This window comes from Streptomyces sp. NPDC048297, from assembly GCF_043201585.1.
Classification (GTDB): domain Bacteria; phylum Actinomycetota; class Actinomycetes; order Streptomycetales; family Streptomycetaceae; genus Streptomyces.
Map to the genome: position 1 here is coordinate 272,226 of NZ_JBICZA010000004.1, position 55,667 is coordinate 327,892.

The 55,667-nt window shown below is 72.5% G+C and carries 49 protein-coding genes and 2 pseudogenes (2 of these 51 cut by a window edge); 29 read left to right on the forward strand and 22 right to left on the reverse strand.

The window, feature by feature from the left end; all coding sequences use genetic code 11:
* A protein-coding gene (locus ACGFYV_RS06440; RefSeq protein WP_393877212.1) for a LysR family transcriptional regulator crosses the window boundary here: on the reverse strand, nucleotides 1-242 show its 5' end (the start). The gene continues 712 nt to the left of window position 1, outside the view; the window shows 242 of its 954 coding nt (coding positions 1-242); its start codon is at nucleotides 240-242; its stop codon lies beyond the left edge, outside the window.
* Nucleotides 243-393: 151 nt separating this feature from the next.
* Here ACGFYV_RS06440 and ACGFYV_RS06445 point away from each other — a divergent pair, with 151 nt between their 5' ends.
* The gene (locus tag ACGFYV_RS06445; protein WP_393877213.1) at nucleotides 394-963 is read left to right on the forward strand and encodes a TetR/AcrR family transcriptional regulator; all 570 of its coding nucleotides are present in this window, start codon (nucleotides 394-396) and stop codon (nucleotides 961-963) included.
* 99 nt (nucleotides 964-1,062) lie between these two features.
* Nucleotides 1,063-2,274 carry a GDSL-type esterase/lipase family protein gene (locus ACGFYV_RS06450; RefSeq protein ID WP_393877214.1) on the forward strand — a complete coding sequence of 404 codons (1,212 nt, stop codon included), beginning with the start codon at nucleotides 1,063-1,065 and terminating at the stop codon, nucleotides 2,272-2,274.
* On the opposite strand, the gene ACGFYV_RS06455 is transcribed toward ACGFYV_RS06450, so the two are convergent.
* Nucleotides 2,262-2,918, reverse strand: coding sequence for a class F sortase (locus ACGFYV_RS06455; RefSeq protein ID WP_393877215.1), 657 nt, complete (start codon nucleotides 2,916-2,918; stop codon nucleotides 2,262-2,264). The genes ACGFYV_RS06450 and ACGFYV_RS06455 overlap by 13 nt on opposite strands.
* Nucleotides 2,919-3,201: 283 nt before the next feature.
* Nucleotides 3,202-3,963, reverse strand: coding sequence for a hypothetical protein (locus ACGFYV_RS06460; RefSeq protein ID WP_393877216.1), 762 nt, complete (start codon nucleotides 3,961-3,963; stop codon nucleotides 3,202-3,204).
* Nucleotides 3,964-4,342: 379 nt separating this feature from the next.
* On the opposite strand from ACGFYV_RS06460, the gene ACGFYV_RS06465 reads away from it, so the two are divergent.
* The 4 genes from ACGFYV_RS06465 to ACGFYV_RS06480 all read left to right on the forward strand — a co-directional run bounded on the left by ACGFYV_RS06465 (nucleotide 4,343) and on the right by ACGFYV_RS06480 (nucleotide 7,686).
* Nucleotides 4,343-5,209, forward strand: coding sequence for a fructosamine kinase family protein (locus ACGFYV_RS06465; protein WP_393877217.1), 867 nt, complete (start codon nucleotides 4,343-4,345; stop codon nucleotides 5,207-5,209).
* A 293-nt stretch (nucleotides 5,210-5,502) separates the two neighbouring features.
* Entirely contained in the window at nucleotides 5,503-5,694 is a 192-nt protein-coding gene (gene tgmA / locus ACGFYV_RS06470) for a putative ATP-grasp-modified RiPP (protein ID WP_393877218.1), read from the forward strand.
* 16 nt (nucleotides 5,695-5,710) lie between these two features.
* Nucleotides 5,711-6,694, forward strand: coding sequence for an ATP-grasp ribosomal peptide maturase (tgmB, locus tag ACGFYV_RS06475; RefSeq protein ID WP_393877219.1), 984 nt, complete (start codon nucleotides 5,711-5,713; stop codon nucleotides 6,692-6,694).
* A 35-nt stretch (nucleotides 6,695-6,729) separates the two neighbouring features.
* The gene (locus tag ACGFYV_RS06480; RefSeq protein ID WP_393877220.1) at nucleotides 6,730-7,686 is read left to right on the forward strand and encodes a Gfo/Idh/MocA family protein; all 957 of its coding nucleotides are present in this window, start codon (nucleotides 6,730-6,732) and stop codon (nucleotides 7,684-7,686) included.
* On the opposite strand, the gene ACGFYV_RS06485 is transcribed toward ACGFYV_RS06480, so the two are convergent.
* Nucleotides 7,676-8,584, reverse strand: a complete 909-nt coding sequence (locus ACGFYV_RS06485) for a GNAT family N-acetyltransferase (protein ID WP_393877221.1) — start codon at nucleotides 8,582-8,584, stop codon at nucleotides 7,676-7,678. The genes ACGFYV_RS06480 and ACGFYV_RS06485 overlap by 11 nt on opposite strands.
* Nucleotides 8,585-8,858: 274 nt before the next feature.
* Between ACGFYV_RS06485 and ACGFYV_RS06490 the strand changes: the two genes are divergently transcribed.
* Nucleotides 8,859-9,995, forward strand: coding sequence for a PP2C family protein-serine/threonine phosphatase (locus tag ACGFYV_RS06490; RefSeq protein ID WP_393877222.1), 1,137 nt, complete (start codon nucleotides 8,859-8,861; stop codon nucleotides 9,993-9,995).
* Nucleotides 9,996-10,105: 110 nt separating this feature from the next.
* Here the strand turns inward: ACGFYV_RS06490 and ACGFYV_RS06495 are convergent, their stop codons facing one another.
* Nucleotides 10,106-10,546 (reverse strand): Lrp/AsnC family transcriptional regulator, encoded by a 441-nt coding sequence (locus tag ACGFYV_RS06495; RefSeq protein ID WP_393877223.1) that lies wholly within the window; start codon nucleotides 10,544-10,546, stop codon nucleotides 10,106-10,108.
* Between the two features lie 58 nt (nucleotides 10,547-10,604).
* Entirely contained in the window at nucleotides 10,605-11,954 is a 1,350-nt protein-coding gene (locus tag ACGFYV_RS06500) for a transaminase (protein WP_393877224.1), read from the reverse strand.
* Nucleotides 11,955-12,300: 346 nt separating this feature from the next.
* Here ACGFYV_RS06500 and ACGFYV_RS06505 point away from each other — a divergent pair, with 346 nt between their 5' ends.
* Complete coding sequence (locus ACGFYV_RS06505; RefSeq protein WP_393877225.1) at nucleotides 12,301-12,768, forward strand: hypothetical protein; 468 nt, start codon at nucleotides 12,301-12,303, stop codon at nucleotides 12,766-12,768.
* 22 nt (nucleotides 12,769-12,790) lie between these two features.
* On the opposite strand, the gene ACGFYV_RS06510 is transcribed toward ACGFYV_RS06505, so the two are convergent.
* Nucleotides 12,791-13,126, reverse strand: coding sequence for a hypothetical protein (locus ACGFYV_RS06510; protein ID WP_393877226.1), 336 nt, complete (start codon nucleotides 13,124-13,126; stop codon nucleotides 12,791-12,793).
* Between the two features lie 260 nt (nucleotides 13,127-13,386).
* Between ACGFYV_RS06510 and ACGFYV_RS06515 the strand changes: the two genes are divergently transcribed.
* Nucleotides 13,387-14,637, forward strand: a complete 1,251-nt coding sequence (locus ACGFYV_RS06515) for a serine hydrolase domain-containing protein (protein ID WP_393877227.1) — start codon at nucleotides 13,387-13,389, stop codon at nucleotides 14,635-14,637.
* A 178-nt stretch (nucleotides 14,638-14,815) separates the two neighbouring features.
* On the opposite strand, the gene ACGFYV_RS06520 is transcribed toward ACGFYV_RS06515, so the two are convergent.
* Nucleotides 14,816-16,357 (reverse strand): helix-turn-helix domain-containing protein, encoded by a 1,542-nt coding sequence (locus ACGFYV_RS06520; RefSeq protein ID WP_393877228.1) that lies wholly within the window; start codon nucleotides 16,355-16,357, stop codon nucleotides 14,816-14,818.
* 440 nt (nucleotides 16,358-16,797) lie between these two features.
* Here ACGFYV_RS06520 and ACGFYV_RS06525 point away from each other — a divergent pair, with 440 nt between their 5' ends.
* The 3 genes and pseudogenes from ACGFYV_RS06525 to ACGFYV_RS06535 all read left to right on the forward strand — a co-directional run bounded on the left by ACGFYV_RS06525 (nucleotide 16,798) and on the right by ACGFYV_RS06535 (nucleotide 19,643).
* Nucleotides 16,798-17,418 (forward strand): L-threonylcarbamoyladenylate synthase, encoded by a 621-nt coding sequence (locus ACGFYV_RS06525; RefSeq protein WP_393877229.1) that lies wholly within the window; start codon nucleotides 16,798-16,800, stop codon nucleotides 17,416-17,418.
* 118 nt (nucleotides 17,419-17,536) lie between these two features.
* Nucleotides 17,537-18,292 (forward strand): dienelactone hydrolase family protein, encoded by a 756-nt coding sequence (locus ACGFYV_RS06530; protein ID WP_393877230.1) that lies wholly within the window; start codon nucleotides 17,537-17,539, stop codon nucleotides 18,290-18,292.
* Between the two features lie 151 nt (nucleotides 18,293-18,443).
* Nucleotides 18,444-19,643, forward strand: a pseudogene (locus ACGFYV_RS06535) (glycoside hydrolase family 64 protein).
* A 98-nt stretch (nucleotides 19,644-19,741) separates the two neighbouring features.
* Here ACGFYV_RS06535 and ACGFYV_RS06540 read toward each other — a convergent pair.
* Complete coding sequence (locus ACGFYV_RS06540; protein ID WP_393877231.1) at nucleotides 19,742-22,135, reverse strand: M4 family metallopeptidase; 2,394 nt, start codon at nucleotides 22,133-22,135, stop codon at nucleotides 19,742-19,744.
* A 493-nt stretch (nucleotides 22,136-22,628) separates the two neighbouring features.
* On the opposite strand from ACGFYV_RS06540, the gene ACGFYV_RS06545 reads away from it, so the two are divergent.
* Entirely contained in the window at nucleotides 22,629-23,423 is a 795-nt protein-coding gene (locus ACGFYV_RS06545; protein WP_393877232.1) for an SDR family NAD(P)-dependent oxidoreductase, read from the forward strand.
* Between the two features lie 116 nt (nucleotides 23,424-23,539).
* On the opposite strand, the gene ACGFYV_RS06550 is transcribed toward ACGFYV_RS06545, so the two are convergent.
* Nucleotides 23,540-25,942 carry a zinc-dependent metalloprotease gene (locus tag ACGFYV_RS06550; protein ID WP_393877233.1) on the reverse strand — a complete coding sequence of 801 codons (2,403 nt, stop codon included), beginning with the start codon at nucleotides 25,940-25,942 and terminating at the stop codon, nucleotides 23,540-23,542.
* A gap of 54 nt (nucleotides 25,943-25,996) precedes the next feature.
* Here ACGFYV_RS06550 and ACGFYV_RS06555 point away from each other — a divergent pair, with 54 nt between their 5' ends.
* The 3 genes from ACGFYV_RS06555 (at nucleotide 25,997) to ACGFYV_RS06565 (ending at nucleotide 28,985) form a co-directional block, all read left to right on the forward strand.
* Nucleotides 25,997-27,499 (forward strand): metallophosphoesterase family protein, encoded by a 1,503-nt coding sequence (locus tag ACGFYV_RS06555; RefSeq protein ID WP_393877234.1) that lies wholly within the window; start codon nucleotides 25,997-25,999, stop codon nucleotides 27,497-27,499.
* Between the two features lie 179 nt (nucleotides 27,500-27,678).
* Nucleotides 27,679-28,707: an LLM class flavin-dependent oxidoreductase gene (locus ACGFYV_RS06560; protein ID WP_393877235.1), complete on the forward strand. Its 1,029-nt coding sequence runs from the start codon at nucleotides 27,679-27,681 to the stop codon at nucleotides 28,705-28,707.
* A gap of 92 nt (nucleotides 28,708-28,799) precedes the next feature.
* On the forward strand, nucleotides 28,800-28,985 hold the full coding sequence (locus ACGFYV_RS06565) for a hypothetical protein (protein ID WP_393877236.1): 186 nt from the start codon (nucleotides 28,800-28,802) through the stop codon (nucleotides 28,983-28,985).
* An 83-nt stretch (nucleotides 28,986-29,068) separates the two neighbouring features.
* Here the strand turns inward: ACGFYV_RS06565 and ACGFYV_RS06570 are convergent, their stop codons facing one another.
* Nucleotides 29,069-30,043: a TauD/TfdA dioxygenase family protein gene (locus tag ACGFYV_RS06570; RefSeq protein WP_393877237.1), complete on the reverse strand. Its 975-nt coding sequence runs from the start codon at nucleotides 30,041-30,043 to the stop codon at nucleotides 29,069-29,071.
* A 269-nt stretch (nucleotides 30,044-30,312) separates the two neighbouring features.
* On the opposite strand from ACGFYV_RS06570, the gene ACGFYV_RS06575 reads away from it, so the two are divergent.
* The 4 genes and pseudogenes from ACGFYV_RS06575 to ACGFYV_RS06590 all read left to right on the forward strand — a co-directional run bounded on the left by ACGFYV_RS06575 (nucleotide 30,313) and on the right by ACGFYV_RS06590 (nucleotide 35,026).
* A complete protein-coding gene (locus ACGFYV_RS06575; protein ID WP_393877238.1) occupies nucleotides 30,313-31,722 on the forward strand; it encodes an extracellular solute-binding protein in 1,410 nt (469 codons plus the stop codon).
* Nucleotides 31,719-32,669 (forward strand): carbohydrate ABC transporter permease, encoded by a 951-nt coding sequence (locus ACGFYV_RS06580; protein WP_393877239.1) that lies wholly within the window; start codon nucleotides 31,719-31,721, stop codon nucleotides 32,667-32,669. Before ACGFYV_RS06575 ends, ACGFYV_RS06580 begins: the two co-directional genes overlap by 4 nt.
* Before the next feature lie 14 nt (nucleotides 32,670-32,683).
* Nucleotides 32,684-33,538 carry a carbohydrate ABC transporter permease gene (locus tag ACGFYV_RS06585; RefSeq protein ID WP_393877240.1) on the forward strand — a complete coding sequence of 285 codons (855 nt, stop codon included), beginning with the start codon at nucleotides 32,684-32,686 and terminating at the stop codon, nucleotides 33,536-33,538.
* Nucleotides 33,535-35,026 (forward strand): annotated as a pseudogene (locus tag ACGFYV_RS06590) (GH32 C-terminal domain-containing protein). Before ACGFYV_RS06585 ends, ACGFYV_RS06590 begins: the two are co-directional and overlap by 4 nt.
* Here ACGFYV_RS06590 and ACGFYV_RS06595 read toward each other — a convergent pair.
* The gene (locus ACGFYV_RS06595; RefSeq protein ID WP_393877241.1) at nucleotides 34,980-36,053 is read right to left on the reverse strand and encodes a LacI family DNA-binding transcriptional regulator; all 1,074 of its coding nucleotides are present in this window, start codon (nucleotides 36,051-36,053) and stop codon (nucleotides 34,980-34,982) included. The pseudogene ACGFYV_RS06590 and the gene ACGFYV_RS06595 sit on opposite strands and share 47 nt — an antisense overlap.
* 282 nt (nucleotides 36,054-36,335) lie before the next feature.
* Here ACGFYV_RS06595 and ACGFYV_RS06600 point away from each other — a divergent pair, with 282 nt between their 5' ends.
* Entirely contained in the window at nucleotides 36,336-36,770 is a 435-nt protein-coding gene (locus ACGFYV_RS06600; protein ID WP_393877242.1) for a cupin domain-containing protein, read from the forward strand.
* A gap of 71 nt (nucleotides 36,771-36,841) precedes the next feature.
* Here the strand turns inward: ACGFYV_RS06600 and ACGFYV_RS06605 are convergent, their stop codons facing one another.
* The 4 genes from ACGFYV_RS06605 to ACGFYV_RS06620 all read right to left on the reverse strand — a co-directional run bounded on the left by ACGFYV_RS06605 (nucleotide 36,842) and on the right by ACGFYV_RS06620 (nucleotide 40,886).
* A complete protein-coding gene (locus tag ACGFYV_RS06605) occupies nucleotides 36,842-39,208 on the reverse strand; it encodes a SpoIIE family protein phosphatase (RefSeq protein WP_393877243.1) in 2,367 nt (788 codons plus the stop codon).
* A gap of 77 nt (nucleotides 39,209-39,285) precedes the next feature.
* Nucleotides 39,286-39,753, reverse strand: a complete 468-nt coding sequence (locus ACGFYV_RS06610; RefSeq protein WP_393877244.1) for a peroxiredoxin — start codon at nucleotides 39,751-39,753, stop codon at nucleotides 39,286-39,288.
* The gene (locus tag ACGFYV_RS06615) at nucleotides 39,750-40,142 is read right to left on the reverse strand and encodes a hypothetical protein (protein ID WP_393877245.1); all 393 of its coding nucleotides are present in this window, start codon (nucleotides 40,140-40,142) and stop codon (nucleotides 39,750-39,752) included. Before ACGFYV_RS06615 ends, ACGFYV_RS06610 begins: the two co-directional genes overlap by 4 nt.
* A gap of 168 nt (nucleotides 40,143-40,310) precedes the next feature.
* A complete protein-coding gene (locus ACGFYV_RS06620) occupies nucleotides 40,311-40,886 on the reverse strand; it encodes a MarR family winged helix-turn-helix transcriptional regulator (protein WP_393877246.1) in 576 nt (191 codons plus the stop codon).
* A 305-nt stretch (nucleotides 40,887-41,191) separates the two neighbouring features.
* Between ACGFYV_RS06620 and ACGFYV_RS06625 the strand changes: the two genes are divergently transcribed.
* Both ACGFYV_RS06625 and ACGFYV_RS06630 read left to right on the forward strand, forming a co-directional pair.
* Nucleotides 41,192-41,731 carry an SH3 domain-containing protein gene (locus ACGFYV_RS06625; protein WP_393877247.1) on the forward strand — a complete coding sequence of 180 codons (540 nt, stop codon included), beginning with the start codon at nucleotides 41,192-41,194 and terminating at the stop codon, nucleotides 41,729-41,731.
* 219 nt (nucleotides 41,732-41,950) lie between these two features.
* Nucleotides 41,951-42,760, forward strand: coding sequence for an XRE family transcriptional regulator (locus tag ACGFYV_RS06630; RefSeq protein WP_393877248.1), 810 nt, complete (start codon nucleotides 41,951-41,953; stop codon nucleotides 42,758-42,760).
* A gap of 137 nt (nucleotides 42,761-42,897) precedes the next feature.
* Here the strand turns inward: ACGFYV_RS06630 and ACGFYV_RS06635 are convergent, their stop codons facing one another.
* On the reverse strand, nucleotides 42,898-43,758 hold the full coding sequence (locus ACGFYV_RS06635) for a hypothetical protein (protein ID WP_393877249.1): 861 nt from the start codon (nucleotides 43,756-43,758) through the stop codon (nucleotides 42,898-42,900).
* Nucleotides 43,755-44,114 (reverse strand): hypothetical protein, encoded by a 360-nt coding sequence (locus tag ACGFYV_RS06640; protein ID WP_393877250.1) that lies wholly within the window; start codon nucleotides 44,112-44,114, stop codon nucleotides 43,755-43,757. The genes ACGFYV_RS06635 and ACGFYV_RS06640 overlap by 4 nt, the downstream gene beginning before the upstream one ends.
* Before the next feature lie 191 nt (nucleotides 44,115-44,305).
* Between ACGFYV_RS06640 and ACGFYV_RS06645 the strand changes: the two genes are divergently transcribed.
* From ACGFYV_RS06645 to ACGFYV_RS06660, 4 genes are all read left to right on the forward strand, one after another.
* Entirely contained in the window at nucleotides 44,306-48,694 is a 4,389-nt protein-coding gene (locus ACGFYV_RS06645; protein ID WP_393877251.1) for a CHAT domain-containing protein, read from the forward strand.
* 184 nt (nucleotides 48,695-48,878) lie between these two features.
* Entirely contained in the window at nucleotides 48,879-49,856 is a 978-nt protein-coding gene (locus tag ACGFYV_RS06650; RefSeq protein ID WP_393877288.1) for an ATP-dependent DNA ligase, read from the forward strand.
* Between the two features lie 123 nt (nucleotides 49,857-49,979).
* On the forward strand, nucleotides 49,980-50,756 hold the full coding sequence (locus ACGFYV_RS06655; RefSeq protein WP_393877252.1) for an NPP1 family protein: 777 nt from the start codon (nucleotides 49,980-49,982) through the stop codon (nucleotides 50,754-50,756).
* Nucleotides 50,757-50,827: 71 nt separating this feature from the next.
* Complete coding sequence (locus ACGFYV_RS06660) at nucleotides 50,828-51,415, forward strand: TetR/AcrR family transcriptional regulator (RefSeq protein WP_393877253.1); 588 nt, start codon at nucleotides 50,828-50,830, stop codon at nucleotides 51,413-51,415.
* 94 nt (nucleotides 51,416-51,509) lie between these two features.
* Here ACGFYV_RS06660 and ACGFYV_RS06665 read toward each other — a convergent pair whose 3' ends face one another.
* Nucleotides 51,510-52,343 (reverse strand): alpha/beta fold hydrolase, encoded by an 834-nt coding sequence (locus ACGFYV_RS06665; protein WP_393877254.1) that lies wholly within the window; start codon nucleotides 52,341-52,343, stop codon nucleotides 51,510-51,512.
* 52 nt (nucleotides 52,344-52,395) lie between these two features.
* On the reverse strand, nucleotides 52,396-53,211 hold the full coding sequence (locus ACGFYV_RS06670; protein ID WP_393877255.1) for an alpha/beta hydrolase: 816 nt from the start codon (nucleotides 53,209-53,211) through the stop codon (nucleotides 52,396-52,398).
* Nucleotides 53,212-53,442: 231 nt separating this feature from the next.
* On the opposite strand from ACGFYV_RS06670, the gene ACGFYV_RS06675 reads away from it, so the two are divergent.
* A complete protein-coding gene (locus tag ACGFYV_RS06675) occupies nucleotides 53,443-53,613 on the forward strand; it encodes a hypothetical protein (protein ID WP_393877256.1) in 171 nt (56 codons plus the stop codon).
* Between the two features lie 86 nt (nucleotides 53,614-53,699).
* Complete coding sequence (hemC, locus tag ACGFYV_RS06680) at nucleotides 53,700-54,635, forward strand: hydroxymethylbilane synthase (protein WP_393877257.1); 936 nt, start codon at nucleotides 53,700-53,702, stop codon at nucleotides 54,633-54,635.
* A 143-nt stretch (nucleotides 54,636-54,778) separates the two neighbouring features.
* Here hemC and ACGFYV_RS06685 read toward each other — a convergent pair whose 3' ends face one another.
* Together ACGFYV_RS06685 and ACGFYV_RS06690 are read right to left on the reverse strand one after the other, a co-directional pair.
* A complete protein-coding gene (locus ACGFYV_RS06685) occupies nucleotides 54,779-55,303 on the reverse strand; it encodes a hypothetical protein (RefSeq protein ID WP_393877258.1) in 525 nt (174 codons plus the stop codon).
* A gap of 190 nt (nucleotides 55,304-55,493) precedes the next feature.
* Nucleotides 55,494-55,667, reverse strand: the end of a protein-coding gene (locus ACGFYV_RS06690) for an ABC transporter permease (protein ID WP_393877289.1). 705 nt of this gene lie beyond the right edge of the window; 174 of the gene's 879 nt are visible here — the last part of the coding sequence; its start codon lies beyond the right edge, outside the window; it ends in the stop codon at nucleotides 55,494-55,496.

Sequence of the window (55,667 nt, forward strand, 5' to 3'; positions counted from 1 at the left end):
CCGATGGCGTCGGCGCGGGCGAGGACGTCACGGGCCTGGGCGACGACCTCGGCGCCGTACGGCGTCGGCCGTACGCCGCTGGTGCCCCGTTCGAACAGCGGCTCGCCCAGATGGCGCTCGATCCGCCGCAGCTGGGTGCTCACGGCCGGCTGCGAGTACCCGAGCCGCGTCGCCGCGCGGCCGACACTGCCCGCGTCGGCGACCGCGCACAGCACCCGCAGGTGGCGAAGCTCCAACTCCATCGGTCCATTGTGCCGCCCGTCCGCCCATGTCCCGGCCCCCGCCCCCTGGCATCGGCCCGCCTGACGACAGCAGCCCGACTACAGACGTCTCGTGTTTGCCTAAAGCTCTTAGGCACCTGCATAATCTCTATCGGCAAAGAGGAGGAAGTGCATGGTGCGCGTCGGTCTGACCACGGAGCGTCTGGTGCGTGCGGGCGCGGAACTGGCCGACGAGGTCGGCTTCGACCAGGTGACGGTGTCCGCGCTGGCCCGGCAATTCGACGTGAAGGTCGCGAGCCTGTACTCGCATCTGAAGAACTCCCACGACCTCAGGACGCGGATCGCGCTGCTCGCGCTCGAGGAACTCGCCGACCTCGCCGCCGAGGCGCTGGCCGGCCGCGCCGGCAAGGACGCGCTCGGCGCCTACGCCAACGTCTACCGGGACTACGCCCGGGAACACCCCGGCCGCTACGAGGCGGCCCGGTTCCGGCTCGCCCCCGAGACGGCCGCCGCGAGTGCCGGCCCCCGGCACGCCCAGATGACCCGGGCGATCCTGCGCGGCTACGACCTCGACGAGCCGGACCAGACCCACGCGGTCCGGCTGCTGGGCAGCGTGTTCCACGGTTACGTCAGCCTGGAGGCGGCCGGCGGCTTCAGTCACAGCGCACCCGACTCGCAGGAGTCCTGGACCCGGATCCTCGACTCCCTCGACGCACTCCTGCGCAACTGGCCGGCGCCCTGATCCACCCGCTCCCCCGCTTCCCTTCCCCCACTTCGCTTCCCTATCTCCCCTTCTTTCGCCCTCACTCCCCCTCTTCTCTCCTCCCGAGAGGCTCGCTCGATGTCCACCACCGCATCCGACTGGATCACCACTCCCCTCACGGCCGACCTGCTGCGCGGCGCCCTGGATCTGGAGCGCACCGGCAACGGACTGCTCCCGCACCGGCTTCCCGCCTGGGCGCGCGCCCAGTGCCCCGACCCGCAGCTCCTCATGGCGCAGTCCCAGCCGTCCGGCGTACGACTGGTCTTCCGCACCCGTGCCACCGCCGTCGAGCTGGACACGCTGCCCACCAAGCGGGTCTACGTCGGCGCCCCGCCCCGTCCGGACGGCGTGTACGAACTCCTCGTGGACGGGCGCCCGGCCGGCAGCACGTGCGTGCGCGGCGGCAGCACCCTGACGATCGACATGTCCACCGGCACCGCCGAACACCGGTCCGGACCGGTCGGAACGGCCCGTTTCACCGGTCTGTCCGGCGAGGTCAAGGACGTAGAGATCTGGCTGCCGCACAACGAGACGACCGAGCTGGTCGCCCTGCGCACCGACGCCCCGGTGGAACCCGTACCGGACCGGGGGCGCAAGGTCTGGCTGCACCACGGCAGTTCCATCAGCCAAGGCTCCGACGCCGCGGGCCCCACCACGACCTGGCCGGCGCTCGCCGCCACGCTCGGCGGGGTGGAGCTGGTCAACCTGGGGCTGGGCGGCAGCGCCCTGCTCGACCCGTTCACCGCCCGCACGATGCGGGACACGCCCGCCGATGTGATCAGCGTCAAGATCGGCATCAACCTGGTCAACGCCGACCTGATGCGGCTGCGTGCCTTCGGGCCCGCCGTCCACGGTTTCCTCGACACCATCCGCGAGGGCCACCCGGACACCCCACTGCTCGTGATCTCGCCGGTCCTGTGCCCCATCCACGAGGACACGCCGGGCCCGAGCGCGCCGGACCTGTCCGCGCTGAGTTCCGGTCAGCTGCGGTTCCGGGCCGCCGGGGACCCGGCGGAGCGCGCGCTGGGCAAGCTCACGCTGCGGGTCGTCCGCGAGGAGCTGGGGCGGATCGTGCGCCGGCGGGCCACCGAGGACCCGCGCCTTCACCTGCTCGACGGCCGCGCCCTCTACGGGGAGGCCGACGTCGCCGAACTGCCGCTGCCCGACGGCCTCCACCCGGACGCGGCGACGCACCGGCTCATGGGTGAGCGCTTCGCCGCGCTGGCCTTCGCGCCGGGCGGCCCGCTCGGGGACCCCGCCGAGGAAGGAGGCGGGGTTCACACGAGGTGAGCGAAGACCACCAGGTTCTCGGTGTAGTCCTTGGCCGAGTGGTCGTAGTCCCCGGCGCAGGTGATGAGCCGGGCCTCGGGGCGCTTCGCGTCGTCGTACACGCGCTTGCTGGGGAAGTCGTCCTTCTCGAAGGTCTCGGCGCTGTCCACGACGAAGTTCGCGCTCTGCCCGTCGGCCCGCTCCACGCTGAAGTGGTCGCCGGGTTCCAGCTCGTCGAGGTTGGCGAAGACGGCGGCGGAGGTCTTCGTGTCCACGTGACCGGCGATGACCGCGGTGCCCTTCTCGCCGGGAGTGACGCCCTTGGCGTACCAGCCGACCAGGTTGGTGTTGTCGGCGGGCGGGGGCTCCAGCTGGCCGGAGGAGCTGAGGACGAGCGCGGTGAAGGGGGCGTCCACGGCGATCTTCGGAATGCGCAGACGCGTCGGCGCGGACCGGGGGAACGGCTCGCCCGCGATGTGGGAGCCGGCCGTGGCGCCGGTCGCCGGGGAGGGGTCGGCGGCGTCGTTCGCCTTGTGGTGACCGCCGAGCACGCTGGCGGCGAGGACGAGGATCGCCACGCCCCACAGGGTCAGCCGACCGCCGCGGCCCGGCTGCTGTCCGTCCGCCGGTTGGGCGGGGTGCGGGGAGGAGGGATCTGCTGCCATCGGACACCACCTCACTCGGGCACGGCAGCACGGGGATCGGAGTACGCGTAGGGATGACACGTAGGGGTGACACGTAGGGGTGAAGAGACGAGGCCCGGACAGAGGTCCCGGCACGGATCCCGACAGGAATCCGGACAGGATCCCGGACAGGACTCCGGACAGGATCCCGGACAGGACTCCGGACAGGAACTCGGACCGAGGTCCCGGTGGGGGCGAGGCGGCGCGGGCCGCCGGCACGGTGTGCGCCGGCGGTGGCCGCGGCCCCGGTGGACGGGAGGGGCGGTCAGGAGGCCGACTCGCCCGCCTTCTTGCGGCGCAGCGCGTACACACCGGTGGCGCCTACGGCGAGCACCGCCATGCCGCCGGTGGTGACACCCGGGGTGGCGAGGGCGCCGCCGCCGGTGTGCATGCCGCCCCGCGGCTCGTCGCTGTCGTCGCCCGAGTCCCCGTTGTCGCGCCCGCTCCCGTTGCCCTTCCCTCCATTGCCCTTCCCGCCGTTGCCCTTCCCGCCGTTGCCCTTGCCGCCGCTGCCGCCGCTGCCGCCGCTGTCGCCGCTGTCGCCGCTGTCCCCGTTGTCCTTGTAGGACTCGGGGTCGAACCTGCTGTCGTCCTCGCCCGAGCTGGTCCAGTCGTCGCCGCCACTGCTACTGCCGCTGCGCACCGCGGCGAGGGCGCCGCCCCCGGTATGCATCCCGCCGCGCGGCCCGTTGCCGTTGTCGTCGCTGCTGTAGTCGTCTTCACTGTCCCCTCCGGAGCCCTTGCCCCGTCCACTGCCCGAGCCGCTGTCGCGGCCACTGCCGGAGCTGTTGTCGCGGCCACTGCCGGACCCGTTGTCGGACCCGTTGTCACGACCGCTGCCGGAGCCGTTGTCACGGCCGCTGCCGGAGCCGTTGTCACGGCCGCTGCCGGAATCGCTGTTGTGCCCACTGCTGTGGGAGGAGTTGTCCCGGCCTCCGTCGTCCCCCGCGAGCGCGGCGCCGGGCACGGCGAATGCCAGGGCCGCGGTGACGGCGGCCGTGGCGAGAAGAATGCGGGCAGAACGCATATCGATGTCCTTCCGCCGTGGCCGGGCAGCGGATACGTCATCGGCTCAAGAGACCCGGCCTCGACATGAACCACCGTCGATCAGGCCGTTGCCGCGCACCATCCAGGCCGCCCAGCCGTGTCACCGCTCCACCCGTCTGTCCCAGCGACACGCCGGTGCATGCCCCGTCCGGCCCACCCCTTGTCACCCACGGGCACCTGGCCCGGCACACACGGTCGTTCGTCCTCGGGCTGGGCCCGCGCGGGTTCCGGGAGTCGGACGCGGCGTTCCCGCGGGAGACCGGGAAGTGGGGGCGGCCGCACGGGGCGTCGGCCGGGGCAGTCGTCAACCCGCCCGACGTGTCTGGGAGCTGCCCTCGCCCGGGACCTACCCTGGGACGGTGGTCACGCGCGACGAAGATCCGGCCCAGGCGGCGTCCCGGCTCACCGGACGCCGGGTCACCGGTGGGCGGACGTCGCACGGGTCGCCGGTCGAGGTGGAGTTCGAGGGCGGTACGACGGTCATGGTCAAGCGTGGCGACGGCCCGGGTGCGGTCCGCGCCGAAGTGGCCGGGCTGCGCTGGCTCGGTGCGGCGGGGGCGGTCCGGGTGCCCGGGGTGCTCGGTCACGACGAGGACTGGATGGTCACCGAGCGCGTGCCGACCGGCCCTCCCGACGCCGGGGCGGCCCTGCGTTTCGGTCACGCCCTGGCCGCCCTGCACGCGTCCGGGGCACCCGCGTTCGGGGCGGCGCCGCCGGGCGGGCCCGTGGAGGCGTACATCGGTCTCGCGCCCATGCGCAACGCGCCGGGCGCCGACTGGCCGGCCTGGTACGCCGAGCACCGGGTGCTGCCGTATCTGCGCGCCGCGGTCGACGCCGGCACCGTGCGGCCCGGCGAGGCCGCCGTGATCGAGCGGGTCTGCGAGCGGCTTCCGGAACTGGCCGGCCCGGCGGAGCCACCCGCGCGGCTGCACGGGGACCTGTGGAACGGCAACGTGCTGTGGGGCGCCGACGGTGAGGTGCGGCTCATCGATCCGGCCGCGCACGGCGGGCACCGGGAGACCGACCTGGCGATGCTGGAGCTGTTCGGCTGCCCCCATCTGGGCCGGGTGCTGGCCGGTTACGAGGAGGCGGCGCCACTGGCGCCGGGCCGGCGGCGGCGCGTCGGCGTCCACCAGCTCTTCCCGCTCCTGGTGCACGCGGTGCTGTTCGGCCGCGGCTACGCCGAACAGGCCCTCGCGGCGGCCCGCGCCGCCTTGGCGGGCTGAACCGGGCGCCACCGGCTCGAAGTTGCCCCCGCCGCCAGTACGGACGCGCCCCCGCCGCCGACACGAAAATTATCCCGTCGCGGCACGGAGACACCCCTGTCGCCGGTACGGAGACGACCCACGCGTCGGCTTCAAGAGGATTCCGCGTCGTTCGCGCAGCCGTTTCGCCCGTAATGGCGTCCTCATACCTGGCGCCCGAACCGCCCCTTCCCAGACCCTGGTCACGGAGCGTAAGGAAACCAACCACCCGTTCGATTCGTATAAGGACGTGAAAGCCGAATCAGGGAGAGACCATGCAACCGTTCACGCTCAACTACGCGCGCCCGGCTGTGCAGTTGGAAGTCACCACTCCGTACGCGTACGACTCCGGACTGCAGTTGAACGTCCTCCCGGACGGACGCATCGCGGCCGCCGATCACGCGACGTTGAGAGCCCTGGGAACCACCACCTCCACGGCCGGTTCCAAGACACACTTCGACGACTGAACGCGGGCCGCGCACCATGACCGTGCTCATCCTGACCAGTGAAGAGGACGTGACGGCGGACATGGTGGTCCTCCGGCTCGGCGAGGCGGACGTGCCGGTGGTCCGCCTCGACCCCGCCGATCTCACCAACGGCGTGTCGCTGTCCGGCGAGTACGCGCAGGGCGCCTGCGAAGGTCAGCTGTCCGTCGGCGGGCGCCGGGTGAGCCTGAGCGGCCTGCGCTCCGTCTGGGTGCGCAGGCCGGGCGTCGCGGCGGCTCGTGCCGCGCAGCCGTCCGCCTGGCTGACGGAGGAGTCCGCGCAAGCGCTCTACGGCCTGCTGCGCGGTACGGACGCCCGCTGGATGAACCATCCGGACGCCGCGCGGCGTGCCCGCCACAAGCCCTGGCAGCTGCGGCTCGCCCAGCACAGCGGCCTGCCGGTGCCGGCCACGCTGATCACGACGTTCCCGCAGGCGGCCCGGGAGTTCGCCGAACGCTTCCCGGACCTCGTGGTCAAGCCCGTCTCCGGTGCGCATCCGCAGGAGCCGCCGCGGACGGTGCCGACGAGCCGGGTGGCGCCGGACGCCGACTTCTCGGCCGTCGCCTTCGGACCGACCCTGCTGCAGCGGCGGGTCGCCAAGAGGGCCGACATCCGGCTGACGGTCGTCGGGGACCGGCTGCTGGCCGCTCGCAAGTCGGCCGATCCGCACGCCCACCCCGACGACGTCGACGTGCGCTTCGCCCCCTCGGTCTCCCCCTGGCTGCCGGCGCAGACGCCCGCGCGCATCGCCGAGGCGGTCCTGCGGTACATGAGGGGTGCCGAACTGTCCTACGGTGCCTTCGACTTCGCGGAGGACGCGGACGGCGTCTGGTGGTTCCTGGAGTGCAACCAGTCGGGCCAGTTCGGGTTCGTGGAGATGGACACCGGCCAGCCGATCGCCGCGACCATAGCGCGCTGGCTGGCGGGAGACGAGGATACCCGAGGAACGTCTGCCGACGACGCGCGGGGCACGGCACTTTGAGTCCGCGGCCACCGCATCGGAGAGAGGAACGCGACATGCGCATCGGACTGCTGGGCACGGGCCCCTGGGCCCGCGCGGCCCACGCCCCCGCACTCGCCGGGCACACCGGCCTGGACTTCGCCGGGGTGTGGGGGCGCCGCCCGGAGGCGGCCGGCGCCCTCGCCGAGGAGTACGGCGTGCGCGCGTACGACGACGTGGACGACCTGCTCGCCGACGTGGACGCGGTGGCGGTGGCGCTTCCGCCGTCCGTGCAGGCCGAGTTGGCGGTGCGCGCGGCTCGGGCCGGCCGCCATCTGCTGCTGGACAAGCCCGTCGCGCTGGGGGTCGGGCAGGCGCGGGCCGTGGCCGAGGAGGCGGAGCGGGCCCAGGTCGCCTCGGTGGTGTTCTTCACCACCCGCTTCCAGCAGGAACCCGAGGCGTGGATCGCCGAACAGGCCGCGGAGGCGGGCTGGTTCACGGCGCGGGCGCAGTGGCTGGGATCGGTGTTCACGAGCGACAGCCCGTTCGCCGCGTCGCCGTGGCGGCGCGAGAAGGGCGCGCTGTGGGATGTGGGCCCGCACGCCCTGTCGGTGCTGCTTCCGGTCCTCGGTGACGTACGGCAGGTCCTGGCGGCCGCGCACGGTCCCGCGGACACCGTGCATCTGGTCCTCGACCACGAGACCGGGGCGTCGAGCACCGTGACGCTGAGCCTGACGGCACCGCCCGCGGCGGCCGGGGTCGGCGTGGAGCTGTGGGGCGAGGCCGGGACGGCGGTGCTGCCGGTGAGCGCGCAGGACGCGGTCACCGCCCTCACCCGTGCCGCCGACGCCCTGATCGCCGCCGCCCGCACGGGCCGCCCGCACGCCTGCGACGCCGTCTTCGGCCTGCGGATCACCGAGATCCTGGCGTCCGCGGAGTCCCTTCTGAACGGCATCCCGGCCGACGGGGCACACCCGCCGGCCGGGGCCGTCCAGACGTTCCGGTCACCGGCCCGTCAGCAGGTCACCCGGTAGTGAGCGTGTGGTCGGCCCAGAGGTTGACGCGTTCGCGGACGACGGGATAGCCGGCCTTGGCGAAGTTCGCGGCCATGGGGAAGTTGCCCTGGTCGGTGGCGGCGGCGATGAACTCCGCGCCCCGTTCGACCAGGAAGTGGGTGCACTCGGCGAGGAGGTCGTAGGCGTAGCCGTGGCCGCGGTGGCCGGGCAGGACGCCGATGAAGCCGATGCAGGGGCCGGCGGGGTTGTGGGCGGGGATGTGGATGCCGGCGAGTTCGCCCTCGGGGGTGCGGGCCACCTGCCACCACTCGCGCGGTGACGGCATCCAGTGGAAGATGTCGAGTTCCTCCTGGGCGGCCCGGTCCACTCCGCCCTGCTCGATGGCCCGGAGGGCGTGGGCGTCGAGGGTGACGGAGTGGATGCGGCGCAGGGCCTCGAAGAAGACGCCGTCGTCGGGTTCGGCGGCGAAGAGCAGGCGTCTGGGGCGCTCGGGCAGACCCCGGTCAGGGGTCCAGCGGTAGATGAAGCGTTCCACCAGCGGTTCGTAGCCCGCCTTGCGGCCGGCCGCGATGCGTGTGCCGGTCGCGGCCCGCTGCACGGGGTCGTCGCGCCAGCCCACGGGCAGATCGAGTTCGAGTTCCTCGGTGCGCCAGGGCGCCGTCCGCAGGAGTTCGGCGCCCGCGTCCTCCTCGCCCTCGGCCACGTCGAACCAGTTGATCACCAGGGGCTCGGCGTCCTCGGGCCGGGCCCACCACGCGGCGCGGGCCACCGGACGGCCGTCGCGCAGGGCGACGCGCTTCCAGTCGGGGCGGTACCGGGTCCGGCGGTGCTTCTCACGGAAGCCGAGCGGGTCGGGCAGATCGTCGAACAGGTGAGCACTGCTCTCGTCGAGCGTGCGGATGACCAGTGCGGTCAAGGGATTCCTCCGGGATGCGTACGAACGTACAGCGCTCCCGGTCAGGTCAGACGTGGCACGCCCTGGGCAACGGGGAGGGGGGAGCGCTGGGTGAACGGGACCTGCATGACGCTCGCCTCCTTCCGGCCGTCTCGGGCGTGGTGCCTCACGTTAGGGGGTGGCGGCGAGGGCGTCCACCGGTTTTCGTCGTCACGGGCGCCGGGGCCGTTCGCCCTCGTCACGGGTGCCGGGCCGGGAAGAGGCCCCCGGCGGGACGGCGGCGTAGCGTGGGCATGTGACATCGGTGCGCGGCTGGTCGTCGCGACGGACCAGGAAGGAACGCGGCTGGCTGCGGGGCGCGCCACCGCCGCGATGGGTGCGGGTGCTGCCGGTGCTGCTGCTCGTGGCGGTGACCGTGACCGCGCTCGGCACCCCGCACGCACGCGATCTGGGTTTCCTGCTCGGCGCGATCCCGCCGCTCGCCGTCCTGTCGTACGGGCCGATGGCGACCGCCGCTCTGGGCGTTCTCGTCGTCGTGGTGCTGAACCTGCCGTTCGCGCATCTGAACCGGCCGGGCAACACCGATGTGCTGACCATCGCGTTCGTCGCCCTGCTGAGTGTGCTCCTGTCCTTCGTACGCAGCCGCAGGGACGCCCAACTGGACATGGAGCGGGAGATCAGCGAGGCCGTGCAGGGCGCGGTGATGCCGCCTCTGCCGGAGCGCGTCGGCCGGGTGAGGTGCGCGGGTTTCTACCGGGCGGCACAGGACGGGACGTTGGTGGGCGGTGACTTCTTCGACGTGCGCGACGGGCCGTACGGCGTGCGTGCGGTGATGGGCGATGTGCAGGGGCACGGACTGTCGGCGGTCTCGACGGTGGTGTCGCTGCTGGGCGCGTTCCGGGAGGCGGCGCTCGACCAGCCGGGCCTGGAGGCGGTCGCCGCCCGTATGGATCGCCGGCTGGTGGCGGACTCCTCCGCCGTCCGCCATCCGGAGCTGTTCGCCACCGCGGTGCTGCTGGAGTTCTCCGCCGACGCGCGGACGGTGCGGGTACTGGCCTGCGGTCACCCGCCGCCCGTGCTGCTGCACGGGGAACGGGCCCTGGAGATGATCGTCCCGCCCAGTCCGCCGCTCGGTATCGGGCTGCTCGGCATGGAACGGCCGAAGGAGGTCACCGTGTCCCTCGGCCCCCGGGACCGGCTGCTGATCGCCTCCGACGGGGTGTGGGAGGCCCGGAACGACTCGGACGCCTTCTACCCGCTGCCCGACCGGCTCACCGCGCTCGCCGGAGCGGGAGCCGGAGAGGGAGCCGGAGAGGGAGCGGGAGCGGGCAGTCTGCCCGACGCGGTGTGGGCGGACCTGCTGCGGCTGCGCTTCGAGGTCCGCGACGACGCCACCATGCTCGTCCTGACCCCCGCCCCCGCCGTCCCCTGATCACCCCCGGGCGCGGGCCGCTCCGGTACGAAGGGGCGTCAGCGCACGTCTACGAAGTGGCGTCGGCCCACCTCTGCGAAAGGGCGTCGGCCCACCTCTGCGAAGGGTCGTCAGCCCACGTCCCACAGGAACCGGTGGGTGTGGATCCCGAAGTACGGGAAGGACTGGATCTCGCGGACGCCCTCCAGGGGCCGGACCTCGTCGTTGACGAAGTCCAGCAGGGCCTTGGGTCCGGGCGCCACCACCTCCGCGAACAGGTCGAATCCGCCCGAGGTGAGGACCGAGTAGACGACCTCGGGGCGTTCGGCGAGGGCGTCGGCCACCGTGCGCGGGTCGCCGTCGACGCCGATGCCGAGCAGCGCCATGGCCTGGCCGCCCATGGCCATCGGGTCGGTGACGCCGACGACCTGGACGGCCTTTGAGTCCAGCAGGCGTTGCAGGCGCTGCCGGGCGGCCGACGCCGACAGGCCGACCTTGGGGCCGAGGTCGGCGTACGCGATGCGTCCGTCGGTCTGCAGTTCTCGCAGGATGGCCCGGTCGATCTCGTCCACGGTCGTCGTTCTTCCTCTCCGGCGGGTCGGTGGGGGCCCTCCAGCCTAGGGGGTCGGCTCAGCCGCTCAGTTCGGCGAGCGCGGCGGCGAACACCCCGGTGTGGGTGTCGACGTCCTGCTCGGTGGTGTCCGGGCACATCAGCGCCATGTTGTGGAACGGGGTGAGCAGGATGCCCCGGTTGGCCAGGTAGAGGTGGAGGTAGTCCTCCAGCTCCGCGTCGGCCACGGCCGCGGACTCGGTGCCGGTGCGGGGCGCGGGAGAGACGAAGCGGTACTCGGTGCGGGCGCCGAGGCGGCTGACCGACCAGGGCAGGGCGTGGGCGTCGATGGCCGCCTGTACGCCGGCCTCGAAGCGTTCGGACAGGGTGGCCATGCGGGCGAACGCGTCGTCGGTGAGGACGTGTTCGAGGGTGGCGCGCATCGCGGCGACGGACAGCGCGTTTCCGGCCAGGGTGCCGCCCACGCCGCCCATGTCCACCAGGTCCAGGTCCTCGCGGGCGAGCAGCCGCTCGGCGAGGTCGGCACTGAGGCCGTAGGCGCCGGCCGGGATGCCGCCGCCGATCGCCTTGCCGATGGTGAGCAGGTCGGGCTCCAGGTCCCAGGCGGCCGTGCAGCCGCCGGGGCCGGCCGAGAAGGTGTGGGTCTCGTCGGTGATGAGCAGGGCGCCGTACCGCCTGGTCAGTTCGCGGACACCGGCGAGGTAGCCGGGCTCGGGCAGGACGATGCCGATGTTGGTGAGGGCCGGCTCCATGAGGACGGCGGCGACGTCACCGCGGGCCAGTTCGCGCTCCAGTCCGGCGAGGTCGTTGAACTCGGCGACCCGGCTGGTCAGCGTCACGTCGCAGGGGGCGCCGACGTTGCCGGGGCGGGCGGTGCCGTCGCCGTCGGGGCCGACGACGATGAGCGACTCGTCGACGCTGCCGTGGTAGCAGTAGCTGTTCACCAGGATCTTGGGGCGCCCGGTGACGGCACGGGCGAGCCGGATGGCCCACCGGTTGGCGTCGGTGGCGGTCAGCGAGAAGCTCCAGCGGGCCAGTCCGAACCGCCGGGTCAGCTCGGCACCGACCCACTCGGCGTCCTCCGTGGGCAGCATGGCCGTGGCCCCGCCCAGGACGGCGTAGCGGCGCTGGACCGCCTCCGTGACCGGGGCCGGCGAGTGACCGGCCATCGCGCCCGTGTCGCCGAGGCAGAAGTCGATGTACTCGTGGCCGTCCACGTCGGTGACGCGGGCGCCTCGCGCCCCGGCCAGGTATCGCGGGAAGGCACCGGCGGTCTTGTTCATCCAGGTCATCGGCACCCGCCCGAAGAGATGGTCGGCGCGCGCGTAGGCCGCCCGGGAGCGCGGATTGCGGCGTTCGGCCTCGGCGCTCTCGCGGGCCAGGAGGGCGTGCAGTCGCGTGCGGTCCATGGGATACCTCGTGGGTGTGATGACGAAACAGAGTGAGCGTACGACTGAAACCTCATCCAGATCAAGATTTCACGCATGAATCGATTGCCAAAACACTCGATTCGAGCGTATTCGCGGTCTTGCGGCTCTCCGAGGGTGACGCATCACCCGCATCACCTCGCCCAACCGACGAACCCGCACGCGGAGTTCGAACGCATCCACCGAAACGCCAGGCCGCGCCACCCCTTCCGCCAGGTAGAAATATCTACCAGCATGCATATGCCGGGTAGGCGTGCAGTGGCACGAACTGTCCGGTCACCACCGTTCCCTGCGCCCTTGCGGGGTTCGAGATCACCCGGAGCAGTGCATGACGAACGCGATGTGGATGCGGGGCGTGGAGTGGCTCGCCGCGGCGGCGGCCGATCCCCGCACGTGCAAATGGGAGTGGGATCATGGGGAGGGTGTCGCACTGCTGGAGGCCGGCCGCTTCTGGGACGTCCTGAGCGTGCCCGAGCCGCTCGGGCTGCTGGCCCTGGATCTGTTGTGGCGGCCCGCACCGGGCGCCCCGGGACCGACACTGGTGGACACGGCGGCGGAGCGGGTCGGCTTCTTCCTGCCCCCCGACCCGTCCGGCGGCTGGGTGGGCGCCGGCCTGCGGTACGCGACCAGGGGCTCCTGGGTCGCCGTGCCGCCGCCCTACCGCCCCGCCCGCTCCCTGGAGTGGCTGGTACCGCCGGACGGCACCGGCGCGCTGCACCGGCCCGGCATGCTGGAGGAGGCCCTGCGGGAGGCCAACGGCACGCTGGCCGTGCTCGCGCCGATGTGCGGGCGCTGACCGCGATACGGGACGCGGCCGGTCAGGAACCTTCGGGCCCGGGGCGGGCGCACAGGGTGAAGGCGGTCAGGGCCGCCCACAGCATGTCCGGTTCGGCGGGCACCGTCCGCCCCTGGGCGCGCCACTCCCCCACGAGTTCGGCGTAGATCGGCTCTCGGGTCCGGTCCGCCGGGACCTCGCGGTCCGCCGGGGCCACGCGGTCCGCCGGGGCCACGCGGTCGGCACGGTCCGCCCGGTCCGTGTCATCCTTGCGGTCCGTGTCGTCCACACGCTCCGTACGGCCCTTGTCCCCCGTACGGTCCTTGCGCTCCGTGCGGTCCTCGCGCTCCACCCGGTCCTCGTGGTCGATGCCGTTCATGTCGAGGGCAACGCCCGGCGCGCGCCGCCGGTACGTTTCGGGGTGCTCCGCTCACCGGGTCGGGTGAACCAACCCCTCGAACGCGCGGTTCCGCCCGTGCGACAAACATCCCGCACTTGCCGGGACCACATGCCTCCTGTGCCGTCGCGGGACGGGTCCGGCGGACGGGCGCGGCACGGTGCGCGCTTCTATCCTGGGAGGTCGGGGCTCCGACGTGCCGTCCACCGCACGTTCTGCTCTCCCGTGCTTGGAGTCAGCCCATGTCGTACACGTCCGCACGCCTGCGCAGGGGGGCCGCGGCCGTCGTCGCGGCTGGGACGCTGATGGTGCCGCTCGCCGCCGCTCCCGTGGACGCGGCCCCGGGCGTCGCACCGGCCGCCCACGCCACGGCCCCGCCCAGCCCTTCCCCCTCGGGGCCCGGCGTCCGTCCGCTCACCCCGGCCGTGACGCGCCAACTCGACGGCGCCGTACGGAACGTGATGCGCGAGGCCGGCATTCCGGGGGTCACGGTCGGCATCTGGACGCCGGATCAAGGCAGTTACGTCCGTTCGTTCGGTGTAGCCGACAAGAGCGACGGCCGGCCGATGACCCCCGACCTGTACCTGCGCATCGGCAGCGAGACCAAGACGTTCACGGTGACCGCGCTGCTGCAGCTGGTGGACCAGGGCCGCGTCGACCTGGACGATCCGATCGGCAGATACGTCTCGGGCGTCCCGAACGGCGACGTCATCACGCTGCGGCAGCTGGCCGGCATGCGCAGCGGACTGTTCGACTACTCGGAGGACGACGACTTCTTCAAGGCGCTCACGTCCGACCCGCAGCGCAGCTTCACGCCCCGGCAACTGCTCGACTACTCGTTCCGGCACCCCGTGCTGTTCCCGCCGGGCGAGAAGTTCTCCTACTGCAACACCAACCTCATCCTGCTCGGCCTGGTCGTCGAGAGGCAGAGCGGGCTGCCGCTCGCGGACTACATCCGGCAGCGTGTCCTGGATCCCGCCGGAATGCGTCACACCCTGTTCCCGAGCGGTGCCGAGTTCCCCGAGCCGCACGCGCAGGGCTACACGGACCAGACGGCCGACGGCAGGGTCGCGGACACGGCGGACTGGAACCCGTCCTGGGGCTGGGCGGCCGGCGCGATGATCTCGACGCTCGACGACCTGCGCGTGTGGGCGCCCACGGTGGCGACCGGCCGGCTTCCGAGCGGCGGACGGCTGATCAGCGCGGCCACCCAGAAGGAGCGGCTGATCACTCCGGCGACCCCGATCCCGGGCGCCGGGTACGGGCTGGGGATCTTCGACGTGCAGGGCTGGATCGGCCACAACGGCTCCCTGCCGGGGTACGAGTCCCTGACGGTCTATCTCCCCTCGGCGCGGGCCACGCTCGTGGTACTCCTCAACACCGACATCGACCACGCCGGCCAGGAGCCGAGCACCTTGGTCGGCGAGGCGGTCACGAAGATCGTCTCCCCGGGTCACGTCTTCGACCTGCCGGCGGAGCCCGCCGCCAGGTGAGATCCGGACCCGGGCGCCATGAGCGGCATGAGGTGCCGGCCCGCCGGGCACCAGAAACAGGAGGGGGGCCTCGACCGGTCCCCCGTTCCGGTCGTGCCCCGCGCTCCGTTCCTCTGAACTTACGTGCGACTCACGGCGGTCGCCATCGCGCCCGTGCCCTCTCGGCGGCGACGGGGACTCACCTGTGCACAGGTGAGTCCGCTTGCTCCCCATTCGCCCCGCCGAGGGCGGGTGCGGTGAGGGTCGCGGTGGCCAGGTGCGCGAGGACGACCTCGTACAGGTCGCCGCCGCCGGCCAGCAACTGCCGTTCCAGGACCGGTTCGGCGGCGCGGACGTGCTCGCGCACGGTCTGGGCGTGCACGCCCAGCTCCCGGGCGGCCCGTTCGGCGTTGGCGCCGGCGGCGATCCAGGCGCGCAGGGTGCCGCGCAGGTCGCGGCCGTCGCCGTCCAGGCGGGCGAGGAGGTCGAGGGCCCAGGGGTGCAGCGCGGCCGAGGCGAGCAGCTCGCCGAGCCCTACGCGCCGCCCCGGTCGCCCGCCGGTGGCGGCCGGGTCGTACGGACCGTGCACCGCTTCGGTGGTGAGTGCCAGGCGGGCCGCGGCGCGGGTGGCGAGGTCGGCGAAGTCGATGCCGAGCAGCGACTCGACGCGGTCCATACGGGCGCGGACGGTGTTGCGGCTGACGCCGAGCACCTTGGCGGCGCTGACGGCGGTGAAGTCGATGCCCAGCCGGGTGGTGGCGAGCAGTTCGGCGCGGATGTGGTGGGGAAGCGTGTCGAGCGGGCGGAGCACCTCGGCGGACCAGGCCCGCAGGAGCGCCGGGTCCAGGAGCCGTTCGGGGTGGGTGCGTTCGGCGTAGACGGCGCTGCGGTCCGGGCGGAACCGGGCGACGGCGAGCGCGCTGACGGCCTGGCCGTACGCGGTGGCGGTCCGGGCGAGGCCCTGGCGCAGGCTGCCACCGAGGAAGGCTCCGGGCCTGCCGTCGACCAGGGACCGCAGCCTGCCGCCGGCCGCCCGTGCGGGACTGACGACGATGACGTGGCCGTCGACGGCGGGGCAGCGCACGACGAGCGCCTGTCCCTCGGTGGCGTCCCCGCACGCCTCGGCGAGCGCGTCCCGCTCGTCGGGGTCGACCTCCACGACGTACACGCGGGCGGTCTCCTGGTCGAGCAGCCCCGGCCACAGGCCCGCGGCGACGCGGCGGGCGGAGACGATGTCCTCCACCATCAGCAGTTGCAGGATCGCGAGGCGCAGGTCGGCCGAGGCGCGCCGCAGCCGGCGCCCGGCCTCCGTCAGTTCCTGCTCCCTGAGCAGGAGTTCGAGGACTCCCGCGGTACGCAGCACGATCTCGGCGGCGCGCCGGTCGAAGGGTGCCTGGCGGGCCACCGCCAGCACGGCGCCGGCCGCCGGGCCCTGGGTCGGGTGGCGCAGGCCGACCAGGCGGATGTGGCACGCGCCGTCCTGGACGGCGGCGGAGGAGATCCGGCCGGCGAGGACGTCGGCGAGGAGGGTGTCGTCGAGTGCAAGGGGTGCGCCGGCCAGGAGCGCGCCCTGCGCGTCCTGGAGGCAGACCGACGCGCGCACGGTCCGCTCCAGCCAGCCGACGACCCGGCCGGGGTCGCGGCCCGCGGGGCGCAGATGGTCCAGCAGCTGCTCCGCCCAGGCGGTGTCGATGTCGTACGGCTGTCGGGCGTGGAGGCCCTCGTCGGCTCGGCCGGCCACGTCGCCCGTCTCCTCGTCGTCGGGTCGCTTCGACCTCGGATGGTGGATCATCGACGTTACCCGACACGGCGCGCGGACGCCCCTGGGCGTCCGCGAACACCGAAGGGCGGGGATCCCGCGACGCAGGGCACGAACACGGCGCCGCAGGGCAGGAACGCGGCGCCTCGGGGAAGGAACGCGGCGCCTCGGACAAGGGGCCGCCGACGGCCCGAGAGGGGGGTGGGCCGCCGGCGGAGACGGGCAACCCTGAGCGGGGGGTGGCCCGGGGCGCCTCATCCCTCGGATGCCCCGGATTCGCCGTCACACACCCGCGGTTCCGGCTCGCACGTGACTTCCGCGGCCAAGCGGACAAGCGGCCGAGCGGCCAATGCGACGAGAGGACAAGGGGACAAGGGGCGCAGCTGCGCGTGCGGCGCCCGCGGACGGCATAAGCTCGATGAATGGCGAAGTACTTCGACGTGCACCCCGAGAACCCGCAGCCGCGCAGCATCGCCCAGATCGCGGACGCGGTGCGGGCGGAGGCACTCATCGCATATCCCACCGACTCCTGCTACGCGCTGGGCTGCCGCCTGGGCAGCCGGGACGGCATGGACCGGATCCGTTCGATCCGCCGGCTCGACGACCGGCACCACTTCACGCTGATGTGCCGGGACTTCGCGCAGCTCGGCCAGTTCGTCCGGGTCGACAACGACGTGTTCCGCGCGGTGAAGGCGTCCACGCCCGGCAGTTACACCTTCATCCTGCCGGCCACCCGCGAGGTGCCGCGCAAGCTGCTGCACCCCAGGAAGAAGACCGTGGGCGTGCGCATCCCCGACCACGTGGTCACCCAGGCGCTGCTCGCCGAGCTGGGCGAGCCGCTGCTGTCCAGCACGCTGCTGCTGCCGGACGAGAAGGAGCCGTTGACCCAGGGCTGGGAGATCAAGGACCGCCTCGACCACTCCGTGGACGCGGTGGTGGACTCCGGCGACTGCGGCACCGAGCCGACCACGGTCATCGACTTCTCCAGCGGCGAGGCGGAGATCGTGCGGCGGGGCGCCGGGGACACCACCCGGTTCGAGTAAGGGGGCCGGGCGCGCACACCGGCCACCGCGATCTGGATCTTGCGTGGCAGCATGGGGCGCGCGCGACACCGAGGGGCGACCGCCTCCCGCCGTCCGACCGCCCAGGAGGCTTCGCACGATGACCGCCGTTCAGGGAACGAACGTCGACATCCCCACCGAGGACGGCGTCGCGAACGCCTACCTCGCCCATCCCGCCGACGGGCAGCCGCACCCCGGCGTGCTGCTCTACCAGGACGCCTTCGGACTGCGTCCGCGGCTGCGGGCCATGGCCGACCGGCTCGCGGGGGCCGGTTACACGGTCCTGGTGCCGAACGTCTTCTACCGCAACGGCCGCACGCCGATCGGCGAGGTTCCGGAGTTTATCGACCCGGCGGCCGACCCGACCCTCTGGCAGCGGATCGGCCCGGTCATGGCCTCGCTCACGCCCGATCTGATCGAGCGGGACGCGGGCGCCTATCTGGGCTGGCTGACCGGCAGCCCGCTGGTCGCGGAGGGGCCGGTCGCGCTGACCGGTTACTGCATGGGCGCCCGGCTGGCTCTGCGCACGGCGGCCACCCATCCAGAGCGGGTGGCCGCCGCGGCCGGTTTCCACGGCGGCCGGCTCGCCACCGACGACCCGGACAGCCCGCACCTGGGCGCCGGAACCATCACCGCCGAGCTGTACTTCGGCCACGCGGACCAGGACGGTTCCATGCCCGAGGAGCAGATCCGCCGGCTGGACGACGCGCTCACCGCCGCGGGTGTGCGGCACACCACCGAGGTCTACGCGGGTGCCCAGCACGGCTATACCCAGGCGGACACCACGGCCTACGACCACGCGGCGGACGAGCGGCACTGGGCCGCGCTGGTCGACCTGCTCGGGCGCACGTTCTGAGGCCCGGCCGGCACCCCTCGCACGCAGGGGTGCCACCGGCCGGATCCACGCCACTCATTGACATGCATGCGACCGACCTCCAGTCTGAGAGCGCTCTCACAGGTACGGACCAGAGTCCGTACGACCCCGAACCCCCACACGGAGGTGGAGAGTGCCTCACAGGATCACGCGCCCCGCACTGCCCCTGGCGGCCGTGACGGCCCTGGCCGGCGGAGTGCTCGTACTGGGCACACCGGAGCCCGCCGGTGCCGCCGTCCCCGACACCATCCCCCTGACCCTCACCAACGACTCGGGCCGCGGCGACCCGGTGTACGTCTACGACCTCGGCACCGAGCTGTCCACGGGACGGCAGGGCTGGGCCGACGCGGACGGCGCCTTCCACGCCTGGCCGGCCGGCGGGAACCCGCCGACTCCCGCACCCGACGCGGCGATCACCGGACCGGCCACGGGCGGGTCGACGACCATCCGGATACCGAAGTTCTCCAGCCGCCTCTACTTCTCCTACGGCCAGAAGCTCGACTTCCGGCTCACCACCGGGGGCCTGGTGCAGCCGGCCGTGCAGAACCCGTCCGACCCGAACCGGAACATCCTGTTCAACTGGTCCGAGTACACGCTGAACGATGCCGGTCTGTGACTCAACTCCACACAGGTCGACATGTTCTCGGCACCGTACGCGGTCGGCGTGCGACGGGCCGACGGCAGCGTGAGCACCACCGGACATCTCAAGCCCGGTGGCTACAGCGGCTTCTTCGACGCGCTGCGCGCGCAGCCGGGCGGCTGGGGCGGCCTGGTCCAGACGCGCCCCGACGGCACCGTGCTGCGTGCGCTGTCCCCGCTGTACGGCGTGGAGACCGGGGCGCCGCCGGCGAACGTGATGGACGACTACGTCGACCGGGTCTGGCAGAAGTACTCGACGGCGACCCTGACCGTCACGCCGTTCGCGGACCGGCCGGACACCAGGTACTTCGGAAGGGTGTCGGGGGACGTCATGAACTTCACCGACTCCTCCGGCGCGGTCGTCACCAGTTTCCGCAAACCGGACGCGGACAGCGTCTTCGGCTGTCACAAGCTGCTGGACGCGCCCAACGACGCCGTGCGCGGCCCCATCTCCCGGACGCTGTGCGCCGGTTACAACCGCTCGACGCTGCTGACCAACCCGGACCAGCCCGACACCTCGCCCGCGCACTTCTACGAGGACGCGGTCACCAACCAGTACGCGCGCGCCGTCCATGCGCGGACGGCGGACGGCACGGCGTACGCGTTCGCCTTCGACGACGTCGGCCACCAGGAGTCGCTTGTCCACGACGACAGTCCGCAGCAGGCGTATCTGACACTGGATCCGCTGAGCTGACACGCGCGGCTGAGCTGCCGTACGCGGGTGAGCCGGCATGCGCGGGTCCCGCACGCGGACGGCTTCCGCGTGCGGGACCCGGAGGTGGTACGGGGGGATCAGCTCGTCGTGAGGGCGGTGTCGTCCACCACGAAGCTGGTCTGGAGCGAGACGTCCTCGACGCCGTTGAACTTCAGCGTGAAGGTCGTGCCCGCCAGCGAGGACAGGTCGAACGACTTCTGGGTGTAGCCCGAGGCCTTGTTGAGGTTCGAGTACGTCGCGAGGGTCGTCGAACCGGCCGTCACGGTCAGCTTGTCATACGCCGTCGTGGTGGTGGTCTCGGCGGAGTCGATGTGCAGGTAGAAGGTCAGGGTCGCCTTGCAGCCCGCGGGGATCGTGACCGACTGGGACAGGGTGTCGGTGTGCGAGGTGCCGTAGCCGTCCATCCAGGCCTTGTAGGTACCGCCATGAGCGGCCTGACCGGCGTCGTTGGTGATGACGCCGCTGGTCGCCGTCCAGCCGGTGCTGCCCGACTCGAAGCCGGGGTTGCTCAGCAGCTGGGTCGGGGTGCAGCCGCTGCCGACCGGGTTGACCGTCCAGCCGAAGCTCGCGGTGCCGGTCGCGCCGGTGGAGTCCGTCACCGTGACCGTGGTGCTGGAGGAGCCCGCGGTGGTCGGGGTGCCGGTGATCAGGCCGGTCGAGCCGTTGATGGACAGACCGGCCGGCAGCCCACTGGCGCTGTAGGTGAGGGCACCGGCGTTGGTGCTGCTCGCCTGGACCTGCAGGCTGACCGCCGTGCCGACGGTCGAGGTCTGGCTGCCCGGGTTGGTGACGGTCACCCCGTCGCTCGGCGGGTTGATGTGGCTGCCCACGTTGATGCCGGCGAAGGCGTTGCCCACACCCGCGTACTGGGTGGAGTTGGCGCCGTAGAGGGCGGTCGCCGCGTTCAGTGCGGCGGTGCGGGCGGCGGCGTAGTTGGTGCTCGACGTCATGTACGTCGTCAGCGCCTTGTACCAGATCTGCAGGGCGGCGGCCCGGCCGATGCCGGTGACAGCGACGCCGTCGGAGGTCGGGCTGTTGTAGGTCACACCGTTGATGACCTTGCTGCCGCTGCCCTCGGAGAGCAGGTAGAACATGTGGTTCGCCGGACCCGAGGAGTAGTGCACGTCCAGGTTGCCGACGCCGGAGTACCAGCTGTCGGCGGACCCGCCGTCCTTGCTCGGCTTGTCCATGTACCGCAGCGGCGTGCCGTTGCCGTTGATGTCGATCTTCTCGCCGATGAGGTAGTCGCCGACATCGGTGCTGTTGTTGGCGTAGAACTCCACGCCGGTGCCGAAGATGTCGGAGGTCGCCTCGTTCAGACCGCCGGACTCACCGGAGTAGGTGAGGTTCGCGGTGGCGGCGGTGACGCCGTGGCTCATCTCGTGGCCCGCGACGTCGAGCGAGGTCAGCGGGTCCGCGTTGGCGGAGCCGTCGCCGTACGTCATGCAGAAGCAGCTGTCGTCCCAGAACGCGTTCACGTAGGCGTTGCCGTAGTGGGCGCGGGAGTAGGCCGCGACACCGTCGTTGCGGATACCGCTGCGGCCGAAGGTGTTCTTGTAGAAGTCCCACGTCGTCGCCGCGCCGTAGTGGGCGTCCGCGCCGGCCGTGGCGGCGTTCGACGTGGTGCCGTTGCCCCAGGTGTCGTTGGTCTGGGAGAACAGCGTGCCGGTGCCCGAGGTGCCGTGGTTCAGGTTGTACGTCTTGTGGCCGCCGCGCGCCCCGTCGGTGAGCGTGAAGTTCGAGCCCGACTGGGTCGTGGTCAGCGTCACCTGGCCGCTGTACTGGGTGTTGCCGATGCCGGTCTTGACCGCCTGGAAGCGGTGGAGTTCGGCACCGGTGGTGGCGTCCGTGATGACGTGCAGCTGGCTGGGGGTGCCGTCGTCCTGGAAGCCGCCGATCACCGTCTCCCACGCGAGCTTCGGGGTACCGGTGCCCGCCCAGATCACCTTGCGGGCGCTGTCGGTGGTGGCCTTGTCGGCGGCGAGGGACTTGGCGGCCTTCAGGGCCTTGCTCTCAGCGGCGGACTTGGTGAAGGCCGCGGTGGTGGAGGCGACCGTGACCTTGTGTTTGCTGTTGAACGTGGTGGTCACCGCACCCTTGGCCACCGTGGCGGGCGGGGTGTGCACGACGAGGTCGCCGCCGAGGACCGGGAGGCCGGCGTAGGTGCGCTCGTAACGCGTGTGCACCGTGCCGTCGTTGTCCTTGACGACGTCCTTGACGACCAGCTTCTCCTTCGCGCCGAGCCCGAGGGTGCGGGCCGTCGCGGCGGTGGTGTCCTTGGCGCTCTTGAGCAGCGCCGAGTGCTGGGCGGGGGTGAGTTCGGCCTCGAGCCCCCCGCTGCGAAGCGGGCTGGGGTGGGGCCCTGCGGGCTTGGCGGTCGCCGGAACCGACTGAATGCCGACGGCAAGGAACGCCGCGGCGGAGACCAGTGCTGCTCCGACCGTGGCCCGTCTGTGGGGAAGGCGTCTCACTCGTACTCCTCCTGCTGCGGCCGCCGGGTCGCGGCCGTTGACAGACCGGGCAGACGGGTGTGCTGCCCGGACGAGCTGAGCTGTGCGGAAACCGTGATCCGTACGCACACCGGGGAGGATCTGTGTGCGGGGGGAGAATTGCAGCTTTGACCCGCACATGTCAGCCATATCGAGGACAATCGAGGGTTTTCCCTAGGCCGGACGGCGCGGGTCGGGTCACCCGGGGCGCTCGTGGGGCATTCCCGGGACGTGGGGTTCCTGGGGCGTGGGGTTCTTGGAGCGTGGGGTCCTGGGACTTTCCACAAGTGTCGTCCTGGTGCGCGGGGTTCGGAAGAGGTCACGGCGAGGCGGTTGCGGGCAACCGGCCCTGGACCGGGCGGCTCGACGCCCGAATGACCGCACAGACCTCCCAGCCGAAAGGCATATCTGCACCTAATCTCGGTATATCCGTTGATCGATCCGACGAGTTGATCGACCAGACCAAGGGAGTGCCATGGATCTCCAGCTCAAGGACAAGGTCGTCGTCGTGACCGGGGCGAGCAAGGGCATCGGGCTCGCCCTCGCCGACGCGTTCGCCCGGGAAGGCGCGCACGTCGTCGCCGGCAGCCGGAGCATCACTCCCGAGCTCGAAGCCCTCCAGAAGAACCACGGCGTCACCGCGGTCCCGGTCGACCTGTCCACCGAGGACGGGCCCGACATGCTGGTCCGGAGCGCGGTGGGCCAGTACGGCAGGGTCGACGTCCTGGTCAACAATCTGGGCAGCGCGACGGCCCGTCCCAGCTTCCTGGACATCGACGACGGCGAGTGGCAGCGGGTCTTCAACCTGACCCTGTTCAGCGCGGTCCGGGCGAGCCGCGCGGTCCTGCCGCACCTGCTGGAAGCGGGCGGGGGTGCCATCGTCAACATCAGCTCCATCAACGCGCGGCTCCCCTTCCCCACGGTCGTGGACTACTCGGCGGCCAAGGCCGGTCTGACCAGCCTGACCAAGTCGCTGTCCGAGGAGTTCGCACCGCGCGGCATCCGGGTCAACGCGATCGCCCCCGGACCGGTCCGCACCCCGTTCTGGACCGCGCCGGGCGGCTTCGCCGACGCGACGGCCGCCCAGTCCGGCACCACCGCGCAGGAGGCCATGGACGTGATCGTCCCGCAGAGCATGGGCATCTCCACCGGCCGGGTCACCGAAGCGCACGAGGTCGCCGACCTGACGCTCTTCCTCGCCTCGCCGCTCGCCGGGAACATCACAGGCGCGGAGTTCACCATCGACGGCGGGCAGGTCAAGGCGCTGTGAGCGGCTGAGACGCCTGCCGCCGACGGGGCTTCGCCTGCCCGGCCACGCACCCGGACGCGTCACCCTCCACGAGGGGCGCACGGGCGCCCTCCGCGTCGGCGACGTGCGAGGGGTCGTCAGTTCGGCTCGCCCGGCGGCACCCGGGGCAGCGGGTCGAGGCGGACCGAGCGCGGGTCGGTGAGGTACGCCTCGATCGTCTCGGCCGCCGCCCGCTCCTCCGCGTCCCAGACACGCAGCCGTGCGGTGAACCCCCGCAGGGCCGCGCGGAGGGTGGCCCGGACCGGCGCGTGCAGGCCGGAGCCGTCGAGGACGGTGAGCAGGTGGTTGAGGACGGTCCAGCCGGCGGTCCTCACCACGGCCACGCCGCCGGGCACCTCGGCGGATCCGGTGTCGCCGTCGCCGGGCCACGTCGAGGTGAGGAGCGCCTCCGCCACGTCCCGGACTCCCGGCATCGCGGGCTCCACGGCGTGCTGCCAGGCCACGCGGTTGAGCCGGGCGGGGTCGAGGAGTTCGGCGGTGACGAGGGTGGCGGCGGTCCGTACGGCCTCGAAGGGGTCGGGGAGCCGTCCGGCGCGGGTGTCGAAGGACTGTTCGGTGCGGTCGTGGCGGATGGCGGGTGGGGTGAGGGTGTCCAACACCTGCTGGGGCAGCGCCAGTTGGTCGGGACGCAGTAGTTCCGCCAGTCGGCGCAGGGCCGTGTGCTGGGTTTCCGGGTCGACGGGGCGACCGCCCGGGTCGACGGGGCTGCCGCCCGGGTCGACGGGGCTGCCGCCCGGGTTTGGGGTGCCGTCCCCGGCCTGTGCGTAGGCGTACCGGACACCGCCGACGAGCCGGGCCACGGCAGTGACCTCGTGGCGGTGCAGCAGGTGCAGCAGGACCGCCCGTTCCTCCAGCTCGCCGGTCTGCCGGCCCGGGGGCAGGACTGCGCGTGAGAAGCCCGCGAGGGCGATGCGGCGCACGCGCAGCATGTCCTCCAGCGCCCGCAGCGCCTCGCCTCCGGTCACCCAGGGGACGCCGTCCGGGTGAGCGGCCGCCGTTCCCTGCGCGTCCTCGTCGCTGACGTGGACCAGGCCGGCTTCAGCTGCGGCACGGCGCAGGTCGGCCAACTCGCGTTCCTCGTCGGTGAAATGGCCGTAGGCGTGGGCGACGAGGAAGTGGTCCCAGGGACCGAGGCCCGTGGCGTAGGCGTGGGAGAGGTCGAGTTCGCCGGTGTCCGTGACGGTGACGCGGGCGTGCGGGTAGTCCATCACGGAGGGCGCCGGGTGCCGTGTACTGGCGAAGTTGTGCATGAAGCCGAGGGCGTGGCCGATCTCGTGCGCGGCGAGCAGCCGGAGCCGGGCCAGCACCAACTCCTGTACGTCGGCGAGGCGTCGGGCCTCGTCGGGGCGGCCGTAGGGGGCGAGCAGGGCTTCGCCGAGCGCGCGGACCTGTGCGACACGCTGGGAGCCGAGCCGTACCCGGGCGTGCAGGATCTCTCCGGTGCGGGGGTCGGTCAGCCCCTGCCCGAAGGACCAGCCGCGACCCGAACGGTGCACCCACACCACGCCGTTGACCCCCGGGTCGTGGGGGTCGAAGCCGTCGTCGGCGGTCTCGACGCGGTAGGCGTCGGGCAGGCCGGCCCCGGCGAAGGCCTCCCGCCACCAGTTGCCGCCCTCGACGACCGCCGAACGGAAGGGTTCCGGAACGGCGGGGTCGACGCGGAAGACGATGGGGGCGCCGCCGGGCTCGGCCCGGAACCGGGGCTGGACCCAGACCTGGGCGCCGGCGTCGCCCACCCGTGCGTGGTCGGTGTGGCCCACCCGTGCGTGGTCGGTGTGGCCGACGCCGTAGCCGCCCGAGGCGGGGTGGTAACGGCGGGCGGGCAGCGGTGACGTGGGCAGGCGCAGGAGCACGAGGTGCTGGACGACGGTCACCGTGCGGGGGTCGGCGGCGACCGCCCGCAGCGCCGCGCCGCGACCGGGTCCGCGGAAGGTGAGCAGCGCCGGCAGACGGGCGGCGGCCGGTCCGGTGCGGCTTTGCGCGACGAGCGGGAGGCTCGCGGAAGCGTCGACGGCGTACTCGCCCTGCCCCTCGTCCTCCAAGTGTTCGGCTACATGGTCGTGGTCGTACAGCACGAGACCCGTGGCGTCGACCACGACGTCGCCCCGCTCCTCCCGCAGGACCGGGCCGTTCCACAGCACCGACACGGCGAAGGACTCCTCCACCGCCCGCACGGCGGCCGGGTCGCCGCCGGTCAGGAAGCGCTTGTCGCGGGCGACCAGGAGGACCCGGTTGCCGGCCCGGCGGAACTCCGCGAGCCGGGTCTTGCCGCCCCGCCCCCGGTCCAGCCGCAGTTCGCTGGAGCCGACACCCTGGGACAGGGAGACGGTGAGCAGGAACGGCTCGCCGAAGTGACGGATGCCCAACAGCAGCCGGTCCGCGCCCGGTTCGGGGTCGGGCACGAGGGCGATGAAGTCGGGTGCGGTGGTGTCGTCGCCGGTCATACGGGCCTCTCGGTCGGGCGGGTCGGGATCTGGCATCGTGTCAGGACCCGGCCTCCCCCGCGTGATCGACTCGTTGTTACCGTGCACCGCGTGTCTGAATCCTCACGCGATACCGCGCAGGGTGCCGGCTGGGGTTCGGCCGAACCCGGCGCCTACAAGCAGCTCATGCCGGACCACGTCGAGAAGTTGTCGTGGCTGAACCCGAGAACTCTGTGGGCGGCCCGCAACGGCGTGCTGGCGTCGTGGTTCGGCGACCCGACCGGCGGCACCCGCAGCCGCTGGGTGGCCCGGCGGGCGGAGGCCGGGGCGCCCGCCGACAAGGTGATCCGGCGGGAGGTCCCGGACCGGTTCTCCTTCATGGTCATCGGCGACACCGGTGAGGGCGACGACTCCCAGTACTGCGTCGTACCAGGCTTCCTGACGGCGGCTCAGGACACGGACTTCGCGGTGATCGCGAGCGACGTGATCTACCCCGTGGGCAGCACGGACGACTACGGCACCAAGTTCTTCCAGCCGTACCAGGACTACCCGGCCCCCATGTACGCGATACCCGGCAACCACGACTGGTACGAGGACCTCGGCGCGTTCATGCGCGTCTTCTGCGCCGACACCCCGCCGCTCGACCCCGAGCCGGCCCCCCGGCCGCTCACCCGCGCCTGGTGGCGCACCCTGCTGTGGCGCGGGCCGCGCCCGGCGGACGAGCAACGGTTCGCCGACGCGCGGAAGTTGCGCTCCCTGCCGGGACAGGAGGCCGAACAGCCCGGCCCGTACTGGGCGATCGACGCGGGGCCCGTGCGGCTCGTCGGGATCGACACCGGGCTGCTGGGCACCGTCGACGCCGAACAGGGCGCGTGGCTGCGGGAGGTGTCCCGGGGGCCGAAGCCGAAGATCCTGATCTCCGGCTCGCCGCTGTACGTGGACGGCGAGTACCACCCGTGCGCGATCCACGGCGGCGGCACCGTCGACGACGTCGTCCGCGACCCGGACAACCACTACGTGGCCGCGATCGGCGGTGACATCCACAACTACCAGCGGTATCCGGTCGACGTGGACGGCCGCACCGTCCAGTACGTGGTCTCGGGCGGTGGCGGCGCGTTCATGCACGCCACGCACACCATCCCCCGGATCTCCGTCGCGGACGTCACCGAGCGGGACTTCCGCTGCTACCCGCTGCGCGGCGACTCGCTGGCCTTCTACAGCCGCCTGTACGCCCGCCGCCTGGGCCTGCGCCGCCTGCTCGCCCTGACCGAGTCCGAGGCGACGGCCGTGATCGCCCAGTACCTCGGTATCGAGCCGGGCCGCTCCCCCGGTCCGGACGTCCGGGTGACCCGGCGCATGCGGCTGGCCGCGACCCTGCTCGGCGCCGGCGGCGACCCGGACCGCACCTCCCGGGTCCGGCTCCCCGTGCGCAAGCTGTACACCAAGCTGTTCTCCCCCGGCTCGGCCACCTACAGCCCGCCGTTCTTCAAGTCCTTCCTGCGGCTGGACGTCAGCCCCGACGCGGTGCGCCTGCGCTGCTTCGCCGCGACCGGCAACCGGCCGCAGGAACTGGATCCTCCGGTGGAGGACGAGATCATCATCCCGCTCACGTGATCACACAGTTGTCACAACCGGCTGCCAGAATCGGTGGCGGACCCACGTACGACGGCCGTACGACCTCCGCACGACGGCCGTACGACCACGACCGCACGACCGCCGCACGACGACCGTGCGACCGTACGACGGCGGGTCACGACCGCTGAACACCCGCTGATCGACCGCTGGAGGAGCCCGTGCCGACCTCTCCCCGCCCACTGCGCCAGCTGGGCTTCCTCACGATCGGCCTGTTCGACGCGGCCGATCCGGGCCGGGGCCACGAGTCCACGCTGGAGATCATCGAGTTGGGCGAGCGGCTGGGCTTCGACAGCGCCTGGCTGCGCCACCGGCACCTGCAGTACGGCATCTCGTCGCCGGTCGCGGTGCTGGCGGCGGCCTCCCAGCGCACCCGGCGCATCCACCTGGGCACGGCGGTGACCCCGCTCGGCTGGGAGAACCCGCTGCGCCTGGCCGAGGACCTGGCGACCGTCGACATCCTGTCCGGGGGCCGCCTGAACCCGGGCGTCAGCGCGGGCCCGCCGATGCACTACGACCGGGTGAAGCAGGCGCTCCACCCAGGCACGGCCGACGCGGAGGACTTCGGCTACGAACGGGTGCGGCGGCTGCTGGACCTGGTGCGCGGCGAGCCGGCCAGTGACTTCAGCGGGACGGAGGGCTTCGAGGTGTTCTCGAACGTGGTGCAGCCGCAGTCCCCCGGGCTCGGCCGGCGGATGTGGTACGGCGGGGGCAGCCTCGGCTCGGCGCGCTGGGCGGGCGAACACGGTATGAACTTCCTGACCAGCAGCGTCGTCAAGGCCGAGAACCCCGACGGACCACTCGACTTCGCCGAGATCCAGTTGTCCCACATCCGCGCGTTCCGCGCCCACCACCCCGACGGCGAGGCCGCCCGCGTCTCACAGGGCCTGGTCGTGATCCCCACCGACTCCGCGAGCCCTGAGCAGCGGGCCATGTACGAGGCCTACGCCGCCCGGCGCCTGCCCCGGACGACCGCCCCGCAGGGCCCCGCCCGGCTGCTGTTCGCGCCCGACCTGGTCGGCACGTCCGACGAGATCGCGGAACGACTGCACGCGCACGTCGCGTTCCGCGAGGTCGACGAGGTGGCGTTCGCGCTGCCCTTCACCTTCGAGCACGAGGACTACGTCCAGATCCTGACGGACATGGCGACGAAGCTGGGCCCGGCTCTGGGGTGGCGGCCGACAGGCTGACGCCGGGGGCCGCCGGGACCTTGCTCCGGGCCATGCGGTGGGTGATGCTGTCGACGCCCGTGGGGAGCGGGCACGGACGGGGGAATGAAATCATGAGTGAACAGCCGATGAGCGACCGCGAGATGTGGGCGAGCCTCGCCGGGCTCGCGGGCATGATCGCCTTCGCGGTGTCGATCTTCATCGGCACACCGCTGTGGCTGACGCTTCCGGCGCTGGTGGTGCCGCTCGTGACCATCCCCTTGGTCTGGATCGAGCAGAAGAAGCGGGGATATCGCTAAGCGGTCATCGGGGCCGGGCGGTCGCTGTCGTACGACGGGCGGTCGCTGTCGTACGACCGCCCGGATCCGGTCACCAGCAACGGTCACCAGCGGCCCGGCTCCGTGCCGACGAGTGCCTCGGACGGCCTGCCGTCGACGCCCACCGGCACGTCCCCCGCGAGCATCACCCGGTGCATGACCCGGGGGAAGTCCAGATGGGCGTTGTCGCCGGGGGCCAGGTGGATGGTGGCCCGGTTGTCCCAGAAGGCGACGCTGCCGGGCTCCCAGCGGAAGCGGACCGTGTACTCGGGTCGTACGGCCTGTTCCAGCAGCATCTCCAGCAGGGCCGCGCTCTCCGGGCGGGAGACCTCGCTGATCTGCTCCAGGTAGTAGCCGTTGACGAACAGCACCCGCTCGCCGGTCTCCGGGTGCACCCGTACCAGCGGGTGGACGGAGGCGACCTGGTGGTCCAGGAGGTGGCGCAGGTAGGCGTCGTCGCCGGGCCGGGGCTGGTAGCCGACGCCGAGGCGGTGCTCGGCGCGCAGCCCGTCCACGAAGGCGCGGACCGGCGCCGACAGCCCGGCGTACGCGGCGGCGAGGTTCGCCCAGGTGGTGTCCCCGCCGTAGGGCGGGACGGTCTCGGCGCGCAGGACGGTCGCGGCCGGCGGGTCGATCCGGGCGCCGTGGTCGCAGTGCCAGCCGCGCAGCAGGGTGTGCCGGCGCCGGCGCAGCCACTCCTCGTGCTCCATGCCGAACCGTCCGCCCAGTTCCAGCCGGTCCGCGGTGGTCTCCACCTCGGGGAAGCCGGCGGGTGAGGCGCTGCCCCGGCGGCCGAGGACGACAGGTTCGCCGAAGCGGCGGGCGAAGGCGACGTGCGCGGCGTGGTCCAGGCGCTGCCCCCGGAAGAACACCACCTTCCAGCGCAGTACCGCCTGCCTGATCAGCGCGACCACGGCGTCCCCGAGTGGTGCGGCGAGGTCGACGCCGGTGATCTCGGCACCGATGTGCCCGGCGACCGGTCTCACCTCCACGCCCTCGACACGCTCCGTCCGATCCGCCGTGGCCCTGTGGGTCGTCATCCGCGCTCCGATGCTCGTGGGTCGTGGGTCGTGGGTCGTTCTTGTGCTCGTGCTGGTGCTGGTCCTCGTTCTCGTTCGTTCTCGTGCTCGTCGGTACCGGCTCCCTCCGACCGATCGTGACACCCCGGCCCCTCGCAGGGCGAACTTCTCGACCTTCCTCACCCTCCTAACTCGTTAAAGGTCACGTGTTCCAGCATCTTGACACAGGCCTGGCCCGCTTCTCGGACTCTGGGCATCACACCTCAACTAACACGAGTTAGGCACGTTGGATGACCGACTCGCACCTCTCCCGCCGCGCGCTGCTGCGGTACGGCGCCTACAGCGCGGGGGCCGCCGCGCTGGCCGGCACCGCCGCGAGCTGGGACCGGCTCACCGGGAGCGACATCCCTGGCCGCGACGACGGCTCCCTCGTCGTCGCGACCCTGGGCTCCGCGTTCTCACCGGACGCCGTCCGCGGCCTCCTCGACGGCTTCCGCACGCTGCACCCCGGCATCAAGGTCCGGGTCAACCCGGTCCAGGCCGTCGACTGGTCGGACTTCTTCGCGAAGATCCTCACCCAGATCGCCGCGGGCACCGCACCCGACCTCGTCTACGTGGCCACCGAGGGCGTGCAGTTGTTCGCGCGCGACCTCGGCGTGCCGCTGGACCGCTGGGTGAAGCGGGACGCGGCGGAGCTGAAGGAGTACTTCGCCGACGTCCACCCCTCGCTGGTGGAGTCGATGATGTACGAGGGGAGCCTGTACCAGCTGCCGGTGGAGTTCAACGCGGCCGACATGTACCTCAACACGCAGGTGCTGAAGCGGGCCCGCGCCGACTTCCCGGCGGACGACTGGACCCGCGACGACTTCACCGCGCTGCTGCGCCGCATGAAGAAGGCGAGCGACTCGCACTTCACGCCCTACTTCTGGACCAACCGGCTGTGGGGCGGGGTGGTGCCCTGGCCGTTCGCGAACGGCACCAACCTGCTGGCCGAGTCGAAGGCGCCCGGCGGCGGGTGGCTGTGGGACTCCTTCTACCCGGCCGGGCAGCGGCGCGGGCGCGGCGGCGGCTTCCGCTGGACGACCCCGCAGGCCACCACCGACCGCGTGGAGGAGGTGTACGACTACCTCGCCTCCCTGATCCAGGACGGCCTGTGCACCCGCCCCGAGGGCGGCAACGGCTCCAATCTGGTCGGCGTGTTCTCCACCGGCCGGGTCGGGGTCACGCCCGCCGGCGGCTTCTGGGCGGGCGGTCTGCACCAGGCCGGCGTGCGCGCCGACGGGTTCGACGTGCGGTACTTCCCCCGCTGGCGCACCCGGCGCCACCAGTTCGGCGCCGCGGGCTACGCACTGCTGCGCACGTCGAAGAAGCGGGACGAGGCCTGGGAGTTCATCAAGTACTCGGCCCGCGTCGACACCCTGACCCGCCTGTTCGCGACGAACCAGACGACCCCGGCCCGCCGCTCGATGCTGACCGGGGCCCGCTACGAGCAGAGCGGCCCGGCGCACTGGCGGGTCTTCTACGACACCCTCGACTCGTTTCCCGGCACCGGGCCCATCCCTGCGCCGCCGCAGGTGGCCGAGGTGACGCAGGTGCTGCTCAAGCACACCGGGACGGCGCTGGCGGGCCCGCGCTCGGTCGGGCCCGCGCTGCGTCGGATGCAGGGCGATCTGGAGAAGGCCATGGAGCGTGACGTATGACGAACATCCGGATGGCCGGCCTGCGGACGCGGGCGGCGGCCCCGGCCGCCGCGACGGCCCGGCGCTCGGCGCGCGAGCGGGGGACGCGGCTGCTGGCCGCGCTGTTCCTCGCGCCCACGGTGATGGGCATCGTGGTCTTCACGGTCGTGCCGATCGCCGGCTCGGTGGTACTGAGCCTCTTCCACTGGAACGTGATCGACCCGCCGGGTTTCGCCGGAACGGCCAACTACCGTGAGGCGTTCACGGATTCGACCGTGCTGGTCTCCTTCCGCAACACGCTCGTCTTCATGGTGTTCGCGGTCGCCGCGCAACTGCTGATCGCCCTGGCGCTCGCGCTCACCCTGCACGGGCGGATGCCGGCGTGGCTGCGCTCGGTGTTCCGCTCGGCGTTCTTCTTCCCGCTGGTGCTGTCCGCCGTGTCCATCTCGGTCGTGATGAAGTACCTGTTCAACCAGGACTTCGGCGTGGTCAACTGGCTGATCGGCCTGGTCGGGATCTCCCCCGTGCCCTGGCTGACCTCGGAGCGGGGCGCGACGGCCACGGTGGTCCTCGTCTACGTGTGGCAGCAGTTCGGCTTCTCGTTCCTGCTGTTCGTGGGCGGGCTGAACAACATCCCGAAGGAGATCCACGAGGCCGCCGCCCTGGACGGCGCGACCGGTCTGCGCAAGCACCTGGCCGTCACCCTGCCGCTGCTGTCGCCGACGCTGCTGGTCGCCTCGGTGGTCGGCATCATCAACGCGCTCCAGGTCTTCGAGCAGCCGTACGTCCTCACCGACAGCGGCCCCGGCGACTCGACCCGCACCGTCGTGATGGTCATCTACGAGAAGGCGTTCGAGCAGCTGCGGTTCGGTGAGGCGTCCGCGGTGGGCGTGCTGCTGTTCGTGCTGATCATGGCGGTGACCGCCCTCCAGTTCCGGCTCAGCCGGCGTTTCGTCCACTACCAGTGAGCCGGGTGAGTCCCATGAGTCGAGCAACCCTGTCCCCCAGCCGCGCCCGGTACGCGATCGGGCCGTGGGCGCGGATCGCCGGACTGACCGTGTGCGCGCTGCTGACCCTCGGCCCGGTCGTCTGGACCGCCTCCACCTCGCTGCGCACTCCGGCGGACTCCTTCGACCTGCCGTCGCGGATCGTTCCGGCCCATGCCACCACGGCCGCCTATCGCGGCGTGTTCGAGCAGATCGACGTGTGGCTGCTGGCGCTCAACTCGACACTCGTGACCGGCCTGATCGCGGTCGGGCAGATGATCACGGCGGGTCTCGCGCGGTACGCCTTCGCCCGGCTGGAGTTCCGTTTCAAGAAGCCGCTGTTCGGGCTGGTCCTCACGACCATGATGGTCCCCTTGCAGGTCACGATCGTCCCGGTGTTCCTCGTCCTCAAGTCGATGGGTCTGACGGACACGCTGCTGGGGCTGATCGTTCCGGCGTTCCCGACCGCGTTCGGCACGTTCCTGATGCGGCAGTACTTCCTCGGCATGCCGAAGGACCTGGGCGAGGCGGCCATGCTGGACGGCGCCGGACCCTGGCGGATCTTCCGTTCCGTCTACGCCCCGCTGGCGGCCCCCGGTCTGGCGATCGTCGGCGTGCTGGCCTTCAACTACCACTGGAACGAGTTCTTCCGCCCGCTGATCCTGGAGACCTCCGGCCAGAATCACACGCTGCCGCTGGGGCTGGTCTCCCTCCAGGGCGATCTCGGCACCGGCTCCATCTCGGTGGTCCTCGCCGGTGTGGTCCTCTCGATGATCCCCGCCCTCGCCGTGTTCGTCGTCGGCCAGCGCCCTCTGCGCGAGGGCATCACCTCCGCAGGAGTCAACCGTTGAGCGTCCCCGCTCCCACCCCGGACCCCACCGCCCCCCGCTTCCGGGTCCGGCCCCCCGCCAACTGGATCAACGACCCCAACGGTCCCTTCCGTTGGCACGGCCGCCACCACCTCTTCTACCAGTACAACCCGGACGCGCCGGTGCACACGAACGTCCACTGGGGACACGTCTCCAGCACCGACCTGGCCCACTGGGAACACCACCCTGTCGCGCTCGCGCCGACACCCGGCGGCCCCGACGAGGCCGGCTGCTGGTCGGGCTGCGTCGTGGACGACGCGGGCATACCGACCGCCGTGTACACGGGGGTCGACCACGCCCACACCGGTCTCGGGACCATCTGCCTGGCCCGCGCCGCCGACCCCGAGGACGACCGGCTCGTGCACTGACGTCCCCTGACCACGCCCGTCGTCGCGGCGCCGCCCGCCGGGCTCGACGTGGTGATGTTCCGCGACCCCTTCGTCTTCCGGCACGCCGGCCGGCGCTGGGCCCTGGTCGGCGCCGGCCACGCCGACGGCACGCCGTCGGTCCTTCTGTACGACTGCGACGAGCTGACCCAGTGGCGGTTCGCCGGCGTGCTGCTGGACGGCCAGGACCCGGTGGCCGCCGACGCGTTCGGCGACAAGGCGGTCGGCTGGGAGTGCCCGCAACTGGCCGGGACGCCCAGTGGCGAGCACATACTCGTCGTGTCCCTCTGGGACGGAAAGCCGTGCGGCACCGGCTATCTGACGGGCCGTCTGGAGCCGGACGGAAAGGGCGGGTTGCGTCTGTCCCCTCGCTCCGGCGGCCGGCTCGACCACGGCCGGGACTTCTACGCCCCGGCGATCCTGCGGGAGCCGGACCGCGCGCTGATGTGGGGCTGGTCCTGGGAGGCGCGCGACCCGTCGGCGGTGCTGGAGGCCGGCTGGGCCGGGGGTGCTCACCGCGCCCCGGGTCGTCGGCCTCCACCCGGACGGATCCTTGCGGGTCACCCCGGCCCCGGAGCTGGAACTCCTGCGCGCCGCCGAGCCGTTCGTCCGCGCGCCGGGCCGGGTGCCGGGCCGGGTGCCGCTTCCGGTGTCGTACGACCTGACCGTGACCGCGCGCCACGCGACGACGATCACCCTGCTGCACGCGGCGGACCGGGCGCTCACGGTCCGGCTGGACCCGGCGGCGGGGACGGTGGTGCCGGACCGCAGCGGCTGGCCGCGCGAGGGCACGGCAGTCGGGGGCGGGGTGGTCGGGGGCGCGGTCGAGGGTTCCGCGCCGATCGCGGTGAGCGTGCCGTCCGGCCCGTGCCTCACGGTCCGTGTGCTCGTGGACGGCTCGCTGCTCGAACTCTTCGCCGAGGACCGGGTGATGGTGACCGAGCGGGTGTACCGGGGGCTCGGGGACGTCGCCGAGTTGGTGGTGGACGGGGAGGCCGACGTCAGCGGGTGGGAGCAGGTCCCTGCGGTACAGGTCCCTACGGCGCAGATCCCGGCGGGGCGGGTGCCACCGAGGCTCGGGTGACCACCGGGCAGGCCAGGCGCCGGACCGTGGCGGGCGGGGTGCGCCCGGTGTCGATGGCGTCCAGGAGCAGCCGGGCCGCCGCCTCGCCCATCGCCCGGTGCGGCAGCGCGATGGTGGTGAGCGCCGGGGTGAGGTAGGCGGCCATGTGCTCCTGGTCGTCGTAGCCGACCACCGACAGCTCGGCCGGTACGGCGATGCCGAGCCGGGTCGCGGCGTGCAGGACGCCCGCCGCGACCCGGTCGTTGTAGCAGAAGACGCCGGTGGGGCGGCGGTGCGGGTCGGCGCCGTCGAGCAGGCGGGCGGCACCCTCGTAGCCGCCGGTGATCTCGCCGCCGGTGCGTACGACCCACTCCTTGGGCAGGGTGACACCCTCGGCGCGCAGCGCGTCCCGGAAGCCGCGCAGCCGTTCGGCGGACGCGATGTCGTCCGACCCGCCGACCAGCGCGATCCTGCGGTGCCCCGCGTCCAGCAGCAGCCGGGCAGCCGTGCGCCCGCCCGCCCGCTCGGCCGGGATCACGGCGGGCAGCGAGCCGTCCTCGGGGACGCAGTTGGCCAGCACGGAGAGCGTGCGGTGCAGCCCCTCGGGGACGCGGACCCGGCGCAGGGACATCGCGGCGTAGATGATGCCGTCGACGCGCCGGTCGAGGAGTTCCGCGACTGCCGCGTCCTCCTTGGCCGGGTCGCCGCCCGAGTCCACGGTCAGCACCAGGTGGTCGCTGCCCCAGGCGGTCTCCATGGCGCCGCGCAGCAGCCGGCCGGCGAACGGGGACGAGGCGATCTCGTCGGTGACCAGCCCGATCACGGCCGTACGGCGGCTGCGCAGGCCGCGGGCCACGGGGTCGGGACGGTAGCCGAGCTGGGTGGCGGCCTGGCGGATGCGTTCCTGGGTGGCGGGCGAGAGGTTGCCCTCGGCGCGACCGTTGAACACGAACGAGACGGCCGTGTGCGAGACCCCGGCGAGCCGGGCGACGTCCCGTGAGGTGGGGCGTCCGCCGCCCACGGTGTTCCTGTCCGTGCCTGCGCTCATGCCGACCGCTGTCCTCGTCCCCGCCCGTCCGGTTGATCACTGCTCACCCTATCCGCGTGGCCGCGCGGGCGACAGCGACGACCGGTCGCCATGGCCGGTGGCGCGTGGTCACCGTGGCCGATGGCGCGTGGTCACCGTGGCCGATGGCGAGACGACCGCCATGGCCGGTGCTGAGAGGTCGGCGGCGCCCGCCGGATTGCGTCGTTCCGGCCCCAACTACCGTGCCAGGCGCATATGTTCACGGCGGCAGTCGATCTCCGCCCGTGCCCCTGGAGGCTTCCCATGCGCACCGTGCTCCGTACCGCGATCGCCGGGGCGGTGTCCGCCGGCACCCTGCTGACCTGCGGCACCGCCCATGCCACCCCCGCCGGACCCGGGGTCACCGCCCGGCTGATCAGCCAGAGGACCGTCGGCGGCACGGACTACGTCGTCCGGGAGATCACGATCCCGCCGGGCCAGAGCACCGGCTGGCACTACCACGACGGCCCCCTCTACGGGTACGTCCGCCAGGGCACCCTCACCCACTTCCACTCCGACTGCACGCAGGACGCCCTCTACCGCGCCGGGCAGTCCCTGCACGAGCCGAGCGGACCGGGCGAGGTCCACCTGGGCGCGAACCTCGGGGACACGCCGCTGGTCCTCGACGTGCTGTATGTGCTGCCGCACGGCGCGCCGTTCGCCGAGTCGGTTCCGAACCCGGGTTGCGGCTTCGAATAGGACCGGACGGGACCGGACAGCACAGGGCAAAATGGGACATAACTGCATAGGACCGGTCAGGGCAGGACCGGTCAGGTGTCGGGCAGCGGCTGTTCCGCCCAGATCGTCTTGCCGCTGCCCGTCTGCCGGCTGCCCCAGCGCTGGGTGAGCTGGGCGACCAGCAGCAGTCCGCGACCGCCCTCGTCGTAGGCGTGGGCCCGGCGCAGGTGCGGCGAGGTGGAACTGGCGTCGGAGACCTCGCAGATGAGTGCGCGGTCGCGGATCAGGCGCAACTGGACGGGTGGTTCGCCGTAGCGGATCGCGTTGGTGACGAGTTCGCTGACGACGAGTTCGGTGACGAAGGCGGCCTCCTCAAGGCCCCAGACGGCGAGTTGATCGGTGGCCGCCTGCCGGAAGTGGGCCACCTGGGCGGGGTCGGGCGGCACGTCCCAGGTGGCCACGCGGTCGGCGCCGAGGGCGCGGGTGCGGGCCAGCAGCAGGGCGACGTCGTCGCCGGGCTGTTCGGGAAGGACGGCCTTGAGGATGGTGTCGGCGAGCGCGTCCAGGGAGTCGTGGCGGGCGTCGATCGCGCGGCACAGTTCGTCGCCGGCGTTGTCGACCTCCCGGTCGCGGCCCTCCAGCAGGCCGTCGGTGTAGAGGGCGACGACGGACCCTTCGGGCAGTTCCAGGTCCATGGCCTCGAAGGGCAGCCCGCCGACGCCGAGAGGTGGTCCCGCGGCCATGGCCACGAACTCGGCGACGCCGCCGGGCAGCACCAGGGCGGGGACGGGGTGGCCTGCGGCGGCGAGGGTGAGGTGCCGGGAGACGGGGTCGTAGACGGCGTACAGGCAGGTGGCGCCGAGTTCGGCCACCTCGTCGCCGCTGTCCTCCTCACCGGCCAGATGGGTGACGAGGTCGTCGAGGTGGGTGAGGAGTTCGTCGGGCGGCAGGTCGACGTCGGCGAGGGTGCGTACGGCCGTGCGGAGCCGGCCCATGGTGGCCGAGGACTGGATGCCGTGGCCCACCACGTCGCCGACGACGAGGGCCACCCGGCTGCCGGACAGCGGGATCACGTCGAACCAGTCGCCGCCGATGCCGGCCTGCGACCGGCACGGCAGATACCGGTGGACGACGTCGACGGCGGCCTGTCCGGGCAGTCCCCTCGGCAGGAGGCTGTGCTGGAGGGCGTGGGCGGTGCTGCGCTCACGGGCGAAGCGGCGGGCGTTGTCGATGCAGACGGCGGCGCGGCTGCCGAGTTCCTCGGCGAAGACGGCGTCGTCGGGGGCGTAGCGGTCCGGGTGGGCCTTGCGGGCGCAGACGGCGACGCCGAGCGTGGTGCCGCGGGCGCGGAGCGGGATCGCGATCAGGGAGTGGACGCCCTGGCGGTAGGCGCGGCCCTCGGGGGATCGCTGGTTGCGTTCGTCGATCCAGGTGTCGAAATCGGCGTCGCCGACGTGGCTGAGGACCACGCCGCCCTCGCGCAGCGCGCGCTCCGGCGCCGAGGGGGGCTCGTAGACGTGTGTCTCGCCCAGGGCCATGGCGACTCCCGGGTCGCCCTCCCGTGTGGAGCCGTGGGCGACGCGCCGCAGGTCACCGCGGTGTGGTTCCGTCTCCCACTCGTCCTCTCCGAGAACCCAGTCGAGGAGGTCGACGGCCGCGAAGTCGGCGTACTGGGGGACGAGGAGGCCGACGAGTTCCTCGGCGGTGCGTACGACGTCCAGGGTGGTGCCGATCCTGGTGGCGGCCTCGTTCAGCAGGGTGAGGCGGCGCCGGGCCCAGTACTGCTCGCTGCTGTCGAACGCGGCCAGGGCGACGGCGGTGAGCCGACCCGTGCCGTCGCGCAGGGGCCACATCTCGATGCTCCAGGCGTGGTCCTGCCCCAGGTCGGGGGCGCCGGTGAAGCTCTCGTAGCGCAGGGGCCGCCCGGTCTCGGCGACCTGGCGCAGATGGTCGAGGAAGCCCTTGGTGTGCGGGGACTCCTCGACGGACTCGATGAGGTGGCGGCCGAGCAGCGCCTCTTCGGGCCGGCCCAGGATCTGGCCGCCGACCTCGTTGACGCGCAGGTAGTTCTGCCGGACGTCGAAGACGGACATGCACATGGACGCCTGCTGGAAGGCGTCGGCGGCCAGGGCGGTGCCGGGCGGCAGTGGCGGCCCGGCGGTCACCGCGTATCCGGCCGGTTCGCCGTCGGGGCCGAGGAGGGGGCAGGCGGTCAGGGACAGCTCGATCGGGTGGCCGTCGCGGTGGCGCAGGGCGACGGCGCCCGAGCGCACGGCGAGGGCGGCGGCACCGGTGGGCGTGGCGAGGGCGGCGGTCGGCACGTCCCCGGCGAGCAGGTCGGTCGCCGGCCGGCCGACGACGTCCCGCGCCGTGTGGCCCGTGAGCTGGTGCGCGCCCTCGCTCCACCCGCTCACCCTGCCGTGGGCATCGATGATCGCCGCGGCCGCGACATGCTCCATATGCTCAAGGATGATCCGATTGCTCCGGAGCATCAAGCAGAGAGACTCCGCGGCGGCGGACGTGTTCGGGGCCGGTCTCAGCCCTTGGCGGTGCGCACGGCGGCCAGTGCCCGGTCGGCGTGGGTGTTCATGCGCAGTTCGCTGCGGACGATCTCGAGGACCGTGCGGTCCTGCCCGATCACGAAGGTGGCCCGTTTGGTGGGCGCGAGCGAGAAGCCCCGCTTGACGCCGAACCGCTCGCGGACCGTACCGTCGGCGTCGGAGAGCAGGGGCATGCCGAGGGTGTGCCGGCCGGAGAACTCCTGCTGCCGTTCGACGCTGTCACCGCTGATCCCGACGGGCCGGGCGCCGGCCTCGGCGAATTCCGCGGCGAGGTCGCGGAAGTGGCAGGCCTCGGCGGTGCAGCCGGGGGTGAGGGCCGCCGGGTAGAAGAACAGCACCACGGGCCCGTCGGCGAGCAGGTCGGTGAGGCGTCGCACGGTGCCGGTCTCGTCGGGCAGCGCGAAGTCCTCGATCTTGTCGCCGATCTCGATGCGCGCGCTCATGCCCCGGCCTCCCCACCGCGGGCGGCACCGCTGGCGACGCTGCGGGCCCAGAGCACGAGGGGCAGCTGGAGGGGCAGCCGGGCCCGGGCCGCGGTGCGCTGCGGCGCGGGCCGGTTCCGCCAGTCGACGGCCGTCTTCACGTTGGCCGGGAAGACCCCGACGAAGAAGGCCGCGGCGGCCTGTGCGGCGGCCGGACGGGTCCGGCGGGCGGCGATGCCGGCCGCGAGGGCCAGCTCCACGGCCCCGCTGCCGTACGTCCACGCCCGGGGTGATCCCGGCAGGATCCGGGGAATCGTGGCGTCGAACTGCCGTGGGGCGACGAAGTGGGCGACGCCGGCGGTGGCCAGCAGGCCGGCTAGCAGCAGGGGTGAGCGATCGGACCGGGGCACGGTTCCTCCTCTGGTGACCTGCCGCCGGATATTACCCCTGGGTAGAGGACGGGCGGACGCGGTCCCCTGTCAGGAGCACCGAGCGCTGGTGAGCACGCGCCCTGAATCCCCCTGAATCCCTGTGAATCCCCGTGAATCCCTGTGACCAGGCGTCCCGTTCGCCGGTGATCAGGCGTCCGGAGTTCCCGTGATCACGTGTCCAGGGTGTCGACGATCAGGCCCGTCGCCACCGAGCGGGGTCTGCGCGTCGTGGCCGGCTTCGGCCAGGGCCGCGTAGGCGACGAAGTCGTCGACCATGCGGTGGAACAGCCCGGCCAGCTCCGAAAGCTCGTCGGGGCGCCAGTCGGCGAGGGCGAGCTGCATGTGGCGGGTGCCTGCGTCCCGGATCCGGGCGACGGCCTCCCGGCCGGCGTCGGTGAGCCGGATGCGCTGGGCCCGCCGGTCGTCGGGGTCGGGGACGCGGCTCACGTACCCGCTGCGTTCCAGCTGCTGCACGGTCCGTGTCACATGGGAGGCCTCGACGCCCAGCCGCTGCGCCAGCTCTCCCGGCCGCTGCGGTTCGCAGTCGGCGGCCTGGCGGAGCAGCGCCACCGCGGCGCGGTCCAGCGGTACGCCGGCCCTCGCCATGAGGCGCTCGTGCTGCCGGGCCCGGGAGCCGAGGTAGGTGATCCGGGTCAGCGCGCGCTCGATCTCGGTCACCTCGGGGGAGGCGGCGGGGAGGTCGGGCAGCGGTTCCGTGGGCATACCCGCCACTTTAGTCTCTCGTTGCGTTACTCAAGTAAGTCGGCGGCGGTACGACCGCGGGAGGCCGCCCCCTGGAGGCCACCGACCGGGATCCCCGAGGTCCGGAACTGTACTCACCCGGCCGGCCGGGCACTGGGACGCCCGCGCCTTTCACCAGGTGATCCGAGGGGCGGGAGGTGGTGGCCGTCCCCGGGACGTCCCGGGCGTCCCGGGGGACGCGGGGACGGCATTGCGGCGGCCTGTCACGGCAAGCCTGGCCTCGTGATCACGGCTCGTGGTCACGAGAACGACAGCCGGAGGCTTCCATGATCCGACGGACTCTCAAGCGTGGCCTGCTGGCCGCGGTCGCGGTGTTCGCAATCCTGCCCACGGTGGCCGGCGCCACCCCGGCGAGCGCGGCGGCCCCGCGTCCCGCACCCGACCTCTCGGTCCAGCACCTCGCGCAGCTCGTCCTGCCGGCCCAGCGCGCGGCCCACCTCTTCCAGCACCGCCCGGCGCTCGCCCAGCACCGCGCCCATCACGCGAGGCGCCACGCGCGGCACGTCCTGCGCCACCACGCACGCCGTACGCACCACGTCGTCGTACGGCGGGCCTCGTACCACCGGCGCGCTCTGCCGGCGCTCGGCCGGGTCGCCACGCACCGGACCCGGCTGAACGTCCGCTACGGTCCGGGCACCGGCTACCGCGTGGTCGGTCACCGGCACGCGGGGCGTCTGGTCCGCGTGACCTGCAAGACGTACGGCTCCCGGGTGTTCGGCAACCACGTCTGGTACCGGCTCCCGCAGCACCGGGGGTACGTCTCCGCCCACTACGTGCGCACCGGGCGCGCCGTCCCCTGGTGCTGACGACCGCCTAACGACGGTGCTGACGACCGCCGTTCGTCGTACGACCTGACCGCCGAGGCCTGTTCGGGAGTCCCGTGCTCCCGAACAGGCCTTCGGCATGTCCCCTTGCCTCACCGGCCTCCTACCCCACCGGACGTTGCACGGGCCGATCAGCCGGGAAGACATTGCGACATCAGGGGCCAAAACGCCCATAGCGGAATGGGAGTCGAGGGACGCACGATGCGGCATCCCCAAGAACCGGCCACGCCGGACGAGCCGCTGGACGAGCCACTGGTGGTGAGGCTGCGCGAACTGAAGGACCGTACAGGCCTGAGCCTGGTGGCGCTGGCCGCCCGCACGCCGTACAGCAAGTCAGCCTGGCACCGCTATCTGACGGGGACCCAGCGACCGCCCCGCCCGGCCGTGGAAGCGCTCAGCCGGCTCGCCGGCACCGATCCCGCCGCCGTACTCGCGCTGTGGGAGGCCGCCGAGGAGCCGCCCGCCACAGGTCGCCCTGATCAGGCGCATCAGGCGGATCAGGTGGATCAGGCGGATCCGCCGGATCAGGAGGCGCACAGGGGCCGCGGCTGGGCACGGTGGCTGCCGTTGCCGGCGCTGGCGCTGCTCGGCGTGGCCGCCGCCGTCACACTGCCGGACCGGGGCGGCGCGCCCGCGGCGCAGACGCTGTCCACGGCCCCGCGCTGTCACGGACGGTCCTGCCAGGGCCAGTTGCCCGACGCCTCGGTCTGCGCCCGCGACGCCCAGACCAGAAGCTCGGTCACCGGGCGCTCCTACGCCGTCCTGCTGCGCTACTCCCCCGCCTGCGGCACGGCCTGGTCGGAGGTGCGGACGCGTTCCCCGCGCAGGCGGGAGGTGTCCGTGCGGGCGGGACAGGACGTCCTGTCGGCCGGCTATCCGGCGGACGACTCGACGCGGAACGCCAGCCCGATGCTCGCCGTCGGCTCCCCCCGCGGAGTGGAGGCATGCGCCGAAATGGACGGCCAACTGGCCTGCACGGGCCTGGACGTGGAGGCGGACGACCCTGGATGAGACGTCGGACGCGCACTCACCGTCCGTATCACCGTCGGCACCACCCTCCGTATCACCGTCGGTACCACCTTCCGTGTCACCGTCCGCACCACCATCCGCTCCACCGACCCGCGGCGGCGACACCAACCGCGCCCGTGTCACGCTCCCTTGCGGACCGCGCGCGTGATCTCGCGGCCGATGTCGGGTGTGAGGCGGCCCTCCGGGACGGGGATGCCCAGCGAGGTGGCGAGGTTCGCCCCGTGGAGGTCGACGGCCGACTCCATCAGCAGGGCCAGGTTCTCGACGGCCGAGCGGCCTCGGACGACGGCGGTGAGGAGGATGCCCAGTCCGGCGAGCCCCAGCGGCCACCACACCGATCCGGCAAGGACGTAGAGAACACCCCAACCGGCCAGGCTCGCAGACCTGTTGAACGCCTCCTTGCTTTCGTCCACCACCGCCCGGGTGTCCTCGGGGAGCACCAGCCACAGTCGCGGCCAGCCGTATTCGAGGTCGAGGCCGTAGTCGACGCGGACGCGGGCACTCAGGGCCGCGATGCTGTCGCCCATGCGGGTCGGCCTCGTGGGAGGCGCCAGGGCGATGCGGTTGCGCAGGTGGGCCAGTCGCGCCAGATCCTCGTCGGACCGCCCCTCGCGGTAGGACTGTTCGTAACTCTCCTGGGCACGGGTCCAGCGGCGACGGCGCCGGCCGGCCAGTGCCTCGCCGACGCGTCCGGGCCACTGCCCGAGCCACAGCCAGTGGACGGCTCTTCCCGCGCCCTGCGCGAGCAACCCCGCCCAGGCCGACAGCAACAGGGCGCCCAGTACGACAGTGGCGAGCTGCCCGGCGGACGCCCTGCCCTGCTGGAGGTCGGTCACGAACCGGTGGTCACCGGGCCACTGTCCTAGGCGGATCCGCCGGCCCACGGCGACCGAGCCGACGAACAGGGCCCCGGGGACGACGAGCAGGGAGAGCCACTTGCCGGCCAGTTGCTTGGCGAGTTCGTTGAGGAAGGGGTTCACCGGGTGCGCCGCTCCGGCGCCGACCGGGCCAACGGCTCCTCGAAGAGGTGGCATTGGGGCGTAACCACGCCCGGGGCCCGCACCCAGTCCCGGTCGCAGCGGCCCGCGGGGCAGACGAACAGTCCGTCGACCGGGACCCCCGGAGTGACGCCGGGCACCCCCACGACCGACCTCGATCCGACGGCCGGGATGCCGAACTGCCGCCCCAGTTCGTCGAGTTGTGCCACCACGTCGGTGTCGGTCCGCAGACGGCGCACCAGTTGCGTGACCTCTTCCGAGCGGCCCCGCGCGGCGGCGAGCCGCCGCAGGAGAGGGAGCGTCTCGCACCATGCCGCGACATCGTCCCGCCGTTCCATGCTGCTCCTTGCTTCTCTTTGCTGCTCTTTGCCGCTCTTTGCCGCGCCTCGCCGCCCTTTGCCGCTTCGTGCTGATTCTTGCCGGTCTTCGGCGCTCTTTGCCGCTCATGGGGAAGACGCGTCCGCGACGCCGCATGATGGTACGGGCGCCGACCGCCGAACGGCCACCACCGGGGGAAGCGATGGAGAAGATGAACGACACGCCACTCACCGCGCTGCGGGCACACATCGAACGCTTCGCCTCGACCTTCGATCCGCAGCAGGTGCTCGGACCCGAGGCCGAGGCGGCGGCAGCGGGGCTGGCCGAGTCGCTGGGCAGCGCCTGGAGCGACGAAGCCGCCCATGTGCTGGGGTGGTTCCACTGGTTCCGCTGCATGGCCCGGAACTCGTTCGAGGGAACGGACTTCCACCAGGCCCTGGCGTTCTTCCGTCCGTTGTGGCGGCGGATGCCGGACGCGGTGCCGGACGCGCTCGACGCCGTGTTCGCGCGGGAAGCGCGGGAACAGGCGTCGGCACAGCCGCTCGAAGAAGCCCTGCGGCTCGGCGACCAGGCGACCGAGCACGCCACCGCCTACCGGACCACGGGCGACCCGGCGCACCTCGACGCGGCCGTCGCTCTGCTCGAACGCGGCATCGGCATGCTGCGGGAGATCGGGGCGCTGCCGGAAATGCTGCAGATCAATCTGGTCGAGGTCCTTCTGCGACGCCACGCGCGGGACGGGGATCCCGACTCGCTGGAGGCGGCCGTCGGCTGGACCGCACGCACGATCGACTCGCTCGCATCGGTCATCGACGAACAGGCCGTCGCCCTGCTCGCCCCGCTCGGGGGAAACCTGCTGACCGCCCATCAGCGACCGGCGCCCGGCGTGGCCGGACGCGACCCACGGCTGCTCTCCTTGGCGGTGGCGGCATGGGACCGTGTCCAGGAGAAGTCCGAGGACCCCCAGATACGGGTGCAGGTGCGGCTGCGGCTGGCGGCGGCGCTGATCGAGGACCATCTGCGCACCCCCCGCGAGGAGTGGGTCCGCCAGGCGGGCGCCTACGTCGAGCGTGCGGCCGACGAGTGCGATCCGGCCGACACCCGGGCTCGTGACGTCCTCGGCACTCTCCTCAAGGTGGTGCCGCTCGCCGTCGCCCAGGCGAATCCCGCCCTGCTCCATGCCCGAGCCCGTGTACTGCGCGGGCTCGTCGCCCACACCGCGTCCGGTGACGGCCAACGGCGCGCGTACCGGGCGGACCTCGGCATGTGCCTGCGCATGACCTACGAGGCCACGCGCGAGGCTGCCGCGCTGGACGAGGCGGTCGAGGTCCTGCGCGCCGCGCTGTCCGGCGCGGACGGGACCGGGCCGGCTGCCGTGAGCTGGATGGCCGGTCTCGCCAACGCACTCAAGTCCCGTGTGGACGGCCGCCGTACGGGGAGCCTCGGCAGCGGTTCCGGCACGGACAGCCACGACGACATCGCGGAAGCCGAACGGTGGGCGCGCCGTGCACAGGAGTTGGCTCCGGCCGACACCCTGGCCGTCTCCAGCCTGGGCAACGTCCTGCGGGTGAAGGCGCTGCTGCTGCGCGATGTGGGGGCACTGCGCGAGTCCGCGGGCCTCAACCACGCGGCTGCCCGCCTGCTGGATCCCTCCCATCCGGCCTACATGGCCCAGCTGATGAACGCCGGGCTCTCCCACAAGGAGCTGGCGCAGGCCACAGGCGGCCTCGCCGATGCCGACAACGCGGTGACCGTGCTGCGGACGGCGGCCGAGCGCCTGGACTCCCGCCATCCCGACCATGCCCCGGTGCGCGTCGAGTTGGGCCACTCGCTGACGCTGCGGGGTGAACTGGGCCACGACAGCGAGGCCGTGGCGGAGGGAAGACGACTTCTCGAATCCGTGGTCGCCGAACTCCCCGGCGACCACGTCGAGGTACGCCGCACGCGGCACAACCTCATCGACTGCTACCGCGTCGAGTTCCAACTGACCCGGGACGAGTCGGCGTTGGACGAAGCCCTCAGACTGGCCCGGGGATATCTCGACGACCCGACGCTGAACGACGACGAGCGTCGCCGGCTCCTGGGCACCTGCGTGGGCGCCCTCATGGCCGCATACGGCAGCACATGGGACAGACGGCTCCTCGACGAGTTGCTTCCGGTGTGCCGCTCCGCCGTCCGATTCGCCCCGGAGGGCTCCTTCGACCGGTGCCTGTCCCTGCTGGAACTGGGCGTCTGCCTGACCTGGGTCTACGAGGTCTCACGGGACAGCACGGCTCTGCTGGAGGCCATGGACGTCCTCGAAGAGGCCGCCTCGGGCCCCGACGGGTGGCGCACGACCCCGGACGCCATGGCACGGCTGGCGGAAGCGCGGATGCAGCACACCCGCCAGTTCGCCTCCATCATGGCCATGGCCCGTCGCGCACGCGAGAGCGCTCCGGACCTCTTCACGGACGTCTTCGCCGAGCCCCTGGCCGCGTACGAGCACGAACTCGACGCGATCGTGGACCTTGGCCGGACGTCCCTGGCCCTGCGCGCCCCGGACAGTCGAGGGCGTCCCGTCTCCCTGTCCTACCTGGCGATCGTGCTGCTGGGGCGGGCCCGGGACCGTTCGTCGGCGCAGGACGCGCGAGAAGCCGTCGAACTGCTGCGCGAGGCGGTCCGGACGAGCGATGCCGACGATCCGGACTGGCCGGTACGGGCCACCAACCTGGGCGCCGCTCTGGCCGAGGTCCACCGCCACGACGGGGCTCCGTCCCTGCTGGACGAGGCCGAGTCCGTGACGCGCGAGGCCGTGGCCCGAGCGAACGCGGACGACCACAGACATGTGCGCGCGCTGATGACGCTGTCCCGTGTCCTGGCGCGACGGGGCGATGCGCGCGAGGACTGGGGTGCGGAGGCGCTCGATCTGAGGCGCCGGGTCCACCGGACCGCGCACTTTCCCCTTCCGGAACGCCTCGCCGCCGCCGAGGCCGCCGCTGATCTGGCCGCCGGACTGGGCGACTGGGAGGGCGCGGCCACGGACTACGAAGCCGCGGTGGACCTCCTGCCCCGCCTGGTCGGGCACCGGCTCGACCGGTCCGACCGCGAGCTGCTCCTCACGGACGAACTGCTGCTCGCCTCGCAGGCCGCGGCCTGCGCGCTGCAACTGGACGATCCGCTAAGGGCGTTGGACCTTCTCGAACGCGGGCGGGGCATCCTGCTCGGGCAGCTCACCGAGACGCGCCGCGATCTGTCGGACCTGCGGCGGCAAGCCCCTGAACTGGCCGAGGAGTTCAGCCGGCTCGGGGAGGCGATGACGTCCTTCGGCGCGGTCGACGACCGTGACCCGGGCGAGGTGCCCGGTTCCGCGAGGGACACGCACCGGCTGACCGTCCGCTCCTGGGAGCGGGTCCGGGACGAGATCCGGGGGCTGCCCGGCTTCGGGAGCTTCCTGCGGCCGGGAGTGCCCGATCTCGGCGAGCTGACGGTGGACGGACCGGTGGTGGTCGTCAACCTCGCTCGCCGACGCAGCGACGCGATCGTCATCGCCGAGGGCACGGCGGTCTGTGTGCCGCTGCCCCGGGCCGATCTGAGGTCCGCGGGAGAGTGGTTCGAGGCCTTCAGGCTGGCGGTCGGCTCGCTGCACGACCCGGCCGAGTCCGCCGAGCAGCGGTGGGAGGCGGGCATCGTCGTCCAGGAGACGCTCACCTGGCTGTGGGAGGCGATCGCCGAACCCGTCGTCCGGCACCTGGGGCTCGAACCCGGCGGTGACCCGCTTCCCCGCCTGTGGTGGTGCCCCACCGGCATCCTCAGCCTGATGCCCCTGCACGCGGCCGGCCGGTACACGAAAGGCGCCGAGAACGGGGAGGAAGACGGCAACGGGGACAAGGACAGGAACGGGACGTGGGAGGGTATCGCCGATTTCGCGATGTCGTCGTACACCACCACGCTCGACGCACTGCGCCCGAAGGGCACCGAGCACGACGGTTCCCGCCTCTCCCCCCGCTCCCCCCTCTCCCCCCTCTCCCCCCTCTCCCGCGTCGGCGACGATCCGCGGCTGCTGGTGGTGGCCACCCCGGAGGCGCCCGGGGCCACGCCCCTGCGACACGCGGCGGCGGACGCGCAGGCGCTCGCCGAGCTGTTCCCCCGGACCACCGTCCTGACCGGCGACGCGGCCACGAAGCAGGCCGTGCTGCGCGAACTCACCGCACACTCCTGGGCCCACTTCGCCTGCCACGCGCAGGCCGACGCGTTCGCCAGGACGGCCAACGAACTCGTGCTGCAGAACGGTTCACTGACGCTGCCGGACATCTCGAAGCTCTCCCTCGACGCCGAGTTCGCCTTCCTCGCCTCGTGCGGATCCGCCGCCGGCTCGTACTACCTCGCCGACGAGGCCCACCATGTCGCCTCGTCGTTCCAACTGGCGGGCTTCACCCATGTGATCGCCACCCTGTGGGAGGTCGCCGACGGCGACGCCACCGGGTTCACCGCGACCTTGTACGGCCTGATGGCACAGGGAGCCGCGCCCGCGGAGGCCTTGCACCGAGCGACCCGCGACCTGCGCGTGCGCTATCCGCTCAGTCCATGGCTCTGGGCCCCGTACGTGCACATGGGGCCCTGATGGCGTGCGCCTTCGGCCCGGATCATGTGCGCATGGGGCCCTGATGGCGGGCACCTGGCGCCCCGACCCGGGCGCCCTCGGCCGAGCCCGGTTCACCGGCTGCCGGCGGGGCCGTTCAGGGGAACCCGGGCCGGAAGGTGCGTGACGTCGGCGGCGGCGGTCGACACCTTGTGCCGTGACCGCCGTGACCCTGCCGATCATCGCGCCCATGCTCGCCACCCCCGGCACGCTGCCGCCCGCGTCCCAGGACGCGCGGTGGGCGTACGAGACGAAGCAGGACGGCCAGCGGGTGATGGCCTACCTGCCCGGCGACGGCAGCGTGCTGCTGCGCAACCGGTCGGGTGAGGACATCACGGCCGCCTACCCCGAACTGCGCTCCCTCGGCGGCGCCCTGGGCGGCACGGCCGCCGTGCTGGACGGCGAGGTGCTGGCGCTCGACGAACACGGGCGGGCCGACTTCCAGTTGCTGCAGACACGCATGGGCCTCGCCCACTCCCCCGCGCTCGCCGCCCGCCGGGCCGCCCGGGTGGCGGTCCACCTGGTGCTGTTCGACGTGCCGTTCCTGGAGGGGCCGTTGCTGCGGATCCCGTACGCGCGGCGCCGGGCGCGGCTGGAGGGGCTGGGCCTGGCCGGGCCGTACTGGTCGACGCCGGGCGCGGTGACCGGGCACGGTGCCGAGGCGCTGCGCGCCACCCGGGAACACGGCCTGGAGGGGCTGGTGTGCAAGCGGCTGGACTCGCCGTACGAGCCGGGAGTGCGGTCCCGGGCCTGGATCAAGATCCGGAACATGCGCGGCGAGGACGTCATCGTGGGTGGCTGGCTGCCCGGCAAGGGGCGGCTGACCGGACTGCCCGGCGCGGTGCTGGTCGGCCAGCGCGCCGGCGGCCGGCTGCGGTACGTCGGCCGGGTGGGCACCGGCTGGAGCGAGAGGGAACGCGCGGAACTTGCGGCGCTGTTGCGGGCCGCCGCGAGCAGCCGCTGCCCCTTCGACCCGGTACCGTCCGTGCCGGACGCGCACTGGGTGCTGCCCCGGTTGGTCGGCGAGGTCGCCTACAGCACCCGGACCCGGGCCGGTCTGCTGCGCCAGCCGTCCTGGCTGCGGCTGCGCCCGGACCTCACGCCCGAGGAGTCGGCGGCCGACGTGCCGGACGACCTCGTGTGAGCCGGGGCGGGGAGCCGGCTGTTGGGCGGGGTTTCACCACGGGGACGCCCGTGGCCCCTTGGCAGCGGCAGGCGTGCTGGGGATCCTGAACTCCCTTGCCCCCCACCGCTGTTGGAGGAACCTGTGCCGTCGCGGACGTTCCGTATCCGGCCCCGGAGATGGCTCACCGGACTCGCCGGTGCCGCCGCTCTCGTCCTCGCCTTCCCCGCCGTCGCGTTCGCCGCCCCGCCCCCGGCGCTGCCGGGCAACGCCGAGGCCGTCGAGAGGACGTACCAGCCCGCCTTCGACTACGACACGGACGGCTGCTACCCGACCCCGGCCATCGGCCCGGACGGCAGCGTCAACCCCGGCCTCAACCCGACCGGCGCGCTGAACGGCAGCTGCCGCGACGCCTCCGACCTGGACAACACCAACAGCTACTCGCGCTACAAGTGCGACAACGGCTGGTGCGCCTACCTGTACGGCCTCTACTTCGAGAAGGACCAGGCGATCCCGGGCATCAGCCTCGGCGCGCACCGGCACGACTGGGAACATGTCGTGGTCTGGGTGCAGAACAACCGGATCCAGTACGTGTCGACGTCCAACCACGGCTCGTTCACCGTGCATCCGGTGTCCGAGGTCCGCTTCGAGGGCACGCACGCGAAGATCGTCTACCACAAGGACGGCGTGAGCACCCACTGCTTCCGGCTGGCGAACTCCAACGACGAGCCGCCGGAGAACCACAAGGGCACCTGGCAGTACCCGCCGCTGATCGGCTGGAACGGCTACCCGGCGGGCCTGCGCGACACGTTGAGCTCGTACGACTTCGGCAGTGCCGACTTCGGTCTGAAGGACAGCGCGTTCGCCTCGCACCTCTCCTCCGCGAAGCCCTCCGGCATACCGTTCGACCCGAACGCCTGAGCCGGGACGGACCGACCCCGCCGCATCCGGCGCGACCCTTAATTGGACAGAACGTTCTATATACTGGACGTATGTCGAAACCGAAGGACACACCAGGACCGGGCCGCCGCTCGGAGGCACGGGAGCGACTCCTGGCGGCGGCGAGCCGGCTCTTCTACACGGAGGGAATCCGGGCGGTCGGCGTGGACCGTGTGATGGCGGAGGCGGACGTCGCCCGAGGCACCTTCTACCGGCACTTCCAGGGCAAGGACGACCTGGTACGGGCCTACCTGGAAGCCAAGGACCAGCAGATCCGCACACAGTTGGCGGCGGCCGGGCACGTCATCGACGATCCTTCGGCCCTCCTGGCGGCCGTGGCGCAGGGGATCGGGGAGGAACTGTGCGGTCCCGGCTTCCGCGGCTGCCCGTTCATCAATGCCGCCGCCGAGTACCCGGAGCGGGACAGCATCGTCCACCAGGCGGTACTGACGCACCGGGACTGGTTCCGCCAGGTGCTGCGGGACGCCTTCGAGCAGGCCGGCGCGGCCGACCCCGCACGGTCGGCCGACGCCATGATGGCCCTGCGCGACGGCGCGATGGTCGCGGGATACCTGGGCGACCCGCAGTCCGCGAGTCGCACCCTGGCGCACGGCGTCACCGCACTCCTGGCCACGGGCTGACACCGGCCCGGTTCCCTCGCCTCTGACGAACACGGGGCCGGCCCCCGCCCGTTGGGGGCGAGGGCCGGCCGGCAGGTCGCGGGTGTGCGTGCGCCTACTTGGACGTCGCGCGTGCGGCGTTCTCGATGAGGTGGCTCACGACGTGCGGGCGGGAGATCATCGGGACGTGCGAGCTGTTGACCTCGACGGTGTGGGCGTGTGCGCGCTCGGCCTCGAAGCGTTCGAGTTTCGTGCCCAGGGCCTTGTCCTGCTTGGCGACCAGCGCCCACGTCGGAATCGTGCGCCAAGCCGCCTCGGTGGCGCTGTCGCCGAAGGTGCTCGCGCTGATGGGGCGCTGCTCCGCCGCCATGAGCGCGGTCTGGGAGGCGGGCAGGTCCGCGGCGAAGACCGAGCGGAACTTGGCGGGGTCGATGTAGAGGTCCGCGCCGCCGGTGCCGTCGGCGTTGGCGTAGGGGACCTGCTTCAGGGCGGGCTGGAGGTCGGAGTCGGTGAACTTGGCCGACAGCTCACCGAGGTTCTCGCCCTTGTCGGGCATGAACGCGGCGATGTAGACGAGCGCCTTGACCTGCGGGTTTCCGGCCGCGGCCTGGGTGATGACCGCGCCGCCGTAGGAGTGCCCGACCAGGACGACCGGCCCGCTGACGCTCTTGAGGACACTCGCTATGTAGGTGGCGTCCTGCGGCAGGCCCCGCAGGGGGTTGGCGGGCGCGACGACCTTGTAGCCGTCGCCCTGGAGGTCCTTGGCGACCTTGTTCCAGCCGGACGCGTCCGCGAACGCGCCGTGCACGAGTACGACCGTCGGCTTGGTCTTCGGCGCGGTGCGGTGGTCGGGGGTGGCGGAGGCGGAGGCGGCCGTGGTCAGAGCGGCGGCGAGGCCGAGTCCGGCGGCACCGAGAGCGGCGGGACGGACGGAACGACGGTGGAACATCGGGTTTCTCCTTGAATCAGGTGAACGCGGTCAGAGAATCGTGTGGAGGCGGTCAGACGAGACCGGGCTGGTGCCGGACCGCCCAGTCGAGCGCGTGGTCGGCGACTTCCTCCCACCCGTCCTGGCCGACGATGAAGTGGGAGCGGCCGGGAAACTCCCGGTACTCCGTGACGGCCGGGGACTTGCGGTACAGACGCACGTTGGCCTTGTTCAGCTTCGGCGGCACGATGTGGTCGGCGCCGCCCGCGATGAACAGCAGGGGGGCGCGCCGCGGGTTGCGAGGGTCGACCTTCGTGACGGCACGGGGGTTGACGTTGGCGAAGGCGCCCTGGAAGAGCATGCGGGCCGAGCCGGGCACCTGGTAGCGCTCGTAGGCCGCCGCGGACTCCTCCTCGCTGAGTGTGTTGGTGAAGGCGTAGTGGAACTGACGCGGGGTCAGGGAGATCGCCTTGTTCTTGTTCGCGGGGTTTCCCAGGACCGGCCAGGCCGACTTCAGGGTGGTGTACGGCAACGGAAGCACGCCCTTGACGGGGGCCGAGTCGATGGCCACGCCGGCGCTGCCCAGGCCGCGGTCCAGCAGGATCTGCGTGATGGCGCCGCCGAAGGAGTGCCCCATGAGGACGGGCGCCTCGTCCAGCCCCCGGATGATCTGCTCGTAGTGGGCGACCACCTCACCCAGGCCCAGGCCCGCGACACGGGACGGGTCGCGCCGGATCTCCTCGACCTCGCCTTCGAGACCTGGCCAGGCGGGGGCGATGACCCGGTGCCCCAGCGACTGGTAGCGCTCGGTCCACCGTTCCCAGCTGCGCGGAGTCATCCAGAGCCCATGGATCAGCACGATGGTGCGGGCCGGAGAGGTGCGAGTCACGCGGCACTCCAATAGATAGAACGTTCTGTCTACCGAGCACGCTACGCGCAGCGGATGCCCGGGGGCAAACGGGGAGGGGCGAAGTCTTCGTCACATCCCAAGCCGGTCCCGGGCCGGTCCCGAGCCGGGCGGGCGAGGAGGCCGGCCTCGACGAGGGCGCGCGACCGGTTCATGGAGCGGGCGCGGGTCTCGCCCCACTGCCATGCCACCCGCGGTCCAGGGGAAGAAGCCATGCTGGTCCACGCGGCGACGGCCCCGGGCGTCCTCCTGCACCGCCTGGACCGCTGTCCGGACCCGTTGCCCGGATCCGCTGCCTGGACCGGCTGTCTCGACCCGCTGCCGCGGGAGTTGTGGGCACCGAGCCCGCACACGGCCCGGACCGCGGCGACGAGCAGGCCCTGACGGCGGCTCCGTGTGCCGTGGAACTCGGCGCCGCGCTGCCGTGAACATGGTCTTCACAGTTCACCGAAGGGTCTATCGTGTCCCCCATGCCCGTCCCGGAACTCATTCGTATCGTCTCCCGCGACTCCCCCATGGCACTGGCCCAAGTGGAGCGGGTGCGCGGCGAGTTGGCCGCCCTGTACCCCGGTGTGCGCACCGAGGTCGTGCCCGTGAAGACCACCGGCGACAAGTGGCTCGGCGATCTGTCCCAGGTCGAGGGCAAGGGGGCGTTCACCAAGGAGGTGGACGCGGCCCTGCTGGCCGGGGAGGCCGACCTCGCGGTGCACTGCGTCAAGGACGTGCCCGCCGACCGGCCGCTGCCCGCCGGCACGGTGTTCGCCGCGTTCCTGAAGCGGGACGACATCCGGGACGCGCTGGTGCACCCGGGCGGTCTCACCCTGGACGAGCTCCCCGCCGGCACCCGGATCGGCACCTCCGCGGTGCGCCGGATCGCGCAGCTGGCCGCGACGCATCCGCACCTGGAGTGCGTGCCGTTCCGCGGCAACGCCAACCGCAGGCTGGAGAAACTGGCCGCGGGCGAGGCGGACGCGCTGCTGCTGGCCGTGTCCGGCCTGGAGCGCATCGGCCGCGAGGACGTGATCACCGAGGTGCTGTCGCCGGAGGCGATGATGCCGCCGATCGGCGCCGGCATCCTCGCCCTGCAGTGCCGGGAGGACGACGCGGAGCTGATCGACGCGGTCAGCGGGCTCGGCGACCCGGCCACGCACCGGGAGGCGACGGCGGAGCGGATGTTCCTGCACGTGCTCCAGGGGCACTGCAACAGCCCCATCGCCGGTTACGCGCGCGTGGACCACAGCGGGGAACTGTCCCTGCGGGCCTGCGTGTTCACCCCGGACGGCAAGACCCGCCTGAACGCCCACGAGTGGGCGGGCCGGCTCGACGCGGCCACGCTCGGCACCTCGGTCGCGGTGGCACTGCTGCGGCAGGGCGCGCGGGAGATCATCGACGGCATCCCGCACTGAGCACCCGGCATCCAGCACGGACGACAGGGGCCGCGGGACTGCGGGGCCCTGGGACTGCGGGGTCGTGGGAGCCGACTGCGGCTGCCGCGGGCCCGTTGCCGTCCCCGGCGGTACCCGGAAAGCTCCTGCCGCCCCAGCCGCTGTCAGGCGGTTCCCGGCTCCGTCTGGTCCTTGAGGAAGGCGCTCAGCTGGTGGGCCAGGCTGCCAGGTCCGGTGCTCGACGCCGTGGCGGCCGCCGTCGCCTCGGCGACACCGATGCCGCCGGCCCACAGCCGGCGGTCCGTCCACTCCTCGTCCACGCGCAACTGGACCTGGATGTCGATGTGCGTGAGCGCGGCCTCCGGAGCGGCCGCGTACAGCACGGCGGTGACCCGGCGCAGCGGGTAGACGTCGAAACCCTCGATGAACTGGGTGCTGCGCCAGTCGACGAACGCGCCCTCCCCGTCGGGGCCGACCCGGACGTCGATCTGGCCGTCCTCCAGATGGATGCCGTAGTGGCGCGTGCCGCGGTTCTCGACGGTCACCCGGACACGGAAGTAGGTCAGACCCGCCGCGGCGTCGTCGCGCCCGCGGGGCGGCTCGGCCGCCTCCAGACGGTGGACACGGATCCGCAGACCGGCATGCTCGTCGTACTCCTGCCAGTCCCCGACCACGTTCGGCTCGTACACGGTGCCCCTCTCGACCTCTCAAGAGATGCTGTCTATCCGTGTGCTCAGCGCACTGTCAAATGAGCGGAATGCGCTGTGGCCAGCGGGTTCGCCCGCTTTGATCGCTGATCAAGCGCTGCCCAGGAAGAATCCCGCCGAAGGGGTTCCCGGCGGCGTCCGGCGCGTGCCGCACATCACGTCCGCGACAAGATCAGCGGGCCAGCCGGCCGAGCAGTGAGGAGGCCGCCGCGATACCGAGGGCGGCGGCCACCGCCAGCACGCCGAAATCGGCGCCGAGGTGGGCCGGAGTGCCCAGGAGCAGACCCCGCAGCGCGTCGACCTGATAACTCAGCGGATTGACCTTGCTGACGGCCTGGAGCCAGCC

What these genes read in the sequence shown, in the direction of transcription:
- ACGFYV_RS06445 (WP_393877213.1), top strand. Translation starts at nt 394, where the DNA reads ATGGTGCGCGTCGGTCTGACCACGGAGCGTCTGGTGCGTGCGGGCGCG.
- ACGFYV_RS06450 (WP_393877214.1), top strand. Translation starts at nt 1,063, where the DNA reads ATGTCCACCACCGCATCCGACTGGATCACCACTCCCCTCACGGCCGAC.
- ACGFYV_RS06455 (WP_393877215.1), bottom strand. Translation starts at nt 2,918, where the DNA reads ATGGCAGCAGATCCCTCCTCCCCGCACCCCGCCCAACCGGCGGACGGA.
- ACGFYV_RS06460 (WP_393877216.1), bottom strand. Translation starts at nt 3,963, where the DNA reads ATGCGTTCTGCCCGCATTCTTCTCGCCACGGCCGCCGTCACCGCGGCC.
- tgmA (WP_393877218.1), top strand. Translation starts at nt 5,503, where the DNA reads ATGCAACCGTTCACGCTCAACTACGCGCGCCCGGCTGTGCAGTTGGAA.
- tgmB (WP_393877219.1), top strand. Translation starts at nt 5,711, where the DNA reads ATGACCGTGCTCATCCTGACCAGTGAAGAGGACGTGACGGCGGACATG.
- ACGFYV_RS06480 (WP_393877220.1), top strand. Translation starts at nt 6,730, where the DNA reads ATGCGCATCGGACTGCTGGGCACGGGCCCCTGGGCCCGCGCGGCCCAC.
- ACGFYV_RS06500 (WP_393877224.1), bottom strand. Translation starts at nt 11,954, where the DNA reads ATGGACCGCACGCGACTGCACGCCCTCCTGGCCCGCGAGAGCGCCGAG.
- ACGFYV_RS06505 (WP_393877225.1), top strand. Translation starts at nt 12,301, where the DNA reads ATGACGAACGCGATGTGGATGCGGGGCGTGGAGTGGCTCGCCGCGGCG.
- ACGFYV_RS06510 (WP_393877226.1), bottom strand. Translation starts at nt 13,126, where the DNA reads ATGAACGGCATCGACCACGAGGACCGGGTGGAGCGCGAGGACCGCACG.
- ACGFYV_RS06515 (WP_393877227.1), top strand. Translation starts at nt 13,387, where the DNA reads ATGTCGTACACGTCCGCACGCCTGCGCAGGGGGGCCGCGGCCGTCGTC.
- ACGFYV_RS06525 (WP_393877229.1), top strand. Translation starts at nt 16,798, where the DNA reads ATGGCGAAGTACTTCGACGTGCACCCCGAGAACCCGCAGCCGCGCAGC.
- ACGFYV_RS06530 (WP_393877230.1), top strand. Translation starts at nt 17,537, where the DNA reads ATGACCGCCGTTCAGGGAACGAACGTCGACATCCCCACCGAGGACGGC.
- ACGFYV_RS06545 (WP_393877232.1), top strand. Translation starts at nt 22,629, where the DNA reads ATGGATCTCCAGCTCAAGGACAAGGTCGTCGTCGTGACCGGGGCGAGC.
- ACGFYV_RS06550 (WP_393877233.1), bottom strand. Translation starts at nt 25,942, where the DNA reads ATGCCAGATCCCGACCCGCCCGACCGAGAGGCCCGTATGACCGGCGAC.
- ACGFYV_RS06565 (WP_393877236.1), top strand. Translation starts at nt 28,800, where the DNA reads ATGAGTGAACAGCCGATGAGCGACCGCGAGATGTGGGCGAGCCTCGCC.
- ACGFYV_RS06570 (WP_393877237.1), bottom strand. Translation starts at nt 30,043, where the DNA reads ATGACGACCCACAGGGCCACGGCGGATCGGACGGAGCGTGTCGAGGGC.
- ACGFYV_RS06575 (WP_393877238.1), top strand. Translation starts at nt 30,313, where the DNA reads ATGACCGACTCGCACCTCTCCCGCCGCGCGCTGCTGCGGTACGGCGCC.
- ACGFYV_RS06580 (WP_393877239.1), top strand. Translation starts at nt 31,719, where the DNA reads ATGACGAACATCCGGATGGCCGGCCTGCGGACGCGGGCGGCGGCCCCG.
- ACGFYV_RS06585 (WP_393877240.1), top strand. Translation starts at nt 32,684, where the DNA reads ATGAGTCGAGCAACCCTGTCCCCCAGCCGCGCCCGGTACGCGATCGGG.
- ACGFYV_RS06595 (WP_393877241.1), bottom strand. Translation starts at nt 36,053, where the DNA reads ATGAGCGCAGGCACGGACAGGAACACCGTGGGCGGCGGACGCCCCACC.
- ACGFYV_RS06600 (WP_393877242.1), top strand. Translation starts at nt 36,336, where the DNA reads ATGCGCACCGTGCTCCGTACCGCGATCGCCGGGGCGGTGTCCGCCGGC.
- ACGFYV_RS06605 (WP_393877243.1), bottom strand. Translation starts at nt 39,208, where the DNA reads ATGGAGCATGTCGCGGCCGCGGCGATCATCGATGCCCACGGCAGGGTG.
- ACGFYV_RS06610 (WP_393877244.1), bottom strand. Translation starts at nt 39,753, where the DNA reads ATGAGCGCGCGCATCGAGATCGGCGACAAGATCGAGGACTTCGCGCTG.
- ACGFYV_RS06620 (WP_393877246.1), bottom strand. Translation starts at nt 40,886, where the DNA reads ATGCCCACGGAACCGCTGCCCGACCTCCCCGCCGCCTCCCCCGAGGTG.
- ACGFYV_RS06625 (WP_393877247.1), top strand. Translation starts at nt 41,192, where the DNA reads ATGATCCGACGGACTCTCAAGCGTGGCCTGCTGGCCGCGGTCGCGGTG.
- ACGFYV_RS06630 (WP_393877248.1), top strand. Translation starts at nt 41,951, where the DNA reads ATGCGGCATCCCCAAGAACCGGCCACGCCGGACGAGCCGCTGGACGAG.
- ACGFYV_RS06640 (WP_393877250.1), bottom strand. Translation starts at nt 44,114, where the DNA reads ATGGAACGGCGGGACGATGTCGCGGCATGGTGCGAGACGCTCCCTCTC.
- ACGFYV_RS06645 (WP_393877251.1), top strand. Translation starts at nt 44,306, where the DNA reads ATGAACGACACGCCACTCACCGCGCTGCGGGCACACATCGAACGCTTC.
- ACGFYV_RS06660 (WP_393877253.1), top strand. Translation starts at nt 50,828, where the DNA reads ATGTCGAAACCGAAGGACACACCAGGACCGGGCCGCCGCTCGGAGGCA.
- ACGFYV_RS06665 (WP_393877254.1), bottom strand. Translation starts at nt 52,343, where the DNA reads ATGTTCCACCGTCGTTCCGTCCGTCCCGCCGCTCTCGGTGCCGCCGGA.
- ACGFYV_RS06675 (WP_393877256.1), top strand. Translation starts at nt 53,443, where the DNA reads ATGCTGGTCCACGCGGCGACGGCCCCGGGCGTCCTCCTGCACCGCCTG.
- hemC (WP_393877257.1), top strand. Translation starts at nt 53,700, where the DNA reads ATGCCCGTCCCGGAACTCATTCGTATCGTCTCCCGCGACTCCCCCATG.